This window comes from Pseudomonas sp. LAMO17WK12:I10, from assembly GCF_900215185.1.
Classification (GTDB): Bacteria; Pseudomonadota; Gammaproteobacteria; order Pseudomonadales; family Pseudomonadaceae; genus Aquipseudomonas; species Aquipseudomonas chlororaphis.
Genome location: NZ_OBDX01000016.1, coordinates 1 through 57,671, shown reverse-complemented (window position 1 = coordinate 57,671; position 57,671 = coordinate 1). Strand labels below are relative to the sequence as shown.

At 63.4% G+C, this 57,671-nt stretch carries 47 protein-coding genes, 1 tRNA gene and 2 pseudogenes (1 of these 50 running past the window's edge); 35 read left to right on the top strand and 15 right to left on the bottom strand.

Annotated elements, in window-relative coordinates:
• From CRO75_RS18095 to CRO75_RS18085, 3 genes are all read right to left on the bottom strand, one after another.
• Positions 1-528, bottom strand: the 5' portion of a protein-coding gene (locus CRO75_RS18095) for a 5'/3'-nucleotidase SurE (protein WP_097137242.1). The gene continues 414 nt to the left of window position 1, outside the view; only the first 528 of its 942 coding nucleotides appear in the window; its start codon is at positions 526-528; its stop codon lies off the left edge, out of view.
• A complete protein-coding gene (locus CRO75_RS18090) occupies positions 525-1,868 on the bottom strand; it encodes an LLM class flavin-dependent oxidoreductase (protein ID WP_097137240.1) in 1,344 nt (447 codons plus the stop codon). Before CRO75_RS18090 ends, CRO75_RS18095 begins: the two co-directional genes overlap by 4 nt.
• A gap of 66 nt (positions 1,869-1,934) precedes the next feature.
• On the bottom strand, positions 1,935-4,364 hold the full coding sequence (locus CRO75_RS18085; protein ID WP_097137238.1) for a TonB-dependent receptor: 2,430 nt from the start codon (positions 4,362-4,364) through the stop codon (positions 1,935-1,937).
• 450 nt (positions 4,365-4,814) lie between these two features.
• On the opposite strand from CRO75_RS18085, the gene CRO75_RS18080 reads away from it, so the two are divergent.
• Positions 4,815-5,813 carry a P1 family peptidase gene (locus tag CRO75_RS18080; RefSeq protein ID WP_097137235.1) on the top strand — a complete coding sequence of 333 codons (999 nt, stop codon included), beginning with the start codon at positions 4,815-4,817 and terminating at the stop codon, positions 5,811-5,813.
• A gap of 3 nt (positions 5,814-5,816) precedes the next feature.
• On the opposite strand, the gene CRO75_RS18075 is transcribed toward CRO75_RS18080, so the two are convergent.
• A complete protein-coding gene (locus CRO75_RS18075; RefSeq protein ID WP_097137233.1) occupies positions 5,817-7,187 on the bottom strand; it encodes a tetratricopeptide repeat protein in 1,371 nt (456 codons plus the stop codon).
• Between the two features lie 296 nt (positions 7,188-7,483).
• Between CRO75_RS18075 and CRO75_RS18070 the strand changes: the two genes are divergently transcribed.
• The 9 genes from CRO75_RS18070 to CRO75_RS18035 all read left to right on the top strand — a co-directional run bounded on the left by CRO75_RS18070 (position 7,484) and on the right by CRO75_RS18035 (position 18,883).
• Positions 7,484-9,121 (top strand): ABC transporter substrate-binding protein, encoded by a 1,638-nt coding sequence (locus CRO75_RS18070; protein WP_097137231.1) that lies wholly within the window; start codon positions 7,484-7,486, stop codon positions 9,119-9,121.
• Positions 9,118-10,110, top strand: coding sequence for an ABC transporter permease (locus tag CRO75_RS18065; protein WP_097137229.1), 993 nt, complete (start codon positions 9,118-9,120; stop codon positions 10,108-10,110). Before CRO75_RS18070 ends, CRO75_RS18065 begins: the two co-directional genes overlap by 4 nt.
• Positions 10,107-10,958, top strand: coding sequence for an ABC transporter permease (locus CRO75_RS33130; RefSeq protein WP_204856407.1), 852 nt, complete (start codon positions 10,107-10,109; stop codon positions 10,956-10,958). The genes CRO75_RS18065 and CRO75_RS33130 overlap by 4 nt, the downstream gene beginning before the upstream one ends.
• Positions 10,955-12,598: an ABC transporter ATP-binding protein gene (locus CRO75_RS18060; RefSeq protein ID WP_204856406.1), complete on the top strand. Its 1,644-nt coding sequence runs from the start codon at positions 10,955-10,957 to the stop codon at positions 12,596-12,598. Before CRO75_RS33130 ends, CRO75_RS18060 begins: the two co-directional genes overlap by 4 nt.
• On the top strand, positions 12,595-13,824 hold the full coding sequence (locus tag CRO75_RS18055) for an LLM class flavin-dependent oxidoreductase (protein ID WP_177409762.1): 1,230 nt from the start codon (positions 12,595-12,597) through the stop codon (positions 13,822-13,824). The genes CRO75_RS18060 and CRO75_RS18055 overlap by 4 nt, the downstream gene beginning before the upstream one ends.
• Complete coding sequence (locus tag CRO75_RS18050; protein WP_097137223.1) at positions 13,817-14,695, top strand: alpha/beta hydrolase; 879 nt, start codon at positions 13,817-13,819, stop codon at positions 14,693-14,695. Before CRO75_RS18055 ends, CRO75_RS18050 begins: the two co-directional genes overlap by 8 nt.
• 126 nt (positions 14,696-14,821) lie before the next feature.
• Positions 14,822-15,343 (top strand): sigma-70 family RNA polymerase sigma factor, encoded by a 522-nt coding sequence (locus CRO75_RS18045; RefSeq protein WP_007923435.1) that lies wholly within the window; start codon positions 14,822-14,824, stop codon positions 15,341-15,343.
• Positions 15,340-16,299 (top strand): FecR domain-containing protein, encoded by a 960-nt coding sequence (locus tag CRO75_RS18040; protein ID WP_097137221.1) that lies wholly within the window; start codon positions 15,340-15,342, stop codon positions 16,297-16,299. The genes CRO75_RS18045 and CRO75_RS18040 overlap by 4 nt, the downstream gene beginning before the upstream one ends.
• Before the next feature lie 103 nt (positions 16,300-16,402).
• Entirely contained in the window at positions 16,403-18,883 is a 2,481-nt protein-coding gene (locus CRO75_RS18035) for a TonB-dependent siderophore receptor (protein WP_097137219.1), read from the top strand.
• Positions 18,884-19,055: 172 nt separating this feature from the next.
• Here the strand turns inward: CRO75_RS18035 and CRO75_RS18030 are convergent.
• A pseudogene (locus tag CRO75_RS18030) lies at positions 19,056-19,743 on the bottom strand (transporter); the annotation flags it as partial.
• 287 nt (positions 19,744-20,030) lie between these two features.
• Between CRO75_RS18030 and CRO75_RS18025 the strand changes: the two are divergent.
• From CRO75_RS18025 to CRO75_RS18000, 5 genes are all read left to right on the top strand, one after another.
• A complete protein-coding gene (locus CRO75_RS18025) occupies positions 20,031-21,266 on the top strand; it encodes an OmpP1/FadL family transporter (RefSeq protein WP_239990604.1) in 1,236 nt (411 codons plus the stop codon).
• 46 nt (positions 21,267-21,312) lie between these two features.
• Positions 21,313-21,990, top strand: coding sequence for a DUF3313 domain-containing protein (locus CRO75_RS18020; RefSeq protein ID WP_097137214.1), 678 nt, complete (start codon positions 21,313-21,315; stop codon positions 21,988-21,990).
• A gap of 27 nt (positions 21,991-22,017) precedes the next feature.
• Entirely contained in the window at positions 22,018-22,446 is a 429-nt protein-coding gene (locus tag CRO75_RS18015; RefSeq protein WP_097137212.1) for a hypothetical protein, read from the top strand.
• A gap of 14 nt (positions 22,447-22,460) precedes the next feature.
• Positions 22,461-22,919, top strand: coding sequence for a glycine zipper 2TM domain-containing protein (locus tag CRO75_RS18010; protein WP_097137210.1), 459 nt, complete (start codon positions 22,461-22,463; stop codon positions 22,917-22,919).
• 561 nt (positions 22,920-23,480) lie between these two features.
• Positions 23,481-23,864 (top strand): hypothetical protein, encoded by a 384-nt coding sequence (locus CRO75_RS18000; RefSeq protein ID WP_097137208.1) that lies wholly within the window; start codon positions 23,481-23,483, stop codon positions 23,862-23,864.
• A gap of 78 nt (positions 23,865-23,942) precedes the next feature.
• Here the strand turns inward: CRO75_RS18000 and CRO75_RS17995 are convergent, their stop codons facing one another.
• Entirely contained in the window at positions 23,943-24,497 is a 555-nt protein-coding gene (locus tag CRO75_RS17995) for a UPF0149 family protein (RefSeq protein ID WP_097137206.1), read from the bottom strand.
• A gap of 181 nt (positions 24,498-24,678) precedes the next feature.
• Positions 24,679-25,854, bottom strand: coding sequence for a class C beta-lactamase (gene ampC / locus CRO75_RS17990; protein WP_097137204.1), 1,176 nt, complete (start codon positions 25,852-25,854; stop codon positions 24,679-24,681).
• Between the two features lie 182 nt (positions 25,855-26,036).
• Between ampC and CRO75_RS17985 the strand changes: the two genes are divergently transcribed.
• The 3 genes from CRO75_RS17985 to cls all read left to right on the top strand — a co-directional run bounded on the left by CRO75_RS17985 (position 26,037) and on the right by cls (position 29,527).
• Entirely contained in the window at positions 26,037-26,915 is an 879-nt protein-coding gene (locus CRO75_RS17985) for a LysR family transcriptional regulator (RefSeq protein ID WP_009044778.1), read from the top strand.
• A gap of 441 nt (positions 26,916-27,356) precedes the next feature.
• The gene (locus tag CRO75_RS17980) at positions 27,357-27,917 is read left to right on the top strand and encodes a lipid-binding SYLF domain-containing protein (protein WP_081360325.1); all 561 of its coding nucleotides are present in this window, start codon (positions 27,357-27,359) and stop codon (positions 27,915-27,917) included.
• Positions 27,918-28,120: 203 nt separating this feature from the next.
• Positions 28,121-29,527 (top strand): cardiolipin synthase, encoded by a 1,407-nt coding sequence (gene cls / locus CRO75_RS17975; RefSeq protein ID WP_177409761.1) that lies wholly within the window; start codon positions 28,121-28,123, stop codon positions 29,525-29,527.
• Positions 29,528-29,710: 183 nt separating this feature from the next.
• Here cls and CRO75_RS17970 read toward each other — a convergent pair whose 3' ends face one another.
• Positions 29,711-31,423 (bottom strand): amidase, encoded by a 1,713-nt coding sequence (locus tag CRO75_RS17970; RefSeq protein WP_097137200.1) that lies wholly within the window; start codon positions 31,421-31,423, stop codon positions 29,711-29,713.
• A gap of 427 nt (positions 31,424-31,850) precedes the next feature.
• On the opposite strand from CRO75_RS17970, the gene CRO75_RS17965 reads away from it, so the two are divergent.
• Positions 31,851-31,925: transfer RNA gene (locus CRO75_RS17965), tRNA-Gln, on the top strand.
• Positions 31,926-32,052: 127 nt separating this feature from the next.
• On the opposite strand, the gene CRO75_RS17960 is transcribed toward CRO75_RS17965, so the two are convergent.
• Both CRO75_RS17960 and CRO75_RS17955 read right to left on the bottom strand, forming a co-directional pair.
• Positions 32,053-32,715 carry a glutathione S-transferase family protein gene (locus tag CRO75_RS17960; protein WP_097137198.1) on the bottom strand — a complete coding sequence of 221 codons (663 nt, stop codon included), beginning with the start codon at positions 32,713-32,715 and terminating at the stop codon, positions 32,053-32,055.
• Positions 32,716-32,819: 104 nt separating this feature from the next.
• Positions 32,820-33,425 (bottom strand): response regulator transcription factor, encoded by a 606-nt coding sequence (locus CRO75_RS17955; protein ID WP_097137196.1) that lies wholly within the window; start codon positions 33,423-33,425, stop codon positions 32,820-32,822.
• 113 nt (positions 33,426-33,538) lie between these two features.
• Between CRO75_RS17955 and CRO75_RS17950 the strand changes: the two genes are divergently transcribed.
• Entirely contained in the window at positions 33,539-35,167 is a 1,629-nt protein-coding gene (locus CRO75_RS17950; RefSeq protein WP_097137194.1) for a hybrid sensor histidine kinase/response regulator, read from the top strand.
• 128 nt (positions 35,168-35,295) lie between these two features.
• On the opposite strand, the gene CRO75_RS17945 is transcribed toward CRO75_RS17950, so the two are convergent.
• Both CRO75_RS17945 and CRO75_RS17940 read right to left on the bottom strand, forming a co-directional pair.
• Positions 35,296-35,997 carry a hypothetical protein gene (locus CRO75_RS17945; protein WP_097137192.1) on the bottom strand — a complete coding sequence of 234 codons (702 nt, stop codon included), beginning with the start codon at positions 35,995-35,997 and terminating at the stop codon, positions 35,296-35,298.
• A 120-nt stretch (positions 35,998-36,117) separates the two neighbouring features.
• Positions 36,118-37,008 carry a LysR family transcriptional regulator gene (locus CRO75_RS17940; protein ID WP_097137191.1) on the bottom strand — a complete coding sequence of 297 codons (891 nt, stop codon included), beginning with the start codon at positions 37,006-37,008 and terminating at the stop codon, positions 36,118-36,120.
• 140 nt (positions 37,009-37,148) lie between these two features.
• Between CRO75_RS17940 and CRO75_RS17935 the strand changes: the two genes are divergently transcribed.
• Positions 37,149-38,573, top strand: a complete 1,425-nt coding sequence (locus CRO75_RS17935) for an MFS transporter (RefSeq protein WP_097137189.1) — start codon at positions 37,149-37,151, stop codon at positions 38,571-38,573.
• Between the two features lie 135 nt (positions 38,574-38,708).
• Here the strand turns inward: CRO75_RS17935 and CRO75_RS17930 are convergent, their stop codons facing one another.
• Together CRO75_RS17930 and CRO75_RS17925 are read right to left on the bottom strand one after the other, a co-directional pair.
• Positions 38,709-39,488, bottom strand: coding sequence for a nucleotidyltransferase domain-containing protein (locus CRO75_RS17930; protein ID WP_097137187.1), 780 nt, complete (start codon positions 39,486-39,488; stop codon positions 38,709-38,711).
• A 114-nt stretch (positions 39,489-39,602) separates the two neighbouring features.
• Positions 39,603-40,193 (bottom strand): hypothetical protein, encoded by a 591-nt coding sequence (locus CRO75_RS17925; protein ID WP_062825212.1) that lies wholly within the window; start codon positions 40,191-40,193, stop codon positions 39,603-39,605.
• A 441-nt stretch (positions 40,194-40,634) separates the two neighbouring features.
• Between CRO75_RS17925 and katG the strand changes: the two genes are divergently transcribed.
• The 6 genes from katG (at position 40,635) to CRO75_RS17895 (ending at position 50,503) form a co-directional block, all read left to right on the top strand.
• The gene (katG, locus tag CRO75_RS17920) at positions 40,635-42,899 is read left to right on the top strand and encodes a catalase/peroxidase HPI (RefSeq protein WP_097137185.1); all 2,265 of its coding nucleotides are present in this window, start codon (positions 40,635-40,637) and stop codon (positions 42,897-42,899) included.
• Positions 42,900-43,533: 634 nt separating this feature from the next.
• Positions 43,534-46,065, top strand: a complete 2,532-nt coding sequence (tssI, locus tag CRO75_RS17915; protein WP_097137183.1) for a type VI secretion system tip protein VgrG — start codon at positions 43,534-43,536, stop codon at positions 46,063-46,065.
• Positions 46,062-47,762: a hypothetical protein gene (locus CRO75_RS17910; protein ID WP_097137181.1), complete on the top strand. Its 1,701-nt coding sequence runs from the start codon at positions 46,062-46,064 to the stop codon at positions 47,760-47,762. Before tssI ends, CRO75_RS17910 begins: the two co-directional genes overlap by 4 nt.
• Positions 47,759-48,898: a T6SS immunity protein Tli4 family protein gene (locus CRO75_RS17905; protein WP_177409760.1), complete on the top strand. Its 1,140-nt coding sequence runs from the start codon at positions 47,759-47,761 to the stop codon at positions 48,896-48,898. Before CRO75_RS17910 ends, CRO75_RS17905 begins: the two co-directional genes overlap by 4 nt.
• A 243-nt stretch (positions 48,899-49,141) precedes the next feature.
• The gene (locus tag CRO75_RS32860; protein WP_239990603.1) at positions 49,142-50,170 is read left to right on the top strand and encodes a T6SS immunity protein Tli4 family protein; all 1,029 of its coding nucleotides are present in this window, start codon (positions 49,142-49,144) and stop codon (positions 50,168-50,170) included.
• Between the two features lie 72 nt (positions 50,171-50,242).
• Positions 50,243-50,503: a PAAR domain-containing protein gene (locus tag CRO75_RS17895; protein WP_053261975.1), complete on the top strand. Its 261-nt coding sequence runs from the start codon at positions 50,243-50,245 to the stop codon at positions 50,501-50,503.
• Positions 50,504-50,734: 231 nt separating this feature from the next.
• Here CRO75_RS17895 and CRO75_RS17890 read toward each other — a convergent pair whose 3' ends face one another.
• Entirely contained in the window at positions 50,735-51,322 is a 588-nt protein-coding gene (locus tag CRO75_RS17890) for a TetR family transcriptional regulator (protein ID WP_097137179.1), read from the bottom strand.
• Positions 51,323-51,469: 147 nt separating this feature from the next.
• On the opposite strand from CRO75_RS17890, the gene CRO75_RS17885 reads away from it, so the two are divergent.
• The 8 genes and pseudogenes from CRO75_RS17885 to CRO75_RS17850 all read left to right on the top strand — a co-directional run.
• A complete protein-coding gene (locus CRO75_RS17885; protein ID WP_092421687.1) occupies positions 51,470-52,570 on the top strand; it encodes an alkene reductase in 1,101 nt (366 codons plus the stop codon).
• A gap of 72 nt (positions 52,571-52,642) precedes the next feature.
• Positions 52,643-53,431: an SDR family oxidoreductase gene (locus CRO75_RS17880; RefSeq protein ID WP_097137177.1), complete on the top strand. Its 789-nt coding sequence runs from the start codon at positions 52,643-52,645 to the stop codon at positions 53,429-53,431.
• A gap of 47 nt (positions 53,432-53,478) precedes the next feature.
• Positions 53,479-54,348 (top strand): alpha/beta hydrolase, encoded by an 870-nt coding sequence (locus CRO75_RS17875; RefSeq protein WP_097137175.1) that lies wholly within the window; start codon positions 53,479-53,481, stop codon positions 54,346-54,348.
• Between the two features lie 76 nt (positions 54,349-54,424).
• On the top strand, positions 54,425-55,423 hold the full coding sequence (locus CRO75_RS17870) for an NADP-dependent oxidoreductase (protein WP_097137174.1): 999 nt from the start codon (positions 54,425-54,427) through the stop codon (positions 55,421-55,423).
• A gap of 199 nt (positions 55,424-55,622) precedes the next feature.
• A pseudogene (locus CRO75_RS33220) lies at positions 55,623-55,721 on the top strand (BON domain-containing protein); the annotation flags it as partial.
• Positions 55,722-56,289: 568 nt separating this feature from the next.
• Positions 56,290-56,568: a DUF3077 domain-containing protein gene (locus CRO75_RS17860; protein ID WP_097137172.1), complete on the top strand. Its 279-nt coding sequence runs from the start codon at positions 56,290-56,292 to the stop codon at positions 56,566-56,568.
• A 271-nt stretch (positions 56,569-56,839) separates the two neighbouring features.
• Positions 56,840-57,409 carry a hypothetical protein gene (locus CRO75_RS32855; RefSeq protein WP_146224964.1) on the top strand — a complete coding sequence of 190 codons (570 nt, stop codon included), beginning with the start codon at positions 56,840-56,842 and terminating at the stop codon, positions 57,407-57,409.
• A 40-nt stretch (positions 57,410-57,449) separates the two neighbouring features.
• Positions 57,450-57,671, top strand: a 222-nt coding sequence (locus tag CRO75_RS17850; protein WP_143503945.1) for a transposase, incomplete at its 3' end; no start/stop codon positions are given.

Below are 57,671 nucleotides of genomic sequence, written 5' to 3'. Positions count from 1 at the left end.
GGACTCCTTGAGGTCGGTGCTCACCGCCAGCGCCGGGACCCCGGCGAGCAAGGCCGCGCTGGCGGCGTTGAAGGTTCCGGAAGCGAGGTTGATCGCCCCCAGGTTGTTGCCGGGGTTGGGGCCGACTATCACCAGGTCGGGGTGCGGCATGACTTTCTTCAGGCCCATCAGCAGCGCCATCACCGGGGTGCCGCTGATCTCGATCCGTACCGTCTGGCCGGCGCAGGCGGGGCTGCCGCACAGGCCGCTTTCATGGGTGCTCAGGTAGTAGCTGTCGGGGTAGGCGGGGTCGCTGTCGCGGCCGATGCGGGTCTCGCGGCCGTAGATGAAGGCGCCGCCGCGGGCGCTCTGTTCGCTTTGCGGGGCGGCGATCTTCACCTGGTGCCCGGCCGCCTTGAGGGCGTCGTACAAGGCCCGGATGTTCGGGTGGCGGTAACCGTCGTCGTTGCTCAGCAGGATGTTCAAGGCGAACGCCGGGGCGCTCGCCAGGCCGCAGAACGCCGCCAGCAGGCAGGCCAGGCCTCTCATGAGCGCGGCTCCGGCGGCCGGGTGAAGCGGTTGGCCGGGCGCGGCAGGCCGAGGTTTTCGCGCAGGGTACGGCCCTGGTACTCGTGGCGGAACAGCCCGCGTCGTTGCAGCAGTGGGATCACCTGGTCGACGAAGCTATCGAGCGAACCGGGAAAGTACGGGAAGAACACATTGAAGCCATCGCAGGCGCGGCCCTGGAACCAGGCCTCGAAAGTGTCGGCGATGTCCTCGGCGGTGCCGATGATCGGGTGCCCGCCGGCCAGGCGCAGGTACAGCTGGCGAATGCTCAGGTTCTCCTCTCGGGCCAGGGCCAGGACCTGGTCGCGGCGGCTGCCGCGCTGGCCGACCGGGGTCTGCGGCAGGGGGCCGTCGAGGTCGTGGCCGGACAGGTCGATATCGTCGCCCAGGGTATCGGCCAGCAGGCGCAGGCCCAGCACCGGGTCCACCAGGGCCTGGAATTCGTCGAACAGCGCCTGGGCCTGTTCGCGGGTTGCGCCGATGAAAGGCGTGACCCCGGGCAGGATCTTGATGTGCTCGGGATTGCGGCCCAATGCCTCGGCGCGCTGCTTGATGTCCTGGTAGAAGGCTTGGGCCGCCGACAGGTCGTGATGGCTGGCGAAGATCAGTTCGGCGACCCGCGCCGCAAGGGCCTTGCCGGCCTCCGAGGCACCGGCCTGGACCAGCACCGGGTGGCCCTGGGGCGGTCGCGCGACGTTCAACGGCCCGCGCACGGCGAAATGCGCGCCACGGTGATCGAGGGTATGCAGCTTGTCCGGGTCGAAGTACTGGCCGCTGGCCTTGTCGCGGATAAAGGCGTCGTCGTCCCAGCTGTCCCACAGGCCCTTGACCACGTCGTGGAATTCTTCCGCGCGCTGGTAGCGGTCGGCGTGGTCGATATGGTTTTCGCGGCCGAAGTTCCAGGCTTCGTCGGAGACCACCGAGGTCACTAGGTTCCACGCCGCGCGGCCCCCGGACAGGTGGTCCAGGGACGCGAACTTGCGGGCGATGTGGTACGGCTCGTTGTAGCTGGTGGTGGCGGTGGCGATCAGGCCGATGTTGCGGGTGACCGCGGCCAGGGCGGCCATCAGGGTCAACGGCTCGAAGTGTTCGCCGCGGGCGGTGCGGCTCAGGGCATCGAGGTGGTGACCCCAGAGGGCGACCACGTCGGCGACGAACAGCGCGTCGAACTTGCCGCGTTCGGCGGTCTGGGCGATGGCCTTGAAATGCTCGAAGTCCAGGCTGGCATCGGCCTGGGCCAGGGGATGGCGCCAGGCGGCGACATGATGGCCGCTGTTGGCCAGGAAGGCCCCCAGCTTGAGTTGATCGGTACGGCGGGTCATGGGCAGGCTCCCGGGGGTGATTCGACGAACCTGCCGGCCACCCGGGCCGGCAGGCGCTCAGGTGGCTCAGAAGTTGTACGTCAGGCCGGTGTACCAGTAGCCACCGGTGGTGCCGTAGGGCGAGAAGTTGCCGTAGGGGAAAGCCCCGGAACTGCTGGGCAGGCCGGTGCGCTCCGGGTACTTGTTGAACAGGTTGTTGGCGCCGGCGTTGAGGGTCAGGGCGGCGTTCAGGTGGTAATCGAGGTTGAGGTCGGTGATCCACGCCGGGGAGAAGGTGCGGTCGAAGTTCTCCGTCGTCCCGTACTGGGTGTACTCGCCGTAGCGGGTCAGGTTGAGGCCGATCTCGAATTTGTCGATGGTCCAGGTGGTGCCCAGCAGCAGCTTGGATTCGGGCAGGCCGTGCTTGAGGTTGCCCTGGCGCTGGCGGTCGTAGCCGCCGGTAGGCCCCAGGGCCTGCTGGGCCACCGGCGAGGCGTGGATGTCGTCGATCTGCGTGGTGTTCCAGTTGAAGCCCAGGGTGTAGCGCAGGCCGCCGTAGGCCCCGAGGTTCTGCCGGTAGTCGCCGACCAGGTCGATGCCGCGGGTGGTGGTGTCCAGGGCGTTGGTGAAGTAGGTGACCGACTGGTTGGTGTTGAGCCCGGCCGCGGCGAGGATCGCGGCGATCTGCGGGGTGCCGCCCAGGTAGCCGGTCTGGGCGATGCGGTCGCGGATTTTGATCTGGTAGGCATCCAGGGTCACGCTGCTGGCGTCGGAGGGCTGGAAGGTCAGGCCGACGCTGATGTTGGTCGATTTCTCCGGCTTGAGGGTCGAGGCGCCCAGGGCCTTGGCCACGTCCGAATCCACCGCGACGTTGCGGTAGTCGATCAGGTTGCCGTTGACGTTGCTCTGCGAGGTCGAGCTGTAGATCTGCTGCGCCAGCGACGGCGCGCGAAAGCCGGTGCTGTAGGTGCCGCGCACGGCCAGGGTGGGGGTCAGCTGGTAGCGGGTGGAGAGCTTGCCGTTGGTGGTGGTGCCCGAACCGTCGTTGTAGTGCTCGTAGCGGCCGGCCAGGTCGACGTGCCATTTGTCGGTCAGGTCCTGGCCGATCTCGCCATAACCGGCCAGGCTGGTGCGGCCTCGCTGCGCGGCGTCGGCGGGCGTGGTGCCGGCGCCGGAGATGGTCCCGGGGGCGATCGGGTTGCCGCTGGCGCCGGTGGTGTAGGGGCCGCTGGCGTAGGACGCGTAGTCGCCCTTGCCGATCTTGTAGTTTTCGTAGCGCTGCTCCAGGCCCCAGGAAATCTGCGTCGGTTTGGCCAGGCCGAAGTCGAAGGCGCGGGTCAGGTCGAGGTTGTTGGTCCACTGGCTGAAGGTCTTGACCCCGGTGTCCACCGAGGTCGGCGAGTCCTGGCCGTAGCTGAGGTTGTAGGTGTGGCGCAGGGTGGCCTCGGCATGGTCCTGGCCATAGGTGCTGGACAGGTCGTAGTCCCAGTCGGCGAACTTGCCCTTGCCACCGAAGGCCACCTGGAAGTCGTTCTCGATAAACCGCAGGGTGTCTTCGATGCCTTCGGGGAAGGGCGTGGCGATGCCGTCGAAGCTCGCGGGCTGGTGGAAGGCCAGGGGCTTTTCCGAGTTGCGCCGGGTATAGGTGGAGAACGAATACAGGCTCAAGGCGTCGTTGACCGGCAGCTCGGCGTTGTAGCCCAGGCTGAAGTTGCGCGACTCGGGCAGGCCGGTGCCGTAGTAGGTATGCCGCGAACTGGTGTTGCCGGCGCTGTCGGTGTACGGCGCGTCGTCGGAGCGGTCGGAAACCCGCTGCTTCTTAACGTCCAGCGCCAGGTTGATGAAACCGTCGTTGGGCAGCGCCAGGCCGACGTTGCCGGTCTGCCGGGCGGTCTCGCCGTCGCCGTTCTCGTAGTTCTGGCCGTAGCTGGTGGACAGGCTGCCGCCGTGGTCGGTCTGCTTGAGCACGATGTTGACCACGCCGCCGATGGCGTCCGAGCCGTACTGGGCGGAGGCGCCGTCGCGCAGCACCTCGACATGGTCCACCAGGGCGGTGGGAATCATGTCCAGGTCCACCGGTTGCGAGCCGGAGTTGAGGAAGGTGCCGTTGTTCAGCAGCGCGCTGTTGTGCCGGCGCTTGCCGTTGACCAGCACCAGCACCTGGTCGCCGTTGAGGCCGCGCAGGCTGATGGGGCGCACCACCGAGGTCGAGCCGAAGCCTGACGAGGCCGGTTGGTTGAGCGACGGCAGCACCCGGCTGAGGGCGCGGGTCAGGTCGCCCTGGCCGGTGGCCAACAGTTGCTTGGAAGAAATCACATCCACCGGGGACGGGCTTTCGGCCAGGGTCCGGGCCTGGCCGCGGTTGCCGATCACCACCACGGTGTCCAGCGGGTTGTCGCTGTCGGCGGCCAGTGCCGCGCTGCCGTAGGTCAATGCCTCGCACAGGGCGATGAACAGCAGGCTGTGGGCGAAAGTCCTGTGAGGTTGCCGCACGCCAGTGGCGCTTGATGAAATCATGATTGAAACACTCCAGTGTGGTCCCCGGTTTGCGCCCTGCTGGGTGGCCAACCTTGTCGGGTAAGGCGACGGTTCCGTATGCGGCCATCGCCGGTGTCGTGGTGGCGGCTTGTTGCCGGGCCTGGGTATGGCCTGCGGGCTCAAGCTCTGGTAAGCCGGCAGAGCAAGGCCTGTGCCAGTCGATAAAGTCGTTTTAAAACAAGGTGTTGAGATTTTCGTCGACAGGCGAATGGTGCTTTTCTAACAGTGCCGGCCCAGGCTGTTGGTTTTTCTACAGGGGCGGGTAACCGGGGCGGGCGGCTGGCCCCGGTGCTGTTTTGTCAGCAGTGCCCGGCCCGGCGGCACGGGATGCGGCGGACGCCTGGACAGGGCCGTGGGCAAGGGGGCTGGCACATCACTTGCTGGGTAGCGGGGTCGCCAACGTCATTGGCCTATTCAGGAAGCTTTTCCATGCCGCAGCCGGGTCCTCGCAACTTGCTCACCGACATCCTTGGGATCAGGGTCGGGCACGCCACCGACAGGCGTGTCGACACCGGGGTCACGGTGATCCGCACCGACGGCGCCTGGACCGCCAGCATCGACATTCGCGGCGGCGGGCCGGGCGGGCGCGAATCGGCGGCGCTGGAGCCGCAGAACATGGTCGGCCAGTTGCACGCCCTGGTGTTCGCCGGTGGCTCGGTGTTCGGCCTGGGCGCGGCGGACGCGGTGGCGGCGGCCTTGTCCCAGGACAATGTCGGCCTGCACCTCAAGGCCGGGGCGCCGGCGATTCCCATCGTGCCGGCGGCGGTCCTGCATGACCTGGCCAATGGCGGGGACAAGCAATGGGGCCTGGAACCGCCGTATCGCCGCCTGGGTTTCGAGGCCCTGGCCAACAGTGGCGCGGACTTCGCCCTGGGGGCGGTGGGCGCCGGGCGGGGCGCCATGGCCGGGGTGTTGCCGGGCGGCCTGGGCTCGGCCTCGCTGGACCTCGGGGACGGGCTGGTAGTGGCCGCGCTGGTGGTGGCCAACCCCATAGGCTCGGTGTACATGCCCGACGGCCAGACATTCTGGGCCTGGCCCTGGGAGATCGGCGGTGAGTTCGGCGGCGCCCGGCCCGGGGGCGACCAGGACAACAGCGACCCGATGCCGGAACTGTCGCGCCTGGATTCCATGGGCCGCCTGCAGGCCGGGGCCAACACCACCCTGGTGGTGGTCGCCAGCACCGCGCGGCTGACCACCGCCGAGTGCAAGCGGGTGGCGATCATGGGCCAGGACGGCATCGCCCGGGCGGTGCGTCCGGCGCACCTGCCGTTCGATGGCGACACGGTATTCGCCCTGGCCTCCGGGGCGCTGGAGTTGAGCGCCGGCCCGCGCCGCCAGGTGCAGATCGGCTGCATCGGTTCGGCCGCCGCCGACTGCGTGGCCCGGGCCATCGCCCGGGGGGTATTCGAGGCGCGCCGGGCGCGCTGACCCTTAGGGCGAACGGGCCAGGCTCCGCTTGACCCTGGCCTGGGCCTGGCGGGCCAGGGCGGGCAGTTCCAGGGCGCGATAGACCCGCTCCAGGCTGCGGTTGGTGGGTACGTCGAAGGGGTCGTAGCGGCGGCGCAGTTCCAGGTTCTGCTGGGCGGCCAGCCAGTCGCCGGAGCGCAGGCGGGCGTCGAGTTCGATCTGGGCGAACAGGTCGCGCTGGGCATGGCTGCCGCCGATTTCGTTGAGCCGCGGCAGGGCGCTGGCGAGCAGGGCGGCGGCCTGCGCCGAATCGCCCTGGGCATGGGCCAGCAGCCCCTCGGCCAGGGGCAGGGTGACCTCGGCCCAGACCGCGCGGCTGAAGGCCGGGGCCTGGCGGCTGCGGGCCCGCAGGGCGGCCAGCAGTTGCCCGGCCTCGGGTTTGCCGGCGCGGGCCAGGCCGTACAGGTATTGCAGGCTGAGGAACGGTTGCACGGTGTCGCCCTGGCGCTTTTGCAGGTAGGGCGCCAGGGCCTGCCAGCGCTCGCCGACATCGACCCCGGCCAGTTCCAGGCGCGCCAGCAGGGACACGGCGCCGATCTGGTCCTGGGAGTACTCCGGCAGAATGCCCCACACATGCCGGTCGTAGATCTCCAGCACCCGCTGCTCATCGCCGCGCGCCAGATAGAACAGCGCCAGGTGCCACCAGTTGTGGGTGTAGATGAACGAGTTGAGCCCCTGCCAGTGCGCTTTCACGCTTTCCAGGAAGGCGATGCCTTCCTCGATGCGGCCCTGGGTCAGCATGACGTGGGCCAGGGCGTGCTGGGCCCAGGGTTCGTCCGCTTGCAGGGCCAGGGCCTGGCGGGCACTGGCTTCGGCCTCGTCGAGCAGATGGCATTGCTCGTAGGCGAAGGCCAGCATGCCGTGGCCCTGGGCGACCTCCGCGGTCGCTTCCACGGCCTTGAGGGCGATGCGCAGCAGGGCCGGCCAGTTGCCGCGGTTGAACTCCACGTACTGATTGAGCTTGGCCGCGAACAGGTCGCGGGGGAACCGTTCGAGCAGGGTCTCGCTGAGGCCCAGGACCCGGTCCAGGTCGTCCTCGATCCACGCCTGCAACAGCGCCAGGTACAGCGCCGCGCGAGGGTGCGGCGCGCTGACCTGGGCCGCGCGCTGGCGGTAGTGCTCGGCCAGCCGCGGCCCTTCGGGGGATTCGATGAACATCAAGAGGATGCCGGCGAAGGCATTGCTCAGCGCCGACTCGGGGTGGCGCTCGGCGCTCGCCAGGATGCCTTCGGCGCGGGGGTGGTAGCCGAGGAAGCCGCTGATGAAGTCATCCAGGCCCCGGCGGGCGGCGGGGGCTTCGCTGTCGATGGGGTTGCCCAGGTAGTCCAGTGACATGGCGCTCACATTCCAGGGGAGGGAGGAAGCCGTACAGGGCAAACCCTGTGCCAGCCCGGCCCGGACCCGCGGTACGCGGGCCTTGGCACGAACCGGCGCAAATGCGCTGCTGCTTTTTCCACAGTGCGCTGGCGGGGCTGTGGCTTTTTCATCAGTGCCAGGGCGGGCCCCTGGCGGCCATGCCCGGCCCCTCTCCAGGCAATGCGGGCGCTTCGAGGCAGTGGCACAGGCCTTGCTAAATCCCGGCAAAGGGGCCGCCGCAAGGCGTCCCCCTGAACCATTGCCAAGGAGTCAGCATGCCCAGTCACCCTTATCGACATCCGTCTCGCCTCAGGTCGTTGCGCCTGGCTTTCACGGGGCGGGCTTTCCAGGGCGCGGCCCTGGGCCTGCTGGCCTGCGTGGCGCTGCTCGCCGGCAACGCCCAGGCCGAACCCCGGGACGGTGGCGTGCTCAACCTGATCGCCCAGCCCGAGCCGCCGTCGCTGATGCATGGCGTGGTCACCCATGTGTCGACCCAGTACGTCAGCGGCAAGATCCTCCAGGGCCTGCTGACCTACGACCGCGAACTCAAGCCGCAACCGGTGCTGGCCCGGGCCTGGACAGTGTCCGCCGATGGCCTGACCTACACCTTCGATCTGCAGGAAGGCGTGCGCTGGCACGACGGCCAGCCGTTCAGCGCCGAGGACGTGCTGTTCAGCTTCAAGACCTTTTACCCGGAAGTCGACAAACGCATGGCCAGCATCTTCAGCCAGTACGTGGCGTCGATCGAGACCGGCAACCCGCGGCAGGTGATCTTCCACCTGAACAAACCCTTCGCGCCCTTGCTCTCGCTGCTGGGCAGCGGCCTGCGGCCGATCGTGCCGAAGCACTTGTACGAAGGCAGCGACTTTCGCAACAACCCGTACAACCTCAAGCCGGTGGGGACCGGGCCGTTCGTGTTCCAGGAATGGAAACGCGGCGCCTACATCAAGCTGGCGAAGAACCCGCGATACTGGAAACAGGGCCTGCCGCACCTGGACGGCATCATCTTCCACGTGATCCCCGACGGCTCCTCGCGGGCCGCGGCCTTCGAGCGCGACGACGTGCAGGTGTTGCGCAGCGGCGACGCCGACTACGCCGACCTCAAGCGCCTGAGCGCGCTGCCCGGGGTGCAAGCCTCGGAGCAGGGCTGGGAGCTGTACTCGGGCCTGGCGTTCCTGCAGATCAATACCCGCAAGCCGCCGTTGAACGACCCCAAGGTGCGCCAGGCGATTCTCTATGCGTTGAACCGCCCGTTCATCGTCGACAACATCTTCTTCGGCTCGGGCCGGGTGGCCCAGGGGCCCTTTGTCTCCAGCTCGCCGTACCACGATCCGCAGTTGCCGCAATACGCCTATGACCCGGACAAGGCCAAGGCGCTGATCGCCGAGTCCGGGGTGGACGTCGGCGCGGTGCGCATCCGCCTGCTCAACGGCGAAAAGGGCGGCGCCTGGGAGCGCCTGGCCGAGTACACCAAGCAGGCCCTGCAACTCATGGGGTTCAAGGTCCAGGTAGTCACCTCGGATGCCGCCACCTGGTTCCAGCGGGTCAGTGACTGGGACTTCGACCTGACCTACAACTTCATCTTCCAGATCGGCGACCCGTACCTGACCAACGCCTACCTGTACCGCTCGGACTACATCCTCAAGACCTCGCCCTTCGCCAATGTCAGCGGCTACGTCAACCCGGCGGCGGACAGCCTGTGGAACCGGGTCGCCGACACCGCCGAAGGCCCCCAGCGGCAGAAGCTCTACAGCCAGCTGGAGAACCTGCTGAACAGCGACCTGCCGATCGCGCCGATCTTCGAAATGCGCTACCCGACGCTGTACCACAGCCAGGTCAAGAACCTGCTGCAGACCGCCACCAGCCTCAACGAAGACTATGAAAGCGTCTACCTCGACGCCCCGGCGCCATGAGCGGGCTGCTGTTTTTCGGCTCGCGCCTGGGGCGGGCGCTGCTGATGATCGTCGGGGTGCTGGTGTTGAGCTTCCTGTTGATCCGCCTGGCGCCCGGCGACCCGGCACTGCTGATGGCCGGCGAGGCCGGGGTGGACGATCCGCAGTACATCGCCAGCCTGCGTCACGCCATGGGCCTGGACCAGCCCCTGGCCCGGCAGTTGCTGCTGTACCTGGGCCAGGTGGCGACTCTCGACCTCGGCTACTCCTATCGCAACCAGACCCCGGTGTGGACCCTGCTCGCCGAGCGCCTGCCGGCCACCCTGACCCTGATGGGCTCGGCCTTTGTCCTGTCGTCGCTGCTCGGCGTGACCCTCGGTGTGCTGGCGGCCCGCGCCCGGCAGCGCCGGCACTGGCTGGACGGGGTGATTTCCCACGGTGCCCTGCTGCTGTATGCGATGCCGCCGTTCTGGCTGGCGATGCTGCTGATCCTGCTGTTCTCGGTGAGCCTCGACTGGCTGCCGGCCTTCGGCATGGAGACGGTCGCCCGCGAGCTGCACGGCGCTGCCTGGCTGGCGGACCGGGCACGGCACCTGTTGTTGCCGTGCCTGTCCTTGAGCTTTCTGTTCCTGGCCCTGTACATCCACCTGACCCGCGCCGCGACCCTGGAGGCGATGCACCAGGAATACGTGTATACCGCCCAGGCCAAGGGCCTGCGTCCACGGCGCATTCTGCTGGGCCATGTGCTGCGCAACGCGCTGCTGCCGGTGGTGACTTTCGCCGGCTTGCAGCTGGGCCAACTGGCCAGCGGCGCGCTGCTGGTGGAGGTGGTCTATTCCTGGCCGGGCATCGGCCGGCTGATGTACGACTCCCTGGCCCAGCGCGACTACGGGGTGCTGATGGGCGGCTTTCTGCTGATCTCGGTGCTGGTGGTCGGTTTCAATCTGCTGACCGACCTGGCCTGCCGCCTGCTGGACCCACGGATCGGCGCCGGAGGGCAGGGCGCATGAACCCGTCCACGGCATGGCGGCGTTTTATCGGTCAGCCCTCGGCGCTGCTCGGCGCCCTGTTCCTGCTGCTGTTGAGCCTGCTGGCGGTGGCCGCGCCCTGGCTCGCCCAGGCGGCGCCCTGGGAGATGAGCGCGCGGCCGATGCTCGCGCCGTTCCAGGACCCGGCCCACTGGCTGGGCAGCGACCTGCTGGGCCGCGACCTGGCCAGCGGCCTGTTGCATGGCGCCCGGGTGTCACTGGCGGTGGGGGCCCTGGCCAGCCTGGCAACCCTGGTGGCGGGCTCGCTGGTGGGCGCTGTCGCCGGCTATGTCGGTGGCTGGCTGGACGGCGTGCTGATGCGCATCGCCGAGTTTTTCCAGATCATCCCGCAGCTGGTGCTGGCGGTGATTCTGGTGGCGATCCTCGAACCTTCCCTGGGTTCCATCGTGCTGGCCATCGCCCTGGTGGCCTGGCCGGCGGTGGCGCGCCTGGTGCGCAGCGAATTCCTCAGCCTGCGCCAGCGCGAGTTCGTCCAGGCCGCCCGGGTGCTGGGGCAGTCGCCCTGGGCGATCGTCTTCCAGCAGATCCTGCCCAATGCCCTGGCGCCGCTGCTGGTGACCATGACCTTCGTCATGGCCACGGCCATCCTCACCGAGGCGGCCCTGGCCTTCCTCGGCCTGAGCGACCCCGAAGCCATGAGCTGGGGCTACATGATCAATGCGTCACGAGGGCTGCTGCGCGATGCCTGGTGGATGAGCCTGCTGCCCGGCGGCGCGATCCTGCTTTGCGTGCTGGCGGTCAATCGTGTCGGCGAAGGCCTGCGCGTGGCCTTCGAACCTGCCCGTCGAAATGGAGATTCCCCACCATGAGCCAGAGCACGCAAGCGCTGCTGAATATCCAACACCTGCGCATTGCGCTGCCGGCCGGCGGCGACCGCAGCCATGCGCTGCACGACCTGTCGCTGCAATTACGGCGCGGCCAATGCCTGTGCGTGGTCGGCGAGTCCGGCTCGGGCAAGTCGATGCTGGCCAAGGCCTTGCTGCGCCTGTTACCGCGCCCGCTGCGAGTGGAAAGCGGGCGCCTGGAGTTTCGTGGCCAGGACCTGGCCGGACGCGATGAAGAGGCCATGCGCCAGCTGCGCGGGCGCGACATCAGCATGATCTTCCAGGAGCCCATGAGTGCGCTCAACCCGCTGCTGAGCGTCGGCCGGCAGATCGACGAAACCCTGCAGGCCCATGGGCTCAAGGCCGCCGGCGCGCGGCGCCGACGGGTGATCGAATTGCTGGGTTATGTCGGCTTGCCCGACCCCGCGCGCCTGCGGCATGCCTATCCGTTCGAGCTGTCCGGCGGCCAGCGCCAGCGGGTGGTGATCGCCATGGCCCTGGCGTTCGATCCGGCGCTGTTGATCGCCGACGAGCCGACCTCGGCGCTGGACGTCACCACCCAGGGGCAGATCCTCGACCTGCTGCGGCGGATCCAGCGCGAGAAGGGCATGGCGATGCTGTTCATCACCCATGACTTTGCCGTGGTCGAGGCGGTCGCCGATCGCGTGCTGGTCCTGGAAAAAGGACATATGGTGGAGCAGGGGCCGGTCGCCGAAGTGCTGCGCGCGCCTCGGCAAGACTACACCCGGCGCTTGCTCGAGGCGGTGGCCGCGGTGCCCCTGCAACCCCGGCAGGCACTGGCGGAGGCGGCCGTGGTGCTGAGCGCCCGGCAGCTGGAAAAGAGCTTCAGCCGCCGCGGTGGCGGGTGGCGGCGGCACAGCACCCGGGCCCTGGCCGAGGTCGACCTGGAGCTGCGCGAAGGCCAGACCCTGGGCATCGTCGGCGAGTCGGGTTCCGGCAAGTCGACCCTGGGCCGGTGCCTGGTGCGTTTGCTACAGGCGGATCGCGGCAGTATCCAGTGGCAGGGCAGGGAAGTCGCCGGCCTGTCCCAGGCGCGCCTGCGGCCGCTGCGCGGCGCCGTGCAGATGATCTTCCAGGACCCGTTCGCCTCGCTCAATCCGCGGCAGAACATCGGCACTATCCTGATGACCGGGCCCCTGGCCCAGGGCTGGAGCAAGGCGGACGCACAGCAGCAGGCACGCCGGGTGCTGGAACGGGTGGGCCTGCCGGCGACCGCCCTGGAGCGTTACCCCCATGAGTTTTCCGGTGGCCAGCGCCAACGTATCGGCATCGCCCGGGCCCTGGCGGTGGAACCCAGGGTGCTGATCGCCGACGAGTGCGTCTCGGCCCTCGACGCGCTGATCCAGGTGCAGATTCTCGAACTGCTGGAGGCGCTGCAACGAGAGCTGGGCCTGAGCCTGCTGTTCATCACCCATGACCTGCGCGTGGCCGCCCGGCTCTGTGACCGTATCGCGGTGATGCGCGGCGGTCGGGTGGTGGAGCAGGGCGAGACGGCGACCCTGCTGGCCCGGCCACGGCATGCCTACACCCAGGCCCTGCTGCGGGGCTTTTCCCAGGCCGTGGCGCCGCCGGCCGTGAGCCGGGCGGTCGAGGTCGCGCCATGAGCCAGTCGCGCGGGATGATGAGCCTGAATGCTTTCCTGATGGCCACCGGGCACCATGTCGCCGGCTGGCGCCACCCCGAGGCCCAGGCCGATGGCGGGCTGGATTTCGAGCACTACCGACGGCTGGCGCTGACCGCGGAACGGGGGTGTTTCGACGCGCTGTTTCTCTCCGACACCCTGGCCATGCTGCCGGGCAGCCGCCAGGCGCTGAGCCGGATGTCGCGCACCGAACACTTCGAGCCGCTGACCCTGCTCGGCGCGCTGGCGGCGGTGACCCGGCGCATCGGCCTGGTGGCGACCGTCACCACCTCCTACAACAGCGTCGACACCGTGGCCGCTGGCTTCGCCTCCCTGGAGGCCCTCAGCGGCGCTCGCAGCGGCTGGAACCTGGTGACCTCGAGCAACGCCGAAGAGGCCTTCAACTTCGGCCGCCCGGAACATTTCGAACACGCCCGGCGTTATGGCCTGGCCCGGGAGTTCCTGGCCCAGGTGCGCGAGCGCTGGGCGCAGCGCAGGCTGGCGCCGGTGCAGGTGCTGGCCGGCGCTTCCAGGGCCGGTCGCGAGCTGGCCGCAGCCCATGCCGAGGTGGTGTTCACCGCGCAGCCGGAACTGGCCGGCGCCCAGCAGTTCTATCGCGAACTCAAGGGCCTGTTGCCCCATTACGGGCGTCATGCCGGCCAACTGAAAGTCATGCCCGGGGTGCTGCCGATCGTCGCCGACAGCGCCGCCGAGGCCCAGGCCTTGTATCAGCAGTTGCAGGATCTGGTGCAGCCTGAAGTAGGCTTGTCGTTATTGGCGGATATCGCTGGCGGCGCCGATCTGTCGGCCTGCGACCTGGACGGCCCGTTGCCGGAGCTGCCGGCCACCCATTCCGGGGTCAGCCGGCGCGAGCTGCTGATCGGCGTGGCCCGCCGCGAAGGCCTGAGTATCCGCCAGCTGTACCTGCGCATGGCGGCGGCGCGCGGGCATCTGGTCCTGGTGGGCGAGCCCCGGCAGATCGCCGACCGGCTGGAGCAGTGGTTCGTCGAAGAGGCCGCCGATGGTTTTAATGTGATGCCGCCCTACCTGCCGGGCGGGCTGGAGCGTTTCGTCGACAAGGTGGTGCCGGAACTGCAGCGTCGCGGGCTGTTCCGCCGCGCCTACCAGGGCCGCACCTTGCGCGATCATCTGGGCCTGCCCCGGCCCGACTACCTGGTATCCGAAGAGGTTCGTAGCGCCCATGGCTGATCAGCACAGCTTTACCGAGTTGCCCCTGGTGCGGGGCGAACTCCTGGAAATCCGCCCCGGCCGGCGCCTCAGCGTGGCCCATCGGCCCGGCACCCGGCAGGCCGACACCGTGGTGTTCTTCGGCCATGGCGGCGGCGGGCACAAGGACCAGTGGCGCGAGTTGTGGCGCAGCCTCGGCGAGCAGGGCTACAGCCTGGTGGCCTGGGACCTGCTGGGCCACGGCGACAGCGAAAAACCACGCCAGCCCGCGGCCTACGCCTGGGACGAACTGGTGGCCGACCAGTTGCAGATCATCAAGCGTTACGCCGGCCGGCGGAACCTGCTGGTGGCCCATTCCTTCGGCACCGGGCTGGCCTTGAGCGCCTTGCTGGAACAGCCGCGACGCCTGCCCGAGGTGTCCGTCGCCGGGGCCTTGCTGCTGGGCACCACCTTGCAGCGTCCCCTGAGTCGCGGCGGCCTGATGGCCTTGCCGGCGTGGCTCCTGGAAATTGTCCGGCCGCTGTTGTCCCGGGGCTTTCGCCAGCGTGCCTGGCACTCCGCGGTCGACCCGGCGCTGCTGGCCTACGAGGAGCAACTGACCCGGCGCAATCGGCTGTATGTGTTCAAGGCCTTGCTGCAAAGCGCCCAATGGCCGGACGCCACGGCCCTGGCCGGCCTGGCCCTGCCGACCCGGGTACTGGCCGGCGACAGCGACGGCCTGACCCCGGCCAGCGGCGGCGAAGCCCTGGCCCGGCAATTGCCGAAGGGGAGCTTCCAGTTGCTGGAGCAATGCGGCCATCAATTGATGCTGGAGCGGCCCGCGCAAGTGCTGGCGGCGTTCCAGGCGTTGCTGGAGAGTCTCGAACGGCCTGTGGTTGCAGCCCAGGGTTGAGCAGGGCCCGGGGCCAGCCCGGCTGCCGCCGGCGGGCTGCGGGTTGGCCTTTCAGGTATTTGTTGCAAGCCACGATGACGTACATGACAATGAGAGTCATTATCAGTCGCGAATTATTCCATCGTCATGCCCGCCAACGACTTGTCCTTACGCAGTGCTGTCAACGATCTGTATTGTGACCATCACGGTTGGCTCCAGGGCTGGCTGCGCAAGCGCCTGGGCAACGCCTTCGATGCCGCGGACCTGGCCCAGGACACCTTCGTGCGGGTGATCAAGGCCCGCTCCGCGCTGGACATCCGCGAGCCGCGCTCGTACCTGTCGATGATTGCCAAGGGCCTGCTGATCGACCTGTTTCGCCGGCGTTCGCTGGAGCAGGCCTACCTTGACGTGCTGGCCGCCATGCCCGAGGCCCTGCAGCCATCGCCGGAGGAACAGGCGATCCTGTTCCAGGCGTTGATGGAGATCGACCGCCTGCTGCAAGGGTTGGGGCCGCGGGTCAAGCAGACCTTTATCCTGTCGCAGTTCAGTGGCCTGACCTACCCGCAAATCGCCGAGCAACTGGGCGTCAGCGTGCGCACGGTGAACAACCACATGGCCAAGGCCATGGAGCATTGCTGCCTGATGCAGATCCAGTTGCAACTCCCATGAGCCTGCCCGCCGAAGAAATGAAAGCCATCGGCGTCGCCGCGCGCTGGTATGCCCGCCTGCATTCCGGCACCGCGACCGACACCGACCGGACCGCCTGGGACAGCTGGCTGGCGGCCGATCCACTGAATCGCCAGGCCTGGCAGAGAATGGCCGCCGTGGCCGAGCAGATGGCCAGCGTGCCGGGCGCCCTGGCGGCGCCGACCTTGAGCCAGGCCGGCAAGAGTTCCCGACGCCAAGTGCTGCGCAGCGCCTTGCTGCTGACCAGCGCCGGTTCCCTGGGCTGGCTGGGCTGGCGCAGCCAGGCCGCGCAGAATCTGATGTGCGACTACCGCACCCGGGTGGGCGAGCGCCGCGAATTGCGCCTGGCGGACGGCAGCAGCCTGCTGCTCAACACCGACACCTCAGTCAACCTGCGCTTCGATGGGCGCCAGCGGGTGCTGGAGCTGCTGTGGGGCGAAATCCTGGTGAGCACCGCGCCTGATCCATTGCAGCGGCCCTTCAAGGTGGTCACCCGCCACGCCGAGGTGCTGGCGTTGGGCACGCGTTTTATCGTGCGCAGCCAGCCCGGGGGCGGCGAGGTGGCGGTGTTGGAAAAGGCGGTGGAGGTCAGCGTGCCGGGCGGTGGTTCGGCGATGCGGGTCGAGGCCGGCAAGCGGTTGGCGTTCGACGAGCGGAGCCTGGGCACGCCACAGGGCAACGATGTCTCAGTGGGCGCCTGGCAGCAGGGCAGCATCATCGCCATCGACCGGCCCTTGGCGGCTCTGCTCAACGACCTGTCGCGCTATCGCCCCGGCGTGCTGCGTTGGGACCCGGCCATCGGCGACCTGAAGGTGTCCGGGGTCTTTCCCATCGACGACACCGACCTCGCCCTGGCGGCGCTGGAGAGTGGGTTTGCCTTGCGCGTGACCCGCTACAGCCGTTTCTGGGTCCAGGTCGCCCGGGCCGATTCGCGCTGAACAGGTGCCTTGGATAAAAAATTCTGCGGCGTCTGCACTTTTCGACCGCACCGTTCGGCTCATCCCTCAGTGAGTTGTCATTGACCGTTTTGGGGGAGGGAGCATGTCTCGGGTGAACGCGCCAGGTCGTCTGGCGAACGCAGTGAAAGTCGCTTTGCTGGCAACCACCATGGCCAGCGCCTGTTCGGCGAATGCCGACCCGGCCACAGGGGCCGCGGCGCAGCAGAGCCAGGTCCGCGCCTACGACATCGGCGCCGGCAGCCTGGTGGATGTGCTGACCCGTTTTTCCAGTGCCGCCGGGGCGGCGATTTCCTTTGATGCGCGGCAAACCCAGGGCCGGCAATCGCCCGGGCTCAAGGGCCAGTTCGGGGTCGATGAAGGTTTCGCGCGGATTCTGCGCGGCAGCGGCCTGCGCGCCGAGCCCCAGGCCAACGGCAGCTATGTGCTGCGCGCGGTGCCGGTGCTCGGCTCGGCGCTGGAACTGGGCGCCACCAACATCGACGGCCAGTTGCTGGGGGCGACCACCGAGGGCAGCGGCTCCTACACCACCGGGGCGGTGACCATCGGCAAGGGCCAGCACTCGCTGCGCGAGACCCCGCAATCGGTGACGGTGATGACCCGCAAGATGCTCGACGACCAGAACCTGCACAGCATCGACCAGGTCATGGAAAAGACCCCGGGCATCACCGTCTACGACTCGACCATGGGCGGCAAGTATTTCTACTCCCGCGGCTTTCGCATGTCGGGCCAGTATCAGTACGACGGTGTGCCGCTGGACATGGGCAACCTCTATGTCCAGGCCGACAGCTTCAGCGGCGACATGGCCTATTACGACCGGGTGGAAATCCTCCGTGGCGCCGCCGGGATGATGAAAGGCGCGGGCGGCACCGCCGGCGGGGTGAACTTCGTGCGCAAGCGTGGCCAGAGCACGCCGCAGACCGAAGTCACCTTGTCCGGTGGCAGCTGGGACAACTACCGCGGCCAGGTCGACACCGGCGGCCCGCTCAACGAGTCCGGCACCCTGCGTGGCCGCGCGGTGGTGGCCGAGCAGAGCCGGCGTTACTTCATCGACGACGCCAGTCGCAAGGACCAGGTGTATTACGGTGCGCTCGACTTCGACCTGAGCCCCGACACCACCCTCGGCCTGGGCATCGCCTATGAAGACGTCGACGCCAACCCGTGCTGGGGCGGCCTGCCGCGCTACAAGGACGGCAGCGACCTGAAACTCAGTCGCTCGACCTGCCTCGATCCGTCCTGGAACACCTGGCGCAGCAAGCGCACCACGGTGTTCGGCGACCTCAAGCACCAGCTCAACGACGACTGGGCGCTGAAGGTCGCCGGCGTCTACACCAAGAACACCCAGGACATCAAATACGCCTTCGCCTCCGGCTCGGTGACCCCCGGCGTCGACACCACTGGCATGCTCGGCAGCATGTACGACTACGACCAGGTCGATTACGGCCTCGATGCCTACCTGGATGGCAAATTCACCGCGTTCGGCCTGCAGCATGAGCTGGTGGTGGGGGTCAACGGCAGTCGCGCGGACAAGGACGATTTCTTCTCGGTAGCCTTGCTGCCGCAGCGGCAGAACGTGTTCAACCCGGACCGGCATATCCCGGAACCGGACGACAACTACTTCATCGAGAACTCGACCCGCGGTGGCCCGGTGAAGACCGTCACCGAGCAGCGCGGTCTGTACTCGACCCTGCGGCTCAAGCTGGCGGAACCCCTGACCTTCGTCGTCGGCGGCCGGGTGAGCTGGTACCGCTCGAAAAGCGATTCGGTGTTCCTCAGCTCGGGCACCTCGGAGCACGCCAGAAGCACCGAGACCGGACAGGTCACGCCCTTTGCCGGCCTGTTGCTGGACCTCAACGACAACCTGACCGCCTATGCCAGCTACGCGGAGATCTTTACGCCCCAAGGCAACTACCGCTCGGAAAGCGGCTCGGCGCTCAAGCCGCTGGTGGGGGAAAGTTACGAGCTGGGGATCAAGGGCGAATGGTTCGAAGGGCGCCTGAACAGCGCCTTCAATCTGTTCCAGACCGTGCAGAAGGACCAGGCGCAGACCGACTACAACTCCAGCTGTGCGTCATCGGATGGCTACTGCTACCTGAACTCCGGCAAGGTCCGCGCCCAGGGCTTCGAAGCCGAAATCAGCGGCGAGGTCATCGAGCGCCTGCAACTGCTGGCCGGCTACACCTATACCCAGACCAAGACCCTGGACGACATCGACGGCAGGCTCAATGGCGCCGCATTCAACAGCTATGTGCCGCGCCATATGCTGCGCCTGTGGGGCGACTATGCCCTCGACGGCACGCTCGAGCGCTTCAGCATCGGCGCCGGGGTCAACGCGCAAAGCGACAACTTCCGGGTCTCGCAGGCCACCGGCGAAAAAATCACCCAGGCCGGCTACGCGGTGTGGAACGGCCGCATAGGCTACCGCATCGACGACACCTGGTCGCTGGCGCTCAACGGCAACAACCTGTTCGACAAGCGCTACTACGCCACCATCGGCACCGAGACCTTCGGCAACTACTACGGCGATCCGCGTAACTTCACCATGACCCTCAAGGCGCAGTTCTGAGTCGCTCAGGCAATAAAAAGCGCCACTCCCGGGAGTGGCGTTTTTGTCTGCGGCCGGCTCAGCCGATTTCTACCCATCCCTGGGCATCGCCAGGCTTCACAGAGCATCCAGCAGCACATCGCCGATGGGCGACTTGGGGACTGCACAACTTTCGGAAATTCCCTAAAACACGAAACAACAGCGTAAACGCTACCCGAAATCCCCAGCCCTCAGCGCCATCTTTGGGGTTGTCAACCCAGTAGCGCGGACCTGCTTGCAGGCTCATGGGTTTATGACCCACTTTGAACAGCTGGGTGACGAACAGGTTAATCGGCACTGACCATTCGCGGGTTTGCCAGTCGTAGGTGGATTCGGTGTTGATGCCGTAGGTGGTATAGGTGGTGTAGCTAAAGAAAGGTTTGGTTGATTTTGTCTTTGTCATCGGGCGGGCTATTTTCCAGCGACCAGATGTGGTTGGCCAAAACGCCGCGGGTCCAGCCATTACTTGATTTGAGGGCAACCACAGTAGGACCCGCCCCCCAAATCCAGCCGCTCGCCGTGGGGTGCTTGGGTGAAAAAAAGAAGCTCTGGGTCACATCATTGATACCCGACTTGTCCGCCTGCCCACCAAGTACCAGGCCATGCTGATCTGTAACTGGCAGGATGGTTCGGGAAATAAGATTCCACTCGTCGTTGAAGCTGAATGGCAGCACCGGTTGGATTTTGGTGACGCTTTGGTAGCCTTCGCCACTGGGACCAAGTTTTTGGTTCCAGTTGTATTGAATGGGCACGCTGTAGAGCGCGGTAACCGGGTTCAGTGATTGTTTGGCCAGTTCGGCCTGACTATCGTTACTATCGTTGGAGGACCGATTTCGGGCCAAATGATTGCCAAAACTATAACAGGCGCGGGTGAATGCTTTTTTTCATCAGTAGTTCTTTCTCGATACTGAGAATATGGACTACTACTTATCCTGGACCACAGGCGTGCGAATCGGCCCTGTTCAATTTAGTTCAGCTTTTCTCGATTATTGCTAATTCGACTTGAGAGGGGGCGTGGGGCACCTATTGATGAATCCATGGAAAGGTGGCTGTCAGCTACCCTGATTCGAAAATTGATGTTTGCCGAGGTTACCCTATGCCCCCCAAAATAACTGTCCCACCCACCCTTATGCTCCTTGTGTTGTGCTGTCAGCAAGCGTGGGCTGGCGGCATCATTCTCTACGAAATCGGCACAGATAACGCCGGCCTGGCCAACGCCGGTGCCGCCGCCCGGACCCAAGGTCCTTCGACGATTGCAAGCAACCCCGCCGGTATGAGTTACCTGCCGGGCACGCAGATCACCGGTGGTTTGCAGGTGCTCTACGGCAATCTCAAGTTCAATCGCCACGACGACACCAATGTCACGGGTAGCGGCAGTGGCAATGCTCTCGATCCGATTCCCGGCGGCAGCTTCTTCATCAGCCATGAACTGGATGACCACTGGAGCGTCGGCTTCGGCCAGTACGGCGACTTCGGGCTGGCGGTCAATTACGACAATCAATGGTCCGGTCGCTACTTCGCGCAGAACGCGAGCCTCCTCGGTTTGTCCCTGGTGCCCAGCGTGGCTTACCGCTTCAATGAACAATGGTCGGTGGGCCTTGGCGTGAGAGCCATGTACGGCATGTTGCAAGCGCAGACCGCCATCGACCGTTCGCCTTTCGGTTTCACCGACCGCGCGGACGGCCAGCTCAAATACAAGGACGGCACTTGGGGATATGGGGCCAACGTCGGGGTGATTTACGCCCCACAGCCGGCAACGCGCATTGGCCTGACCTACACCAGTAAAGTTGATCTGGACTTCGAAGACCGGCTGGATGTGAAAGGCGACGGCCGTCTGCTGGAGCGCGTTAACAACACCAATACCAAACTCGACATGACGGTGCCACAAACTGTCACCCTGAGCCTGTTCCAACAACTGGACCGGCAATGGGCGTTGCTCGCCTCGGTCAACTGGCAGGATTGGTCGGAGTTCGGTGATATCGACGTGCAGGTCGATACCACGGCGTTCGAATCGCAATCGAGAACCGTCGACGCCAACTTCAAGGACACCTGGCACCTCTCCCTCGGCGCGCAATACCAGACCACCGAGCAACTGTTGTGGAATGTCGGCGTGGCGTATGACAGCAGCGCCGTCTCGGACAGCAACCGCACCTTCACCGTGCCCATGGGCGAATCCTGGCGCATTGCGACAGGAGCCACCTATGCTCTGAACAAGGACACCGATGTCAACGTCAGCTGGGCCATGGTCTGGCTTGGCGACATGTCGGTGGACCAGACCAAATTCGTGTCTGGCACTCGAACTTCCGGTCAGTTCGACAACGCCTGGATTCAAGTCTTGACCGGAAACATGACCTGGCGATTCTGAAGCGTTGTTACCAAAAAATACGACTTTATCCATGGAGCACACCACTATGAACTTGCCCCGAAACTTGCTCGTCGGCGCCACACTGGCCGGTCTGTTGCTCAGCGGTTGTACCTCGAAAGTCACCGAACGGGACCAACTCTCCGGTTTTCTGCCCAACTATAACAACCTCGAAGAAGTGACGACCACCAGTGGCGAGAAGGCCATGCGCTGGGTGAGTCCCTCCTGGAATTCGAATGCGTACGACACGGTGGTGTTCAACAAGCTGGAACTCTATCCGGTGCCCAAACCCAACGAGCGGGTCAACCAGCAAACGCTGGACGAATTGCAGAACTACATGAGCAGCAAGGCCAAAGGCGTGCTGGGCCAGAAATACCGGGTGGTGTCGAACGAGAGAGCAGTACCGGCCGGGTCAAAACCCCTGATCCTGCGCGCAGCGATCACTGGGGTGAGTGCTTCCAACGAAGGCATGAAGTGGTATGAAGTGGTGCCGATCGCGGCCGTAGTCGGGGCCACACAGGCAGCCATCGGTCACCGGGATCAGGACACTAACCTGTTCATCGAAGCCGAGTTCATCGACGCGAAATCCAATCAGACCGTGGCCAAAGTCGTACGCAAGGTATTTGGCAGCCAGCTTTCGAACGAGAGCGAGAAAATCACCACGAAGGATTTCAAAGCCGCGATCGACAAATTGAATGCTGATCTCTGGGCGTTCATCCGCAGTTGAATAAACCTCAAGCAAAGGGTAGCTGACATGTGGACTCCTTCATCGCTTCGATTCTCAAAATTGCACAGACCGTTACTCATCGCAGCCTTCATCGCCAGTGTGCTTGGGCTGAGCGCTTGCGCATCGGTGGATGCGCAGACGACCGCTTACGTTGGGGTCGAGCATCCAGCGCCGACCCTACCCAGCGAAGTCCAGGTATTACGCGCAGAACCGACGCGCCCCAACGTGCAGCTGGGTGAAATCCTGATCGATGCGACGGTCGCCCCGGCACCGCCCATTACCCAGGTCGAACAAAAACTGCGTGAAGAAGCTGCCAAGCTTGGCGCAGACGCGGTAGTCGTCGTTTACGACCACATTCAGCCCGTCGCCGCCTACGTGACAGGCCCGCTGTGGAGCCGTGACATAGAAACGATCCAGGGACGCAAGCTCAAAGGCATTGCCATCAAATACCAATAATGAGGTGCACTGTAATGAATACTTTCATTTCCTGGCTGACGGTCACGTTGGTGACTGTGCTGATCAGTGCCTGCGCCGCCGTTGGTTCAGCCGGTGGTGGTGCCGGTGAAATCGAGATTCGCTCAGGTAAGATCGAGCAGATATCGCTGACGCAGATGCAGACTAATCACGACAGTGGCGTAGGTGCCGTTCTCGGTGGCCTCGCAGGTGTCGGTCTAGGCAGTCTGATCGGTCGCGGCACCGGGCGCGATGTGGCCATGGTTGCAGGCGCGCTCGCGGGCGCTGTCGGCGGCAATTATGCGGAGAAGAAAAAGTACGACCAACCGATAGAGGCGCAACAGATCATCGTGCGGGTAAGAAGTGGCGTGCTGGTATCGGTTACCCAGCCGATCAATCCATCCCTGGGTAAAGGTATGAATGTTTATATCCAAGGCTCAGGTAATGATGCCCGAGTGGTACCGCAAGGCGGCTGAGGCTGGGGCATGGGTCGGGTTGCGATTGAACACACTCTGTTCGCTATAGCCGAGAAGACCGGCAAGCTGGGATATCGGCAACGCTGTATCGGCATCATGCGGAGGAGCAGACGCTCGACTTGATTGACTACATCCGATGTCGCTTGCAAGTCGAACTGATCGAAATACTGCTCCAGTGCGTGATGCAGGTAGGGGGGCTGCATCGAACGATGCCGCAGTAAGAGGCCGAATATACGTGTTCAGTAGTCCTGCCCTTTTAAGTCGCGAACGGGAGTCGGGCTGCCCGCGATGGCGTCAGTGGCTACGCCCAGATCTTCGAATTTCAGGATCGCCTGATTCAGAAGCTTGATACCCGTCGTTACGTTCGAGGCCCATCCCTCAGCAGGAACGTACCCCCATGACTTTTGTAATCAGGAAAGGCACCCCCCCCACAACGGGCGACAAGGTCATTGCCGGCTCGACAACAAGCTTTGCGGAACGGTGGTAGCCCTATTTCGCCAGTGAAGGTGAAGAACCAGCCGGAGAGTTTCTGGGGAAGCTGATTTATGAAGGAAGGAGCGCATGGTAATCACTATGACACATATCGTACTGGGTGTTTTTGGTGGAATAACTTTTCTCGGCATGTTCACCATGATGGGTGTCTACCTGTATTGGGGATATATCCGGATGGACGAGATGCTCGGGTACGTCAAAAACTGCCAGATGATCACCGGTAACAGGTTCTATCTGTATATGGGGGCCTGGGGTCGGATGATGGTGGGGGGGGTAGCGGGTTATCTGGCATGCCCCGGCTTCTTCATTAGAAGGGGACTGTTGGATGCTGATGAGATAAACAACTTTCCTCAGCCTCTTAAAAGAAAACTGATTATTTCGCATTGGATCATGGGCGGGTTGCTGGCGAGCCTGGGCCTGGAATACATAGCTATGACGATAATAAGAAACTAGTCCGCACTATTTACGATGGAGCCTGGCTCGCTGGCCTGGAACCTGAGGGCAGGCGAGTGACCCGCCCCCAGGCCTCTCTCAGCGTTGCGCCAACCAGTAATCGTGCAGCCCACGGGCTGCCTGTTCGATGCTGGCCACGGTCTGGCGATGCTGAACCAGATCGAGGTCGGCCGGCAGTTCGAAGTTGTCCTGTTCGGCGCAGGTGATGATGGCTTGCAGTTGGGCGGCCTGGGCGGCGGGCAGCTCGGGCCAGTTGCTCACGGCCATGGCGCGGATGTAGCCGAAACACCATTCTTCCGCCAGCGTCAGCGGCTGGTCCTGATGCTCGGTCTGTTCGAAACGCGGCTGAAAGCTCGCCGAGTCGCTCGCCAGCGCCGTGGCGAGGGCGTTCAGATGGCGCACGCTCAGCTCGATGAAGCGCTTGCACTCCTCGGGGTCCTGCCAGTCCGGGTTCTGCCCGCCCCAGATGGCCGGGAACCATTCGGCGATGTCCACCTGGGCCGGGCCGGATACCAGGGCGGTGCAAAAACCGTCCAGCTCGGCCAGGTTGAGCACGGAGTGGTCGTCGCCATACTTGAGCAGGGTGTCTTCGATGAATTCGAACTCGGCGGGGCTGAGCGGCTGGTTGTGCATGGAGGGGGTCCTTGGAAAAACGTGCGCCCCAGGGGCTGCGCGGAAAAAAGACGCGGAGGATGGCGCGTTCCGCGGCTTTTATCCAGCGCCGATCATCGTCACGGAGCGCGTTGTCATAGCTGTGACGCGCTCCTGGTCGTTCCAGCGACCGGTCCGTTAACCGATTCGGTCGCTGTTGTTCTCAGGGTTGCGCGTCATCCAGTGCCTTGAGCAGGGCATGGGCGACCTTCACCCGTTCGGCGTTGGGGTAGTTCTTGTTCGCCAGCAACACCAGGCCGATGTCCTTGCCGGGCACGAACAGCACATAGGCGCCGAAACCGCCGGTGGAACCGGTCTTGTTCAGCAGGGTATCGGCCCGTGGTGCCTGGGGCGGAGTGAGCCAGCGGGTCGGGTGCGGTTCGAAGGCCATCTGCGACGAGTTGCCAGCCAGCAGGGCGTCCAGGCTGAGCGGGTAAGGGTAGAGTTCCCAGCCCAGGCCCTGGGTCATGCCCTCGACCTGGTAATAGCCGGTGTGGGTGAGGGCGATGGCCTGCGGCCAGGGTTGCGGCAGCGACTCGGGCTTGAGGTTGGCCTGGACGAAACGCAGCAGGTCGGCGGCGCTGGTCTTGACCCCGTAGGCCTCGGCATCCAGGGCGCCGGGGCCGACCCGTACCGGCTTGCCGTCCTTGCCGTAGCCCTGGGCGTAATTGTCCATCTGTGACTTCGGTACCTGGACATAGCTGTGCTGCAGGCCCAACTGCGGGAACAGTCGCTGCTCCATCAGTTGCTCGAAGGGCTGCCCCAGGCTTTGCGCGGCCAGGTAGCCGAACAGGCCGATGCTCGGGTTCGAGTACAGGCGCTGGGCGCCGGGGGCAAAGGCCGGTTTCCAGCCCTGGTAGTAGCCGAGCATCTTGTCCTGGCTGTCCCATTGTTCCGGGAACTGCAACGGCAGGCCGCCGGCGCTGTAGGTCCCCAGTTGCAACAGGCTGATGTGCTCGAAAGGGCTGCCTTTCAATGCCGGCAGGTAGCGGCTGGCCGGGTCGTTCAGGGACAGTTTGCCGCTGGCCTGGGCATAGGCCCCCAGGGTCGCGGTGAAGAGCTTGCTCACCGAACCGACCTCGAACAGCGTGTCGGCGTCGACGGCTTTCTGCTCTTCTTTGGAGGCCAAGCCGTAGTTAAAGTAATGGGGCTGGCCCTTGATAGTGATGGCCACCGCCATCCCGGCGATGTCCTGTTGTTGCATCAAAGGGCGGATCGCCGCGTCGACCAGGGGCTTGAGCGCGCTGTCCGGCGGGCTGGCGGCCAGGCAGGCGCTGGCACCGGACAGCAGCAGGGAAAGGGTGAGAAATCCAGATAGGGCTAGGTTTTTGTTGTGCATGATGGGCAGGCATTCCATGATTTTGCAGAGTGATGGCCGCTGCACTCCGAGCGGCTTTTGCCCGCGCCTGCCCTTGTAGTCAGGGAGCAGCGCGCTGCGAGCCGGCTCAATGTAGGCGGCCGACGAAGGATCGGCAAACGACGATATTTCGCAGGAGCCATTAGAAAAACTAGGGAGTGGTCATGATCAGACCCCATCTGCCGCTGAATGCCCTGCGCGCCTTCGAGGCTTCGGCGCGGCATTTGAGTTTTACCCGCGCGGCCATCGAGCTGTGCGTGACCCAGGCGGCGGTCAGCCATCAGGTGAAAAGCCTCGAGGCCCAGCTCAATGTGACCCTGTTCAAACGCCTGCCCCGCGGGCTGATGCTGACCAGCGAGGGCGAAACCCTGCTGCCGGTGCTGTGCGAATGTTTCGACCGCATCGCCGAAACCCTCGGCCGCTTCGAAGGCGGGCACTACCGCGAAATGCTCAGCGTCGGCGCGGTTGGCACCTTTGCCGTCGGCTGGTTGTTGCCGCGCCTGGAGGACTTCCAGGCTCGCCATCCGTTTATCGACCTGCGCCTGTCGACCCACAACAACCGGGTCGACGTCGCCGCCGAAGGCCTGGACTACGCCATCCGTTTCGGCAACGGCGCCTGGCACGGCACCGATGCCGTCCAGCTGCTGGAGGCGCCGCTGTCGGTGCTCTGCGTGCCGGAACTGGCGCGACAGCTGCGCAGCCCCGCCGATCTGCTCGGCCAGACCCTGCTGCGCTCCTACCGCACCGACGAATGGCCGGAATGGTTCAGCGCCGCCGGCCTGCCGGCCAGCACCCTGCCTGCGCGCAGCATCGTCTTCGATTCGTCCCTGGGCATGATGGAAGCCGCGCAGCAGGGCATAGGCGTGGCCCTGGCGCCGCCGCTGATGTTCGCCCGGCAATTGCACGCCGGCAGCATCGTCCAGCCGTTCGCGGTGGGCATCACTACTGGCAGCTATTGGCTGACCCGTTTGCAGTCCCGGGCGCAGAGCCCGGCGATGCTGGCGTTCAAGGAATGGTTGTTGGGGACCGTGCAGGAGGGCTGAAGGCGATCGTTTTTCGACTCAGCCTTGCAGCGCGGTCATCAGCACCTGCACCCGTCGACCCCCTTGTGAGCCTGGATCCTGATCTTCGACCGGCTTGTTTACACCGTGTCTGGTGTGTTGCATCGACCGACTGAATCCACAATCGATTCCGGCCATTCATGCCTGGCCGCAACCCATAAAAAAGCAGCCGCTGGCGGCGAACCCTGCCGAGACGCAATGGTCAACCGATCAAGGGCCTCCAGGCCGCTTCATACCGACTGGCGACCCTTGATAAACGGATTCACTCCCATCCTGCTGGCTTGCAGTGCTGGTGGTGATTCTGCCGGTAGTACATGCAGCACACTTCAGGGGGAGCCGGAGAACTTCAAGCAGGTTCGGGTCCTGCCTGGTGCAGGCGCTGACCGTTGATCACATCCGCTCCTCTCGCGTAGGAGTACGAAAATGACTCAATCAATGCGGTTCTTCCTATCGATCGTCCTGGCGGCGGTGTCACTGACATCAGCGAGCCTGTTGAACACTGCAGGTGCGGCCACCGCCGAGGACTTGAATGCCGATTCCCGGCAAGCCTTGCAAATCCTCTATAAGGCCACTCCGTCTGCCGAAAGCCTTTCGCACAATGCCAAAGCGGTGCTCGTCTTTCCGAAAATCGTCAAGGCAGGCCTGGTGTTTGGTGGCAGCTATGGCGAAGGCGTGCTGATGAAAGGCCAGAAAGTGGAGAATTACTACAACTCCGTCACCGGGTCATGGGGGCTGCAGGCCGGCGCCCAGTCGTACGGTTATGCGGTGTTCCTGATGACCGAAAAAGCGCTGAACTATGTGCGCAAGACCAAGGGCTGGGAGGTCGGCGTGGGGCCAACCGTTGTCGTGGTTGACGAAGGGATAGCGAAGAATCTTTCGACCTCGACGCTGAAGGACGATGCCTACGCGTTCATCTTCGACCAGCAAGGGTTGATGGCCGGGGTCAGCATCGAAGGAACGAAGATTTCCCTGATCAAGCGCTGAAAAAAAACCTGGCAAGGGTTTTGATCTTTTCAAGCGTTTCGCGTCAGGGCGGTCTAACGGGCGGCTCCTTCACCCAGGCGCCTTGCATGGCAAGCAAGGCGCCCGGGTGGAGGAACCTGCGCCAAGCCCTCTTGGGCACAGGATGCACGACGACATCTGCGGATTATTGAGCGCTATCACCGTCCTCGCCAAGAGGGGGTCCAATGAACCTTCCAAACCCATCTAAGGGGGCAAGTAATCTTCTGGCGCTGTGCGTGGTTGTGCTCCTGGCATTTATGATCTCGTGCAGCGCATTGCCCAGGATAGTGCCCGACATGGCTCGCGCACCCTCTACGCCAGTGCAGCTCGACGGGGCCCATGGACCTCTGTCGGCCGAGCGCAGCCAAGCCATTCTCGACCGGCTCAAATCCTCCGGCGCACAGACCGACATCTTCGACGTGCACCTCGCAATCGAAGAGGCCATCGCCGGCAGCCCGCTGACGGAAGGCAACAAGGTCGACTTGCTGCAGGACGGCCCCAGTACCTACCAGTCGATGATCAAGGCCGTGGAGGCTGCACGCGACCACATCAACATGGAGACCTACATCCTTGACGATGACGAAGTCGGCCAGCGCTTCGCCGACGCATTGATCGCCCGGCAGCGGCAAGGCGTACAGGTCAACCTGATCCGTGACAGCGTCGGCACCCTGGGAACATCGGCAGAGTTTTTCGCTCGATTGACCAAAGCGGGCGTCAAGGTGCTGGAGTACAACCCTGTCAATCCGGTGACGGCCAAAGCGGGTTGGGATGTGAACCAGCGTGACCACCGGAAGCTGCTGATAGTGGACGGTCGCATTGCCTTTCTCGGTGGGATCAACATCAGCAGCGTCTATTCAGGGGGCTCGCTCAGCGCTTATTCGAAGACCCGGCCCGATGGCGATTTACCCTGGCGCGACACCGACCTGCGTATCGAGGGGCCCGTGGTTGCCCAGCTGCAGAAACTGTTCATCGCAACCTGGACTGCCCAGAAAGGCGAACCACTCGCGGCCAGGCGGTACTTTCCACCCCCTGAACGCAAGGGCAGCGAGGTGGTGCGCGCCATTGGCAGTTCGCCAGATGAACCGTTCAGCCTGATCTACGCCACGCTGATTTCGGCGCTGCGCAGTGCACAGACCGAGATATGGCTGACCAATGCCTACTTTGTGCCCGACCCGCAGTTGCTAGCGGTCCTCAAGGAAGCGGCAGCACGGGGAGTCGACGTCAAGCTGGTGCTACCCAGCAGTACCGATTCGTGGCTGGTGCTCCATGCCGGACACGCTTATTACAGCGAGCTGCTGAAAGCCAACGTCAAACTTTACGAACGCCGTGACGCGCTACTCCACGTCAAGACTGCGGTAATCGATGGCGTGTGGTCGAGTGTCGGCTCCACCAACCTCGACTGGCGCAGCTTCCTGCATAACGATGAAGTCAACGTCGTGGTGCTGGGCACCGGGTTTGCAAAAAAGATGCAGGCGGCATTCATGGCGGACCTGGCCAAGTCGAACGAAATCAAGCTGGAACAGTGGCAGCACCGTTCGCTGGGTATGAGAGCCAAGGAGCAGATCGCGCGACTTTGGAAATACTGGTTATGAGCCGAGTTGCACGCTGTTCTGCATCTTGGGGGGCGCGCCAGTCCAGGCTCGGGCTCTGGCGAGATCGACCGCGGAGCATTTTTGCGGGCGATGATTTTGAGCAGGCCGGATTGCCCTGGCTCGCCGTTGGCAGGCGGGATTGGCGCTGATGCCCCAATCCCGTCGCTCAGGTTTAACCGCTGCTTATTTACCCGCCAGCAACGCCGGTGTGCGCGGCGGAATCAGGCGTTTGCTGCCGGTGGACTCGTAGGCCGCCGCCAGGCGCAGCAGGTTCGAATCGTCGTAGGCGCGGCCGGCGAAGGTCAGCCCGACAGGCATGCCGATGTCCGGCATGACGCCCATCGGCACGGTGACCGTGGGCACGCCCAGGTGGCGGATGGCGAGGTTGCCGTTGGCCACCCAGACGCCATTGCTCCAGGCGATATCCGCGGACGCCGGGTCGACATCGGCATTGGCCGGGCCGACGTCGGCCACGGTGGGGAAGATCACCGCATCAAGGCCGAGACGATCCATCCAGTCCTCGAGGTCGAGCTTGCGGGTTTGCTCCAGGCCACGCAGGCCGTCGGGCACGGTGGGGATCTGATCCCAGGGAGTGATGCCGCGCTCGGCCATCTTCACGTACTCGTCCATGCCGGCGGCGAGGTCGCCTTCGCGGTTGGGCAGGGTGCCCGGGTCGTGGGGGAATATCAGCGGGCCATCGACATCCACCAGGCGATTGAGCTGCGGGTCGCCGTTGGCCCGCAGGAAGTCATCGAAGGCCCAGGCGGTCAGGTCCCACAACTCATGGTGCAGGAACTCCTTGGACACCAGGCCGCGGTTGAACACCGTCGGCGCGCCGGGGCGATCGCCCTCGCAATTGGACACCAGGGGGAAATCCACTTCGAGCACCTCGGCGCCGGCGGCTTCGAGCGCCTGGCGCGCCTGCTGCCAGAGGCCGATCACCGAAGGGCGGGTGTCGATGCGTTGTCCGGTCGGGCCACCGATTCCCGGTGCCTCGCTGGTGCCCGCCTCAGGGTCGGCGTTGATGTACATGCGCGGCACGCCGAAGCGCTTGCCGGCCAGGGCGCTGCTGCTGGCGGCCAGTTCCTGATAGGAAGCCGGGCGCACCGAGGCCACGCTGGGAATCGGCACCCAGGGTTGCAGGCGCCACAGATCGCCACGGGTGTCCGGGTCCTCGGCGACCACCACGTCGAGCACTTCGAGCAGGTCGGCCATGGTCCGGGCATAGGGCACCACCACGTCCATGGTCGGGGTCAGCGGCCAGTTGCCGCGCACCGAGATCACCCCGCGCGAAGGGGTGTAGGCACACAAGCCGTTGTTCGAGGCAGGTCCCCGGCCGCTGGACCAGGTTTCCTCCGCCAGGCCAAAGGCGGCGAAGCTGGCGGCGGTGGCGGTACCCGCGCCGTTCGACGAGCCGGAGGCGAAGGGGGCGGTGAGGTAGTCGGCGTTGTACGGGCTTTCCGCGCGGCCATAGACCCCGCGCTGCATGCCGCCGTTGGCCATGGGCGGCATATTGGTCTTGCCCAGGCAGATCGCCCCGGCGGCGCGCAGCCGTTCGATGGTGAACGCGTCGCGATAGGCGATCAGCCTGGCGAAGGCGGGGCTGCCGGAAGCCGCGGTGAGGCCCTTGACCAGATAGCTGTCCTTGGCGGTGTAGGGAATGCCATCGAGCGGCCCCAGGGTTTCGCCCCTGGCCCGGCGGGCATCGGCGGCCTGGGCTTCCTTGAGCGCGTCGGGGTTGCGTACCACTACCGCATTGAGGGCGGTAGGCGTGTCGGGGCCGTCGTAGGCATCGATCCTGGCGAGATAGGCCTGGACCAGTTCGACCGCCGTGGTCTGGCCTGATTCGAGCGCGGCGCGCAGTTGGGCAATGGAAACCTCGGTGACTTCGATCATGCTGTTACCGCCGGCTGCTGAGGGGTGATGGAGTGAAAGTTGCCATCACACTGGCACTGGGGGTTGGGCGGCTTGGGCACATCGCTTATCTCACAATGGGTGTTCATATCGGTTCTCGTTGCGCGGCACGACGCGACTGGGGCTGGGCTACAACCTGAGCTGGGTATTTTGCACCAAGTTGCCGGCGGGGAACCGTTAAAGGTTTCGCCGTCCTTGTTGGCGGCTGATCGGCGACTGGCGCCCGCCGTATAGCGGTTGCCGGGCATCGGCGGTTTTTACCTCACTCAGGCCCCAAAAAGTAAGTAGCTGTTTTAAAAACAAATTTATGCATCTTTGACTTCACAGGCGACGAAAAAGTTGATAAATTTCCGCGCGTTCTTGCAGAGGCCCCACGGGGCTTGCAGTGAAAGCAAGCAACAGCAGAGATAGGGGCGTCGCCAAGCGGTAAGGCAGCAGGTTTTGATCCTGCCATGCGTTGGTTCGAATCCAGCCGCCCCTGCCATCTCTTATCCTCCCCTCTATTTATCAAACGCTCCCCCCAAGGCACGGCCTCGGCTCCATCCGGATGCTCAAGCGGCCCGTTTTTGTGTGCCCGGGATATTCCCATCACCTCAGCTCTGGTCCGGCGGCTAGCGAAAGCGCGGCGCGATGGCCTCGGCAAACGGGTAATGGACAAAGTAGGGCCGGGCTTCGTCGATGACCCGCTGGAACGAGGGGCGCTGTATCAGCCGCTCGAAATAGGCGCGCAAATGGCGATGGTCATCGGCAAAGGCCACCAGCGTGCTGGCATAGAACAAGGCCGGGGCGGCGGCGCAATCGGCCAGGCTGAAATCCGGGCTGGCTACCCAGATTCTCGAGGCCAGGCGCTGTTCGAGCATGTTGTATGCGCTCAGCAGGGCTGCGCGCTCCCGGCTCAGGTCGCCGTGGGTGCCATACAGGCGATCGGCGACTATCCGCTGCATCGGCCCCTGGACATGGCAATCGAAAAAACGGTCCCACAGCCGGACTTCCAGCGCGCTGTCCCAATCATCGGGAATCAATGGCTGCTGGCCCCGATAAAACCGGTCCAGGTACTCGATGATCACACTCGATTCCGGCACATCGCGCTGCCGGGCGTGATCGCGGATGACCGGGAACTTGCCCAGCGGCCACAGGCTTTGCAGCTCGGCCCGGTCGGCGTCGTTGGCCAGGTCGATGATGCGTTTTTCAAAGGCGCTGCCGTGTTCGTAGAGGGCGATCAGCACCTTGTGGCAGAACGACGACAGGGGATGGAAATACAGGGTCAGCGGCATGTTCCGGTTCCTCGATGAAGGGTGGGGCGCACGACGTGCCAGCAGGGAAACCCACCTATTATCGGCCGACCCTGGCGGCCACGCGCTGGCAGGCGACGAGCCGGCTACAGCCCCCCTGAATATTTCACCGCCGCCGCGGCCCGCGACGGCACGTTGAGGATGCGCAGCAGCGACGACACATGGATGCGCACGGTGAAGGGCGAGATCTCCAGTTCGCGGGCGATTTCCTTGTTGGTCTTGCCCTGGGCGATCAGGCGCAGCACCTCGAGCTGGCGCGTGGTCAGGGTGGCGCCGGTGCCCAGCGGCAGCAGGCCGGAAGGGGCGAACTTGACCAGCACTTCGCCTTGGCGAATGGCCAGGACCGCCTGGCCGATCTCGTCGGGGGCGATGTTCTTGCCGATAAAACCGTCGACGCCGGCGGCCATGACCTCGCCGATCAGCGCCTGGTCATCGACCATCGACACCACGATCAGGGTGGTGCGCGGCAATTGCTTGCGCAGTTCGGCCAGCTGGCTGACGCAGGTCAGGCCTGGAAAACGCAGGTCGAGGATCAGCGTGTCCGGCTCGTCGCCGGCCCGGGTCAGGGCGAGTACCCTGTCCAGGTCGCCGGCCTGTTCGATCAGCGCATCCGGCAGCAGGCGCTGGACCGTGCGCAACATGCCCTCGCGAAACAGCGGGTGATCGTCGGCTATGATAATCCGGCATGCCATGGGGTGACTCTCCTTGGGTCGAGCTTTCCTTGAGGCAGCTACTTTAGCAGCGGGCCAGGCAACTGCCTGTGGTTCGTGTCGAGTACGACGACTGGCGCACAAGGATGTTCACCATGAAATTCGAGAAAAACACCGAGCTCGACCAGGCCAACCTGCGCATTATTGTCGGTTCCTGCGCCGTGGCCTATATCGGCGTGCTGGGTTTCCTGCCCGGGCAGCGGGTCGATACCTACCTGCCGATCGTGATCTATATCGTCCTGTTCCTGCTGCTGTCGATCGTCCTGCGCCAGGCCATCGTGCACTGGCCCGGGCATTATCCGGCGCGAAGGATCCTGAGCATGGTCCACGATTACACCGGCACCTCGTTCGGCCTGGTGGTCGGCGGGGAGGCGGCGTTGCCGCTGTACGCGGTGATGGTCTGGGTCAACCTGGGCAATGGCATGCGCTATGGCTCGCGCTACCTGGCGATTGCCACGGCCCTGGCGCTAATGGCGCTGTTGGTGGTCTATCGCCTGACGCCGCTGTGGCAGGCGCAACCCTTCATGGTGCTGATGCTGCTGATCACCAGCACGGTGATCCCGGCCTACGCCCATATCTTGCTGGAGCGCACGCGCAAGGCTTCGGAGGAGGCGATTGCCGCCAACCTGGAAAAGTCGCGTTTTCTCGCCCAGGCCAGCCACGACCTGCGCCAGCCGATCCACTCCATCGGCCTGTTCACCGCCTGCCTGCGCGAGGCGCGCCTGGGCGACGAAGAGCGGCGCCTGGTGGACAACATCGACCGCTCGCTGCTCAACGTCTCGCAATTGTTCCGCTCGATTCTCGACCTCTACACCCTCGACAACGGGCGGGTGCAACCCAGTTTCCAGACCCTGCATCTGGGCGAATTCCTCGCCGACCAGCTGCGGCAGAACGCCGAAGCCGCGCGCTGGGCCGGGGTCGAGCTGCGCCTGCGCCCCTGTTCGCACTGGGTCCGGACGGACCCGGCGCTGCTCGCCACCATGGTCCAGAACGTGCTGTCCAACTGCTTCAAGTACGCGGCGCGGCGACCGGTGCTGATTGGCGTGCGCCAGCGCGGCGCGGGGCTGGCCATCGTCATCTATGACCAGGGCCGGGGGATTGCCGAGGAACACCTGCCGAACCTGTTCGAGGAGTTCTATCGGGTGCGCGAGCTACGGGACAAGGACGTCGAAGGCGTGGGCCTGGGCCTGTCCATCGTCAAGCGCCTGGGGCAGTTGATGGGGCTCGAGGTGGCGATCCGTTCGCGGCTGGGCCACGGCACCGCGGTGAGCCTGTACGGGTTGCCCCTGGCGCCACCGCAACTGCAAGCCGCCAACCTCGACGAGGCGCGGCAGGCGGGGCTGCTGACCGGCTTGAAGGTGTGCCTGGTGGAGGATGACCGCAACGTGCTGCTGGCCACCTCGGCCTTGCTCGAGCGCTGGGGCTGCGTGGTCCAGGCCGAGCTTTGCGGCCGGGACCTGGTCAGCGACTGCGACGTCATTGTCGCCGACTATGACCTGGGCAACCACGCCACGGGCATCGAGTGCATCGACAGCCTGCGCCGGCAGCGCGGCTGGGCGGTGCCGGCGCTGATCCTCACCGGGCATGAGGTGGAGAAGATCCAGGCCGCGTTGCACGACCGCAATATCGCCATCCTGTCCAAGCCGGTGCGCCCGGCCGAACTGCGCGGCAGCTTGCGGGCGCTGCGCCAGCATTCTGCGCCGGCGGTCATGCCCGAGATGTGATGACGCGGTTCGGCGAGCCCTGGCCGCTTGCTTCGCGCCGCACAACCGTGGCGCTGGGGGAGGGGGGGGCGATTAGCGCAAATGTGCCAGGGCGGTGATTCGCGAACCACTGTGAAAGGCACCGCGAATCAGGGCTCGGCCCCGTGCCGGGATTTGCGTGTCTCAGGTGCATTGCCGAACATGAAGATTTCTACTCGAGACGGGTCGCTGTACCCGACCTCAAGTGCCACCTGCTCAGTGATGCGCAGGTATTCAAGGTATTGAGAGGGCGTTGGAACGTATCGGTAAGTGGCCATTTTCGCTGTCAGGGACGCATATTCCTGCGGCCTTGTCCGAGTGAGGTACTTATGTATTCTCGAGTCGTATATCTGTGCCCTATGGCCTTCGCTGGTCGTGATACCGCCAAAGTGCAGCAACTTGGTGGTGATGCCGTTCTTGACGTTGGGCAGTGAGTTGACTTGCTCGTATAGCTCGTTGTTCAAGGTGGCGCCTGGGCCAATCCGCTCGAGGATGAACGGGAGAGCGTTCAGTGCGTGTTGCAGCGTTCTGCCGCCCGGCAGCCCGCCACGCGGGAAGCCCCAGGCGATAGCGCTCAGGGCCCCTAGATGGGGATCCTGCTGGAATGCACTGAACACATCCGCTCTGCTCAGGGTGATTGCCTTGGCACCATCGAATACCGGATGGAAGGCCGCGCCATAACGTTGGAAGCTCGACCACTTCATGCCGATGGACTGTCGCAGGGGGTCGATAGTCCGGGTGCCGCGGAGCAAGTCGACCAGGCTGACAGGAGTGGCAGCCGTCGTGGCTATTTTCTTGTTCACAAGAGTCATTCCAGTGGTAGTGAAATCGTTGAAGCGCTTTTTACCGCGATCCTTCCTGCACGCCCATGGTGAGCATGGCGCAAAGCGCCCGATGACGGCCTTGGATCATCCGTCCCCGTGTTTTTTACCTCACTTTTCACACACCTCCCGCACGCAGTCGCGCAACCAGCGATGCGCCGGGTCGTTGTTCATGCGTGGATGCCAGAGCATGGACACGGTGATTTCCGGCGTGGCCAGCGGCAGGGCGAAGCTGTGCAGGTCGCTGCGCAGGTTGTGGGTGTGGCGCTCGGGGACGGCGGCGATCAGGTCCGAAGCGCGGACCAGGGCCAGGGCGGCGGAGAAACCGCCAACGACGGTGGCGATATCGCGCGTCAGGCCCGCCGCCTGCAATGCATCGTCCACCAGCCCGCGATCAAGGCCCTGGCGCGATACCAGCACATGCTCGCCGGCGGCGTAACGGGCGGCGCTGATCGGCCCGTGGCTCAGCGGATGGCCGTTGCGTACCACGCCGATAAAACGATCGCGGAACAGCGCGCGGGTATGGATTTCCGGGCTGGCGTTGGCGTCCACCACGCCGGTGTCGAGGTCGACCGTGCCGTCGCGCAGGGGCGTGCTGTCCTTGCTGGTTTTCTGCATGAAATGCAGGCGCACCCCAGGGGCTTCGGCGCGCAGGCGGGCGACCAGGGCCGGGCCGAAGTTCTCGACGAAACCGTCGCTGCTGCGCAGGGTGAAGGTGCGCACCAGGCGTTGCAGGTCGAGCCGTTCGACGGGGCGCAACATGGCTTCGGCGTCCTGCACCAGGTGGCCGACCCGCTCGCGCAATTCCAGGGCGCGCGGGGTCGGCACCAGGCCGCGGCCGGCGCGCACCAGCAACGGATCGCCAGTGGTTTCGCGCAGGCGCGCCAGGGCCCGGCTCATCGCCGACGGGCTTAGCCGCAGGCGCTGGGCGGCGCGCGCCACACTGCCTTCGCCGAGCAGCACGTCGAGGGTGATCAGCAGATTGAGATCGGGTATGGACATGGCGGCGGTCCCGTCTGGCACAAAAGTGAGATGGCGTAAAACGCACGAATAACCTGCAAAGGCTGCGTCTTCCGCCATGTTAGACCGCGGGCTAGATTGGCGACAGCGCCATTTCGCGCGGGTCAGAGAAGGAGTGCAACGTGAAGCCAGTCAATGCCGGAGCAGAACCGGAAGCGGTATCAGTCGGCTGGGCATTAGCCAGCCTGTCGCTGTCGATGTTGCTGGCATCGCTGGGCACCAGCATCGCCAATGTGGGCTTGCCGACCCTGGTGCAGGCGTTCGGGGCGAGCTTCCAGCAGGTGCAGTGGGTGGTCCTTGCCTACCTGCTGGCGATGACCGCGCTGATCGTCAGTGTCGGCCGGCTCGGCGATTTGCTGGGACGGCGGCGCCTGCTGCTGATCGGGATCCTGCTGTTCACCCTGGCCTCGATGCTCTGCGCCGCTGCCCCGACGCTGGGGATGCTGATCGGCGCCCGGGCACTGCAGGGCGTCGGCGCGGCGATCATGATGGCGCTGACCCTGGCCCTGGTTGGCGAGACGGTCAGCAAGGCCCGCACCGGCAGCACCATGGGCCTGCTGGGCACGATGTCGGCGCTCGGCACCGCCCTCGGCCCGTCCCTGGGCGGGGGATTGATCGCCGGGTTCGGCTGGCAGGCGTTGTTCCTGGCCTGCGTGCCGTTGGGCGGGCTGACCTGGGTGCTGGCTTATCGGTATTTGCCGGCTGCTGGTCAGGTGCGCGCCCTTGAACGAGGCGCGTTCGATCCGCTGGGCACCTTGCTGCTGGCCCTCACGCTGCTGGCCTACGGGCTGGCCATGACCCTGGGCCGCGGCCATTTCGGCCTGCGCAACGCCGGGCTGCTGTTGGCGGCGCTGATGGCGGCCGGCCTGTTTGTCTGGGTGGAGGCGCGGGTGGCCGCGCCGCTGATACGCCTGGCGCTGTTTCGCGATGCGGCCTTGAGCGGCAGCCTGGCCATGAGTGCGCTGGTCTCGACGGTGATGATGGCGACGCTGGTGATCGGGCCTTTCTACCTGGCCCACGGGCTGGGGCTGGAAACCTTTGCGGTGGGCCTGGCGATGTCGCTCGGCCCCTGTGTCACCGCGCTGAGCGGCGTGCCGGCCGGGCGCATCGCCGATCGTTTGGGCGTGCGGCCGATGATCCTCGCCGGCCTCGGCGCCATGGTCCTCGGTTGCCTGATGCTGGCGTTGCTGCCCGCGAGCCTGGGCATTGGCGGCTACCTGGCGCCCATCGTTGTCATCACCCTGGGCTATGCGACGTTTCAGACCGCCAACAACACCGCGGTGATGAGCGAGGTGGCCGCTGCGCAGCGCGGGGTGATCTCCGGCCTGCTCAACCTGTCGCGCAACCTCGGGCTGATCACCGGCGCCTCGCTGATGGGCGCGCTGTTCGCCGCGGTAACTGGCGATCTCACCACGGCAAGCGCCGAGGCCGTCGGTAGCGGCATGGGCTTCACTTTTGCCCTGGCCGCGGGGCTGGTACTCATGGCGATTCTGGTGGCGCTGCTCAGCCAGCAGCGTCGATGGCGGGCGCTGGATTCAGTGGCTTAGTACAAAGCCATTCCAGCTCGCAGCAGCCAAACAGCCTCTGTAGGAGCGAGGCTTGCCCGCAATGACGTAACCCCATTCGACGCAGGAGGTCGGGCCCTGTCGCGAGCCATTGACCGACCGCTACAGATAGGCCGTTCAAGCCTGAGCGCCTTCCCCCACCAGCAACGCGCTGTAAGCCCGCAACCGCTGCACGAACTCATTCACCGAACCCTGGGGCACATAGGCCTGCTTGAGGAAGAACGCGGCGTACTCGGCCATCCCCGGTTCGGCCGCCGACAGCAGCTGCGCATGCTCCTCCAGGGTGGTCGGCCAGCCGCGTTCCTGTTCGCCGCGCAGCAGGTTGGCCGAGCGCAGCGCCTTGCGCGCCGCGGCCCGTTGCAGGCGTTGCTGCTGCAACGGTTCGCGGCTTTGTTCCAGCTGCTGAGCGTAGCCTTCCAGCACCTGGGGGAAGTCGCCATTCAGTGCCAGGGCGATGGTCCGGCTCGGGCGGAAAGGCTCGAAGCGCAGCCCCAGGTCATTGCCCCAGATGCAGCGGCACTGATGCTTGAGCCAGAAACCCCAGCGGTAGCGATTGTCGGGCGCCAGCACCTCGCTGAGCACGCCGATGTCGAAATCGATCTTCGATACCTCCGGGTGCCGCGCCTCCAGCGCCTGCCGAGTCTGCTCCAGCCGCTGGCGCTCCTCGGGGCTCGGTGCCCAGGCCAGGACCAGGGTCACATCCAGGTCGGAGGTGCCCGGCCGCGCGTCGCCACGGGCCACGCTGCCGTACAGGTACAGGCCATCGAGCAGCGCCGGAAAGCGCCGCGAGAGCATCGCGCGCAACTCATCCACCAGAGGGCTGAACGCCGGTTGCAACGGCTGGTCGGGCAGGGACTGGATAAAACCTTCGGCGTCGACGCCTGGGTACTGCGACATGGTGATCTCGATGGGGCAATGGCGATGAAAACCGCCCGGGCCAGGCGGGCGGTTGGCAGACAGTCTGGCTGACTTCACGAATCGCGCAAGCTGGCGCGGTTCAACGCCACGCCGTCACGGGTCGAGGCTTGCCAGATCGTTACCGAGGGGCGTTGGCGACTCGCCGCTGATCGCACACAGCAGCGCCGTGATGGCTTCCCCCTCGACCATGCCGCGCTCTTGCAGCAGGTCCGCCACCGCGCCGACCGCCGGCCAGTAGCGATGCACCAGGCAGCTGGCGCGGGCCATGGCTCGGGATTCGGCGTCGAGCAGCTTGCGCGGCGGCAGCAGGCTGATCAGCTCATGGCCACGGCTCAGGTCGCCGCGGCCGCTGCCTTTTATCAGCCTGTCGGATCGGCCATGGCGATAGATCGCTTCGGCCACCGGGCCGGCAAAGCAATGCAGCAGGTCGCGCTCGATGGACTCGACCATCGACGGCAGGTATTCGGCGATCCCCGGGGCGTCGAAGGCCGGGCGCGGGACCAGGTAATCGGCTTCCACCAACCCCTCTACATAGCGCGGGTTGCCGCGCAGATCGAGCATCGGACCCGCGTCGGCCTCGGCCCTGGTGCGCACGGTAATGCGGGCGATCGGTTGACCGTTCCACCAAAAGGCCAGGGCGTGGCCGGCTTCGTGGATGGCCGTGCAACGCGGACGCTGGTTCATGGTCTTCTCCCGTGCTCTGTACGCGTCGGGCGGACGAAAAAGGCGGGGCATCAGTCGCAAAAGCCGTCAGAGCCCCCGCGGGCGCTGTCCCTATCATTGGCTTCGGCCTTGGGCCCCGGGTAAAAGCTTGTCCCTATCAACAACCAATAGTCCGGCTATTAGCGATCCGCCACAGAGGGGCTAGCCTTAATTCAGCGCTGGCGCGAGCCGGCCGGATGAGACCTGATCGAGAGATAACGAAAAACGAGTCAGAAACGTACCGGGCTTACCGTGGGCCACCGTCCTGGCAACTCGCTTGCCGCTCTGCAGCATGCCCTGTGGCCACACCCATCAGTTGAGCGAACTGTGAGCCCCGCAACCTATGTCATTGCTTTCGCCTGTCGCTATTTCGCGCCCATCCGGGCCGGATAGCTGGATGAATACGACCAAAGGTAGCTCCTCATGGCAAACGAATCGAAATGCCCGTTCAACCATGCCGCCGGCGGTGGCACGACCAACCGCGACTGGTGGCCGAACCAACTGAACCTGAAGATCCTGCACCAGCACTCGTCCCTGTCCGACCCCATGGGCGAGGACTTCAACTATGCCGAAGCCTTCAAAAGCCTGGATTTCCAGGCCCTGAAACAAGACCTGCATGCGCTGATGACCGACTCCCAGGACTGGTGGCCCGCCGACTTCGGCCACTATGGGCCGCTGTTTATCCGCATGGCCTGGCACAGCGCCGGGACCTACCGCGTCGGTGACGGCCGTGGCGGCGCCGGTTCCGGCCAGCAGCGCTTCGCGCCGCTCAACAGCTGGCCGGACAACGTCAGCCTCGACAAGGCGCGCCGGCTGCTGTGGCCGATCAAGCAGAAGTACGGCCGCAACATCTCCTGGGCCGACCTGATCGTGCTCACCGGCAACGTCGCCCTGGAATCCATGGGCTTCAAGACCTTCGGTTTTTCCGGCGGTCGCCCGGATGCCTGGGAGCCGGACGAAGACGTCTACTGGGGCTCGGAAAACAAATGGCTGGGCGGCGACACCCGCTACGGCAAACCGGATAAAGCCGCCATGCAAGAACCCGGCGAGGGCCAGCTGGTGGCCGAGCCTGGCAATGAAGAAAGCCGCACCGACCAGGGACGCAACCTGGAAAACCCCCTGGCCGCGGTGCAGATGGGCCTGATCTATGTGAACCCCGAAGGCCCCGAGGGCAACCCGGACCCGGTGGCCGCCGGGGTGGATATCCGTGAAACCTTCGGCCGCATGGCGATGAACGACGAAGAAACCGTGGCCCTGATCGCCGGCGGCCACGCCTTCGGCAAGACCCACGGCGCCGGCCCCGCCGACAATGTCGGCGCCGAACCCGAAGCCGCCGGCCTGGAACTGCAGGGCCTGGGCTGGAAGAGCACCTTCGGCACCGGCAAGGGCTCCGACACCATCACCAGCGGCCTGGAAGTGACCTGGACCACCACGCCCACCCGCTGGAGCAACAACTACCTGGAAAACCTGTTCGGCTTCGAGTGGGAACTGACCAAGAGCCCGGCGGGCGCGCACCAGTGGACGCCCAAAGGTGGCGCCGGCGCCGGCATCATCCCCGATGCCCACGACCCCTCCAAGCGGCGCAACCCGACCATGCTGACCACCGACCTGGCGCTGCGCTTCGACCCGATCTACGAGCCGATCTCGCGACGCTTCCTGGAGAACCCGGACCAGCTGGCCGACGCCTTCGCCCGCGCCTGGTTCAAGCTGATCCACCGCGACATGGGCCCGCTCTCGCGCTACCTGGGCCCGGAACTGCCCCACGAAGAACTGCTGTGGCAAGACCCGATCCCCGCGGTGGATCATGCCCTGGTCAACGACAGCGATATCGCCGCACTCAAGGCCAGATTGCTGGCCTCGGGCCTGTCGGTGTCGCAACTGGTGTCCACCGCCTGGGCGGCGGCGTTCAGCTTCCGTGGCTCCGACAAACGCGGCGGCGCCAACGGCGGGCGCCTGCGTCTGGCCCCGCAAAAGGACTGGCCAGTCAACCAGCCCGAGCAATTGGCCAAGGTGCTGGCGACCCTCGAAGGGGTCCAGAAGGACTTCAACAGTGCGCAATCCGGTGGCAAGAAAATCTCCCTGGCCGACCTGATCGTGCTCGGCGGCAGCGCCGGCATCGAACAGGCCGCGAAAAACGCCGGCCTCGACATCAGCGTGCCGTTCTCCCCAGGGCGCATGGACGCCAGCCAGGAGCAGACGGACGTCGAGTCGTTCGGCTACCTCGAACCCATCGCCGATGGCTTTCGCAACTACCTCAAGACCCGCTACGCGGTACCGGCCGAAGCGCTGCTGATCGACAAGGCGCAACTGCTGACCCTCACCGCCCCCCAAATGACGGTGCTGATCGGCGGCCTGCGCGTGCTCGACATCAACGTCGGCCACACCCCCCATGGCGTCTTCACCACACGGCCGGGCGCGCTGACCAACGACTTCTTCGTCAACCTGCTGGACATGGGCGTGGAATGGAAACCTGTCTCCGACGCCCAACAAGAGTTCGAAGCCCGCGACCGCAAGACCGGCCAGGTCAAATGGACCGGCACCCGCGTCGACCTGGTCTTCGGCTCCAACGCCCAGTTGCGGGCCCTGGCCGAGTTCTATGCCAGCGCGGATGGGCAGGAGCAGTTCGTGAAGGACTTTGTCGCGGCCTGGGTCAAGGTGATGAATCTGGATCGGTTTGATCTGCGGTGAGGGGGAAGCGCCTTGAGGTCTGGAAACAGGGCTCTCGACCTGATGGTTCAGGTCGGGGGCACCCGGCCGGAGGTAGGCGCGTCATAAACCATTCGGTGTTTTTGAAAGTTGCTGACGCCTCCCAGTGTGGAGGCGTTTTTTTGTCCGAGGGGAAGGTGCAGTGACTGTTCGCGGGGTGGAGATTGCCTGGGCTCATTGGCACAGGACGGGGGATATCCACCTCTTGAAAGGTGTCGATAACCTGTCCTTTCTCTGACTACTCAAGTGCATTTGATCTGATCAGGATCAGGTTTTCCTTACGGCAATTTTGGATAATTCTTACCCCTATACCTTCGTCTCTTTGGGTATGGTGGCAAGCCTGATTTGGACGCCTGATGTGGCGGCCACAGGCCCATCAGATCAGGCATCGAGAACATGCAAGTGGTATGAGTGCGGAGTTGATCCTCGTGCATTTTTACAAATAGGCTGCTGCCCTGATGTGCTGCCTGGGCAGATGAGCAGCGCTGGATTGCTCAGTCATTTCCGGGGCGGACCCAGGTATCAGTTCAGGTAGTGCAAGGTGCGGTTGACGCTTGGTTTTGGACGCCAAGTTCTTACACCGGGCGCCTCAATACGTTGACCAAGGATGAGTCATATGCGTCAAAGGGATTTGAGATTCACCTTCTCCGTGCTGTCCGGCCGGATGGAGTTCGAGGTCGTAGAGTTCACCCTGGAAGAAGCCATTTGCGAGCCTTATCGGCTGACGCTCGAACTGGCCAGCGACAACCCCGCCCTCGATTTTGCCCAGGTCCTCGATCAGCCGGCGTTGCTGACAATCTGGCAAGGCACCACGGCTGTCCGTCATGTGCATGGCATGGTCTCCCGCTTCACCCAGGGCAAAACCGGGTTCCGCCGCACACGTTACCGTGTCGTGGTCGAGCCACAGCTGGCCCGACTGGCCCTGAGTTCCGACTGGCGTATCTTCCAGCAGAAAAACGTGCCCGAAATACTCAAGTCGGTATTGGCCGAGCACGGCATTCTGGATTATCAGCAGAGCACTCATACCGAGCACCTGCCTCGCGAATATTGCGTCCAGGCCGGGGACACCGACCTTTATTGGTTCGACAGGCTTTCCACCGAAGAAGGCCTGTTCTACTACTTCAAATCCGACGCGACCTCCCACACGCTGATCCAGAGCGACAAACTCTATGTTCAGGAACGCATCCAGGGTGATCCGGTGCTGTACAGCGCACAGCCGGCTGCGGATGCCACGCGACCGGTGCTGTATGCGTTCAGCTACACGGAAAACGTCCGCACGGCCGAACAGACCCAGCGTGACTACACCTTCAAGCGTCCGGCTTTCGATCAGCAACAGCGTCTCGTCGGCGAAGAGTTGCAGCACCAGGCCCGGCACTATGAACGCTACGATTACCCCGGGCGCTACAAGGCCAGCGCGGCCGGCAAACCCTTCACTGAAAACCGCTTGCGTGGCCACCGTCGGGACGCCCAGGGCGCCCTGGTCGAAGGTGACGATCCGCGTTTGATCCCGGGTCTTTCCTTCCAGTTGACGGGCCACCCCCGGCAAGACTTCAACCGCTGGTGGCGTTCGGTTCGCATTACCCACCGAGGCGTGCAGCACGCCAGCCAGCAGGAAGAGTCCGCCGACGCCGAAATGGGCGTGAGCTACGACTTCACCGCCGAGATCATTCCCGAAGAAATGGAATGGCGCCCGGCGCCCCTGCCCAAGCCCCGTATCGACGGGCCGCAGATCGCCAGCGTGGTGGGTCCGGAAGGCGAGGAGATCCACACCGACGAGTTTGGCCGGGTCAAGGTCCAGTTCCCATGGGACCGGGAAGGCCGGAGCAACGAATTCAGTTCCTGCTGGGTCCGGGTGTCGCAGAACTGGGCCGGCGCCGACTGGGGCCATATGGCGATCCCGCGTATCGGCCAGGAAGTCATAGTCGATTATCTCGATGGCGACTGCGACCAGCCGATCATCACCGGTCGCACCTACCGTGCGAGCAACATGCCGCCGTACCCACTGCCGAATCACAAGATCCTCAGCACCATCAAGAGCAAGGAATACAAAGGCAGCCGTGCCAACGAACTGCGCATCGATGACACCACCAAGCAAATCAGCGCGGCCCTGATGAGCGATCACGGCAGCACCGCGCTGCACCTGGGGTACCTGACCCACCCGCGCCCAGACGGTGGTGCGCCACGGGGTGAGGGTTTCGAGCTGCGTACCGACGAGCATGGTGCGTTGCGCGCGGCCAAGGGGCTGTTGCTCAGCACCGAAGAACAATTTAATGCCGGCGGTGGCCACCTGGATCGTGGCACCGTCGTTCAAGTGCTGGAGGCTGCGCTGCAACTGGCCAAGGGCCTGGGAGACTACGCCGCCGATCACCAGGGCATCGACCACGACACCGATCCTCAGAAAGCCCTCAGTGAAGCGGTTCGCGATCTGGGGCATGGCGCCAACGATGAGTCGGGCAAAACCAACGGTGGCACACCGGCCATCGCCCTGAGCGGCCAGGCGGGTATCGCTGCCGCCTCTCCCAACAGCGTCACGCTGGCGGCCGGGGAGCATATCGACAGCGTGGCCCAGCAGAACCAGCAACTGACGTCAGGCCAGAAGTTCGTGGTCAACGCCGGCACCGACCTCGGGCTGTTCGCTCAGGGCGGGGAGATGCGTCATATCGCTCACCAGGGGCCAATGTTGCTGCAGGCCCAGAAGAACACCATCCGCCTGGAGGCGGACCAGAGCGTGGAGGTCAGTGCGAGCAATCAGCACGTGCTGATTGCCGCGAAGGAGCACATCACCCTGATGTGTGGTGGTGCCTACCTCACCCTCAAGGGCGGCAACATCGAGCTGGGGATGCCGGGCAACTTCATTGTCAAGGCGGCCAAGCACAGTCACGTCGGACCGGCACACGCCTCGACCACCTTCAACACCTGGGACTCCACGCCATTTGATGACGCTTTTGTCCTGCGTGACGAAAACACCTTGGAGCCCCTGGCCAATACGGCGGTGGAACTGCTGCGTGGCGATGGGGCGCCCCTCAAACTCACCACCGATGCCCAGGGGCGCTTGCCGAGGCAACAGGACCTGGCAATGGATCGGGTTCAAATACGTGTTTTGGCCAAGGGAGCCAGTATCAAGGGTGACAGGGAGTCCACCACATGAGCAGCGAAGCGAATACCCAGGAAGTGATAGTGCCGCGTGCGCGCGACAACCTGGGCCGTCCCGTCTACACCAGTCAGCTCACCCGCACTGAGGATCAGCGCGACAAGGTGTTACTGGTGAAGCAGCAGGTCACCATTCCAGTGATTTTCATTCCCGGCATCATGGGGACCAACCTGCGCAACAAGAAGACCTTGAACAGTGTCTGGAGTCCGCCCAATGCGTCGTTCAGCCTTGGCGATATCGCGGGTGCCCTGGGAGCATTGTTTGTCTGGGGTTTCCGGGGTCCGAAAAGACGACAGGAGTTGCTCAAGGCCGATGATGTCGAGGTCGATGATCGTGGAACGGTCGATCCCGGCGTCTCGGGGCTGAGCGAGGAGGCCGCACGGATGCGCGGCTGGGGCAAGGTCATGCGCACCTCCTATAACCCGATCATGGCGCTGCTGGAAAACCGGCTGGACCATATCGTCAAACAACGCGAGCTTCAGGGATGGTGGAAAGCTGAAAGCCTGCGCTCGCCTGCCGACTATGGCGAAGAGCTGGGCAGTGCCGCTCCCCTTAGCAGCGACGAGCTGAGCGCGGCGGGCAAGTATCAGTTCGATGTCTGGTGCGCAGGCTACAACTGGCTGCAATCCAACCGTCAATCCGGCCAGGACGTGCGCGACTATATCGAGAACACGGTATTGCCTTTCTATCGCGAGAAGGGCGGGGTCGACCCTGAGCAACTGGCGCGGACCAAGGTCATTGTGGTCACTCACTCGATGGGGGGCCTGGTGGCCCGATCGCTGACTCAACTGCATGGCTACAAGCGGGTGCTGGGCGTGGTCCATGGCGTGCTGCCTGCCCTTGGCTCATCGGCCATCTATCACCATGTGCGCTGTGGCTACGAAGGGGTGGCCCAGGTCGTCCTCGGCGCCAACGCCGGCGAAGTCACGGCGGTAGTGGCCAACTCGCCCGGCGCGTTGGAACTGACACCCTCCGCGGAATACCGGGGAGGGCGCCCTTGGCTGTTCCTGTGCGACGCACAGGGGCAGATCCTGAAGGACATTGATGGAACGCCCCGTGCTTATCCTCAGCAGGGCGATCCTTATGAGGAGATCTATAAGAGTTCAGCCTGGTATGGGTTGGTGCCGGAGCAGAATACTAAGTACCTCAATATGTCGGATGGCCTCAGTAATGCTGACGTGATGGGACCACGAGTAGTTTTCAAAAGGCTGATTGACTCTGTAGCCAAATTTCATCGTGAACTTGCGGCGGCTGGGTATTACCCCGAAACCTACGCTCATTATGGCGCCGACGACTCCCCTGACAGGCACAGTTGGCGGGACATGATCTGGCAAGGCGATTCAACTTCCCTGGAGTCATCCGGTTCTACCGTCAAGGATGATGAGAATGGCAGTTACAACGGCTGGTTTCGCCGAGGTCTGCCTTCGGTTGTTGAGGGCCCTTTACGGTCCGCAATGTCCCAGGAGTCATTCGGCAGCGGCGGGGACGGGACCGTTCCGACCGACTCCGGACTGGCCCCCGGCAAAGCCGGCATCAAGGCCAGCTTCCGCCAGGGCGGCAAGGGCGTCGGGCAGTACAACACCGACAAAGGCTACGAACATCAAAAAAGTTACAACGACAAACGTGCCCAATGGGCCACTCTCTATGGCGTTATCAAGATTGCCCAGCATGCTGACTGGGCAGGAGGTTCATGATGCGCCGGCGTCAGTTCTTCGCTGTTCTTGGCATGGTCGCCTTGACCAGTATCACCAGTTGCACATCATTCTCCTCTTCTCGGAACTCTTCCATGGACAAGACCGGATGGATCACCCATTGCTTCGGCAGATTCCTGATTGATTTGCCGCCTCAGGCGGAAATCAGAGCGGGGTATTACTTGCGTGGGCAGGTTATTGAGCCACTAAAGGATGATCTCGCTGCATTCACGTCCAGGATCGATCAGCACGAGCAGGAGCTTAAACGGCAGCAGCATGATACGAAGGGAAGCATGTTTGTGCGCCGGTATGATCTGGGCAAAGGCTCAACCGGGATACTGTCTTGGGCTTCCGATGCCAGCATCGAGTCGTATTACCTGTACGCCTATGCTGTTTCAGAACCTGTGTGGCAGCCTTATTACTGGAGGATTGAGATGGAGCCAGATCGCGAGCCTCGTGGCATTGAGGTCGCGAAGAACCTGATACGCGATCTTCGCTCTCGCGAACCCAGTGAAATTCCCACCGAGCCGGGGTTTTGCATTGATCGTGGCTATATCGCAGGCAATCACTTCCAGAGCGAACGTTTCGATATTGGCGTGACTTTCCCGGATCATCCCGGTGCTCATTTCGAATTCACTTCCAGCACTGGCGCCGAAGAGAATCGCCTGCTGGATCGGGTGGGTGGTTTCCTGGCTGGTGCCGCCAGGGCTGTTACGGGTATCGAGACCCTGCGTAAAAGGGAGCGGGGCGGTCCGGTTCCCGCTGACGAATACCTGTTGGCTGGCACCGACAAGGGGCAGCGCATCTATACGTTCGCCTGGGAAGCTCAAGGCAAAGACGGCTCTATCACCGAGCCAAATATCTCAGCTGCCCTTGGCGTACTCGAGCGTAGCCCTGACAGCAGCGGCAAACTACCTGCGCCCCCATTCAAGTCAGACAAAGAAGCGCTGGAATTGTGGGACACCATCATTGGCTCTATCCGCTTGCGCCCGGTGTCTTCTGCGCCGCGTGGCAGTAACGCAGGCAGCCCCGCTCCAACTGCCCCAACGGGGAATACGAAGGCCGTGGATGACGATTACGCCATCGAGAGATTCCTGGCCGACCTGAAGCCGAACAACAACTGGATGGATGAGTTGTAGGAGCTTTGTCGGCATCAGTACGCGTTGGGGCAGAGGGTACTTCTCTCTCTGGATCATCACTCTTCACAGCCGACACTTTTCCTTCGGCGGGCATAAAGCCTGCCGAGGCAGAAGTGTCGGGTGGTACAGCGGAAAAGGACTAGACGTGAACATCATTCGAGATGATAAGGACCGCAGGGATAACGGCCGGTTTCACCGAGATTTGCCATCGATTGTCGAAGTCCTCCAGCAGTTAGAAGATTCATGATGCGTGCCCATCAGTTCCTCACTGTTCTTGGCATCGTTGCCCTGACCGGGATAACCAGTTGCACATTATTTTCTTCTTCTCGGGACCCAGTCATGGACAAGAGCGGATGGATCACCCATTGCTTTGGCAGATACCTGATCGATTTGCCGCCCCAAGCGGAAGTCAGAGCGGGTTACTACCTGTGGGGTGACAATATTGAGGCTCTCGACGAAACGCCTGCGGCCTTGGCCACCAAAATCAATCAGAGTGAGCAGGAATTAAAAAGCCAACAACATGACTCGAAGGGCAGTATGTTTCTTCGCCGGTTGGATTTTGGTGCAGGTGCATCTGGATTGTTATCTTGGTCTTCGGAAGTCGCTTCTAAGGTATATCTTCTAGATACCTACGTTGTTTCTCACCCAACATGGCGTGCTTATAGATGGAAAGGAAATGTGTCGGCAGATAGAGAGCCTCGCGCCATAGAGCTTTCTACCCTTCTAGCCCGTAGTCTTCGCTCCCGTGAGCCTAATGAAGTTCCTTCCGAGCCCGGATTTTGCATTGATCGTGCCTATATCGCAGGCAACAGTTTCCAGAGCGAACGTTTCGATATCGGCGTGACTTTCCCGGATCATCCCGGCGCCCACTTCGAATTCACCTCCAGCACCGGAGCAGAAGAGAACCGTCTGCTGGATCGGGTGAGTGGTTTCCTCGCAGGTGCCGCCAGGATGGTGCTGGGGATCGAGACCCTGCGCAAAAGGGCGCGTGGTGGACCGGTTCCGGCCGACGAATACCTGTTGGTCAGTACTGACAAGGGGCAGCGCATCTATACCTTCGCCTGGGAAGCCCAGGGCAAGGATGGCTCGATCACCGAACCCAATATCTCCGCCGCGCTCGGCGTGCTTCAACGTAGCCCCGACAGCAACGGCAGGCTGCCAGCGCCGCCATTCAAATCAGACAAAGAAGCGCTGGCGTTCTGGGACACCATCATCAGCTCCGTCCGCCTGCGCCCGGTGTCTTCGCGTGACGGTAATACAGCAGGTTCCTGAATATTTGTCCTTCGGAGGGCGCAAGGCCCAGGAGGGAGGAGTGTTTGTGAGTACAACGGAAAAGGAGCAGACATGGACATCATCCGACTCGGCGATTCCACCAGTCACGGTGGAACCGTGATCGAAGCGTTCAACCAGACCGACCTGAACGGCAAACCCATGGCCGGGGTCGGGCACAAGGTCACCTGCCCTCTATGCAAAGGTGTGTTTCCTATTGCCGAGGGCAGTGCCTTGCTGGATGTCGGCGGTGTTCCCGTGGCGCTCCATGGAATGAAAACCGCCTGTGGCGCCAGCCTGATCGCCAGTGGGCCCAAAGGCGACGCCGGGAGTTAGTCAGGTAGAGGGTGATGTTTGCTTGGGGCTGGAGGGTGAACAGGGCGATGAGTTGGTCTTGATTTGAAACTCTTTGACGTGAACCAAGAAAAACGCCGCTTATCGCAGGTGATGAGTGGCGTTTTATTGGCTGGAAGGATGCTTTCGGCCAGAAGTGGGCATTCGTTCGTGTCGGCCAACGACGAAATGAAAGCGAGTCAGCACGCTTTGTGCGACATCCATCTATCTCCTCTACGACTGAGTCTGCGATTGGCTAGATAATGATTCGGTCATTTGTGCGTGACACACCGCCAGGATTTCATCGGCCAGCGCCGAGTCGTCAGGACAGGCGCGCGACAAGATGATCGCCCCGACCGCGCGCGCCAGCAGGTCGATCATTTTCACCCTCGCTTCACCCGGCGCCGCATCCGGCCCGGTCGGGTATTTTTCGCCGAGCGTTTGCAATATGCGCTCGATGCCTTCGGCGAATGCCGACTTCAAATCGTCCGACTGACGCGCCGCGTCACCGCACAACGCCGCCATGGTGCAACCCGTGGAGCGCCCATCGCGATGATCCCTGGACACATACACATCGATGAAATCCTTCACGCTCAATTCTTCGGCGCTGGCAAGTGACTGCGCAAGGCTGTTAGCCGAGGCTTCGGCCATCAGGTCCGCCTTCGAACCGAAGTGTTTGTAGAAACCGCCATGGGTGAAACCGGCGGCGGCCATCAAGTCGGCCACGCCGACACCGTCAAAACCGCGCTCGCGAAACATGACTGAGGCCGTTTCGACGATGTGCTCCCGGTTTAGCTGGGCCTGAGCCTTGGACACTCGCATGGGAAATACCTCGCTACCGCTGGAAATTCATCGGCTGATGATACATAGATGTTGACCATAATCAAAATCGTTGACAGTTTAGATTTCGATCATCATCCTAATCGCAAGCGACCTGACCATTTCCCAACGGGCACGGAACAAACATCCATGAGCGACCTGAATCTGTTTACCCCTTACACGCTTGGCGCGCTGACGCTGGCGAACCGCGTGGTTCTCGCGCCACTGACGCGCAATCGCGCAGGCAAAGGCTTTGTGCCGAGTGAGTTCGCGGCTGCCTATTACAGCCAGAGGGCCAGCGCGGGCTTGCTGATTTCCGAAGCCTCGCAGATCTCGCAGCAGGGGCAGGGCTATCAGGACACCCCGGGCATTTACACGCAGCCGCAGATAGAGGGATGGCGCAAGGTGACCGATGCCGTGCACGCCAAGGGCGGGAGAATTTTCCTGCAGTTGTGGCATGTGGGCCGCGTATCCCACGTGGATCTGCAACAGCACGGCGCGGCGCCGGTAGCCCCTTCCGCGCTTCGTCCTGCGACCAAGGTGTTCGTCAACAATCGTTTCGAGGACGTTTCCGAGCCACGAGCGCTGGAGACTGACGAACTGCCGGGCATCGTCGACGATTTCCGCCAAGCGGCGGCAAACGCCATTGCGGCAGGCTTCGACGGCGTGGAAATCCATGGTGCAAACGGCTATTTGCTGGACCAGTTCATCAAGGACGGCTCCAACCTGCGTACGGATGCGTACGGCGGCTCGATCGCCAACCGTGCGCGCCTGCTGCTGGAAGTGACGGCCGCCGTGGTCGCCGAAATTGGCGCTGATCGCACGGGCATCCGCCTTTCGCCTGTCTCGCCGGCCAATGGCATATCGAGCAGTGATCCACAGGCTCAGTTCGATTACATCGTCGAGCAACTCAATGCTCTGGACATCGTTTATCTACACGTCGTCGAAGGCGCGACCGGTGGGCCACGCGATGTGGCGCCCTTTGATTTCGATGCCTTGCGCCGGCGCTTCAAGAACACTTACATCGCCAACAACGGCTATGACTTGGACCTGGCCACGGCACGCCTTACACATGACAAGGCTGACCTGATCGCCTTTGGCCGTCCATTTATCGGCAACCCTGATCTGGTGGAGCGGCTCAAGACCGGTGCGCCACTGTCCGCCTTCGACCCCACCACGCTCTACGGTGGCGGTGCGGCGGGATACATCGACTACCCGACGCTTGCCGAATCAAGCGCTGCCGCGAACTAGGCACTGGCCGATCGAGCCTGGTTTTACTCGTGCATCAATCCCAATTTATGTCCCCGAAAAAGAGCTGACATCATGACGACTCGCCCCACCGTTCTCATCACTGGCGCTTCCACCGGCATCGGCGCGGTTTACGCCGAGCGTTTCGCCCAACGCGGGCATGCTCTGGTGTTGGTCGCCCGCGACCACTCGCGCCTGGAGACGCTCGCCGCAACGTTGCGTGGCGAACACAACGTCGCCATTGAAGTGCTTCCGGCCGACCTGACTCAACTCAGCGACCTGCACATCGTCGAAGCACGCCTGCGGGATGACGAGCGCATCGGCATCCTCGTCAACAATGCCGGCGCCGCACAGTCCGGCCACTTCATCGAGCAAAGCACCGACAGCGTTGCACAACTGGTGGCCCTCAACACCACCGCGCTGGTGCGGCTCGCCAGCGCCATCGCGCCACGCCTGGCCAAGGCAGGTGAAGGCGCGATCATCAACATCGGTTCGGTGGTGGGGCTGGCGCCGGAGTTCGGCATGTCGGTCTACGGGGCGACCAAGGCGTTTGTGCTATTCCTTTCCCAAGGCCTGAGCCTGGAGCTGTCGCCGCAGGGTGTTTATGTGCAAGCCGTACTGCCCGCCGCCACCCGCACGGAGATTTGGGGTCGCGCCGGTATCGACATCAACACCTTGAGCGAAATCATGGAAGTGGGTGATCTGGTCGATGCCGCACTGGTTGGTTTCGACCGTCGCGAACCGGTGACCATTCCTCCGTTGCAAGAAGGCGAGCGCTGGGATGCCTTGCAAGCCGCGCGCCAGGGGCTTTTGTCGCAGATCAGGCAATCCGCCGTGGCGCAACGCTATTTGACTCAGGCCTGAACCCTGTCGAGCAGGTCGGCCTCGCCCCGCAATCGGAGGGAATAAACATGACCCCCATGGCTACCCGCAATCACCCGGGTTCGCAGCTGTCATTTATCAATGCGGTGAACCAGTCGGTTCTGATTGGCGGGATACCTTTCGCCTATCGTGACCTGGGACCCAAGACGGAGGTCCCGCTGGTCATGTTTAACCATTGGGGGGCCGTGCTGGATAACTTTGACCCCCGCATCGTCGACGGTCTGGCAAAAAACCGGCGTGTCATCGCGACCGATTACCGCGGTATCGGTGGCTCGGGTGGCTCCGCGCCATTGACCGTCGGTGAAATGGCTGACGATGCAATCGGCCTGATTCGTGCGCTGGGTTTTGACAAGGTTGACGTGCTCGGTTTTTCACTCGGCGGCTTCGTCGCTCAAGACATCGCCCTGAAAGCTCCCGAACGAGTGCGCAGATTGATCCTCACCGGAAGCGGACCGGCCGGTGGCACAGGCATCGACAGCCTCGGTTCGGTGACCTGGCCCTTGATGATCAAAGGTTTGCTGACGCTGCGAGACCCCAAGGTCTATCTGTTCTTTACCACCACGGCCAATGGCCAACGCGCCGCGTCCGAGTATGTGCAACGTTTGAAAGAGCGCCAGGAAGATCGGGACAAAGGCCCGACACCCCGCGCGTTTCTACGGCAGTTCAAAGCCATTACCGCGTGGGGCAGGCAGGCCGCGCAAGATCTCGGTCGCCTGCGGATGCCGACCCTGATCGCCAACGGGGACAACGACATCATGGTGCCCACCGTGAACTCGATCGAGCTGGCGCAGCGAATCCCCAACGCGCAACTGATCATTTATCAGGACGCCGGGCACGGCAGCATTTTCCAGTACCACACCGATTTCGTGGCCAAGGCCGTGGCGTTCCTCGACGCCTGACGGCCTGTGCCTCTAGTCGCATCAAGGTTGCCGTGGCCGCGCCCATTCTCACTTCACCGACAAGAGTATCTGCAACATGAAGGCATTTTTTATCGACCGCTACGGCAAGCAGAACGGAATGCTTGGCGAAGTGCCCGACCCGGCGGTCGGTGTGCATGACGTTCTGATCCAGGTGCATGCAACGAGCGTGAACCCGTTGGACTCAAAGATCAGAACGGGGGAGTTCAAGCTGATCCTGCCCTATACCTTTCCATTGGTGTTGGGCAACGACCTGGCCGGAGTTGTCGTTCGCACGGGGTCGGCGGTGAAACGATTCAAGCCAGGAGACGAAGTCTATGCCCGTCCTCCCGAGGCACGGATCGGCACCTTTGCCGAACTGATCGCCGTGAACGAAAGCGCGCTCGCGCTGAAACCCTCGAATCTCGATATGGCCGAAGCGGCTTCCATCCCCTTGGCCGCCTTGACGGCCTGGCAGGCGCTGGTTGAGATCGCCCAGGTGAAAAAAGGCCAGAAGGTGTTGATTCATGCCGGATCCGGCGGTGTCGGCACGCTTGCCATCCAGCTCGCCAAACACCTCGGCGCCTTCGTTGCGACCACCACCAGCACGGCGAATGTCGAATGGGTGAAAGCACTCGGGGCGGATGTGGTCATCGATTACAAACAGCAGGATTTTGCAAACGAGTTACGTGATTTCGACGTGGTGTTGAACAGCCTCGGCGCCGATGTACTGGAGAACTCACTCAAGGTTCTCAAGGCTGGCGGACAGCTCATTTCCCTTTCGGGGCCGCCGACCGCGCAATTTGCCCAAGAGCAAGGCTTGTCCTGGGTGCTGGGGCAAGTCATGCGCCTGCTGAGCAGCGGTATTCGCAGAAAAGCCCGCAAGCACGGGGTGAACTATACCTTTTTGTTTATGCGCGCCGACGGGATGCAACTGCAGAAAATCACCTCGCTTATCGAGGCTGGCGTCATCAAGCCGGTCATCGATCGTTCCTTCCCTTTTGAATCGATTGCAGAGGCGTTGCGTTACGTCGAGCAGGGCAGGTCAAAAGGCAAAGTCACCGTCACAATCAAATAGCGCACTGCAAAACATGTCGGTAGATAACCTAGATGCCACCCAGTATCAGGCTCCCGTACCTGAACCAGAGCCGCCGCCCAACATGCCCAAGGAGCCGTTGCCACCGAAAGTCGCGCCTGCAGAAAAACCGACGATCATCTGGCGCAGTTTGCTGCTTGAGCAGTAACGAGAAATGCTTCATTGCAATTGAAACAATGCGACCCACATGTTCACGCCGGGACGCCTGCCTGAAGCGCCCAATGCCGAAGAGAGCAGCGAATACCTTTCGCCGTCGTCGAGGAAGACGGACGACCAGTAGCGAGGGAGAGCGGTTGTAAAAATGCCATGCGATGTTTCTGCAAGGCTGAAACGCCTCCTTGTATGGAGGCGTTCTTTTGCTCGCCTGAAAGGCGAGGCGCAATGAGCGTTGGCTGATAGGGTACAGCGGTGTTTGCAGGGGAGTAGTGGGGGGGAGTTGGATGGTTAGGACCTAGACATAAACAGCGACGCTTTAGCGGTTGCCCTGCTCCGGCCACAAACCTAGTCTCTCCCTGTCGCTGCAAAATCAGCGATCGGGCCTGAGAACCCGGTAAGATGCAGGCGCACAAGCGCCCGCCCACGATTGCTGGCGCATTTTTGCGCCCGCCAATTTGTGTTATGGCGGCTGTGCGTGGGAGACCTTCGGGTCTGCCGGGTTCCTGTATCTCCGGTTTCTCAGCCTGCGCACAGCTGCCACCCATTCGCCTGAGAACGAAGGTGGCAGCTCTCATTTCTGATATGGGAGTTTCAACTATGTACGCCCGTAATCTGTCTGTATTTTGCTGCCTTTCGTTTCGCCTTCATCCGCTCAATAACACCCGCTTCCTGGTTGTCGCAGGAGGTGCCCTATGAGCACGCCAACCTCCATCAAAACCCTGGGCTTCGTCACCTTCGGCCAATGCGCTGACCCCGAACAAACCCTGTTCCGCGTCAACGCCGACGTCCCCTTGCAACAAGCCTTGGAGCACGCTTCGACCCTGCTGTACTACGCCAAGAAACTCGCATTGGACGCGGCCATGGAAGAGCAGGGCGAGCGCTACGCCTGGGCTTCGCACTTTTTGGCGGAGATGGGGAAGGCGGTGATTGATGATGTTTGTTTGGGGGTGGAGAGTGGGGAAGGGCGGTGAGTTGGTTTTGATTTGAGGCTCTTTGCGTGAACCAATAAAAACGCCGCTTATCGTGGGTGATGAGTGGCGTTTTATTGTATGGAAGGCTGCTTTCGGCCAAAGGCGGGCGTCAAAGAAAAGTGGTGACTGCATGCGCATAGCAATGGACGAAAAAGTGGCACTCTGCTAGCGTCGGTCCCCCCCCGGCACGGACGTTTTAGAATTCGGGGGAGTGAATACATCGGCACCTCGGCTACTGGGGGCCACTGCTCCAACATGGCAGGCGAGCATTGTGATTCCGGACATCGACCTACAAGAAATTACCCCGAGGGAACGGACGTCTTCCGCATCCGCGACGCATGTAATAAGTGGTATTCCGGTACCTAAACCCCTTCGTGTTCGAAGCTTCAGCCCAGAAGAGTGGGAGGAATTCGTGGAGGAATGGGGGAGTAGCCTGAAGACTGAATACCCAAAAGTCCGACGCTTCGGCGGCTCTGGAGACTTGGGTGTGGACATCGCAGGCTTCTGCTCTCCTGAAGGATTTAAAGGCACTTGGGATAATTATCAGTGCAAGCGATATGGTCACCCGCTCCGACCTAGTGATATCTGGGTCGAGATTGGGAAGATAATTTATTATTCGTTCAAGGGACATTATATCCCTCCACGAAAGCATTATTTTGCCGGTTCTCAAGACATCGGAACCACCTTAGAGCAACTTCTAAATAATCCTGAGGAACTGCAATTTAAGGCGGAGGAGAATTGGGACCAAAATTGTAAGAGTGGGATCACATCGACGATGGAGATTCCGCTATCGGGTGAGCTTCTCGATTATTTTCAGTCTGAATCGCCCCGGGTTTCGTAGACACCTCCATGCCTTAAAATGAGGCCAATCAGGAGGTGCCATGAGCAACCCGCGTTATCCCGAAGAATTCAAAATCCAAGCGGTCAATCAAGTGACCGAAAAGAAGCTTCCCGTCGCTGACGTAGCGGCCCGTCTTGGTGTGTCGACGCATAGCCTCTATGCGTGGATAAAGCGCTACAGCAAACCTCAAGAAGAACGGCAGCAAGACGATGACCAGCACGCTGAACTGCGTCGACTGCGAGCGGAACTCAAGCGGGTCACT

Bases quoted from the DNA above. Each gene is read 5' to 3' on its own strand.
- CRO75_RS18090 (WP_097137240.1), bottom strand. From the start codon at position 1,868: ATGACCCGCCGTACCGATCAACTCAAGCTGGGGGCCTTCCTGGCCAAC.
- CRO75_RS18085 (WP_097137238.1), bottom strand. From the start codon at position 4,364: ATGATTTCATCAAGCGCCACTGGCGTGCGGCAACCTCACAGGACTTTC.
- CRO75_RS18080 (WP_097137235.1), top strand. From the start codon at position 4,815: ATGCCGCAGCCGGGTCCTCGCAACTTGCTCACCGACATCCTTGGGATC.
- CRO75_RS18075 (WP_097137233.1), bottom strand. From the start codon at position 7,187: ATGTCACTGGACTACCTGGGCAACCCCATCGACAGCGAAGCCCCCGCC.
- CRO75_RS18070 (WP_097137231.1), top strand. From the start codon at position 7,484: ATGCCCAGTCACCCTTATCGACATCCGTCTCGCCTCAGGTCGTTGCGC.
- CRO75_RS18065 (WP_097137229.1), top strand. From the start codon at position 9,118: ATGAGCGGGCTGCTGTTTTTCGGCTCGCGCCTGGGGCGGGCGCTGCTG.
- CRO75_RS33130 (WP_204856407.1), top strand. From the start codon at position 10,107: ATGAACCCGTCCACGGCATGGCGGCGTTTTATCGGTCAGCCCTCGGCG.
- CRO75_RS18060 (WP_204856406.1), top strand. From the start codon at position 10,955: ATGAGCCAGAGCACGCAAGCGCTGCTGAATATCCAACACCTGCGCATT.
- CRO75_RS18055 (WP_177409762.1), top strand. From the start codon at position 12,595: ATGAGCCAGTCGCGCGGGATGATGAGCCTGAATGCTTTCCTGATGGCC.
- CRO75_RS18050 (WP_097137223.1), top strand. From the start codon at position 13,817: ATGGCTGATCAGCACAGCTTTACCGAGTTGCCCCTGGTGCGGGGCGAA.
- CRO75_RS18045 (WP_007923435.1), top strand. From the start codon at position 14,822: ATGCCCGCCAACGACTTGTCCTTACGCAGTGCTGTCAACGATCTGTAT.
- CRO75_RS18040 (WP_097137221.1), top strand. From the start codon at position 15,340: ATGAGCCTGCCCGCCGAAGAAATGAAAGCCATCGGCGTCGCCGCGCGC.
- CRO75_RS18035 (WP_097137219.1), top strand. From the start codon at position 16,403: ATGTCTCGGGTGAACGCGCCAGGTCGTCTGGCGAACGCAGTGAAAGTC.
- CRO75_RS18025 (WP_239990604.1), top strand. From the start codon at position 20,031: ATGCTCCTTGTGTTGTGCTGTCAGCAAGCGTGGGCTGGCGGCATCATT.
- CRO75_RS18020 (WP_097137214.1), top strand. From the start codon at position 21,313: ATGAACTTGCCCCGAAACTTGCTCGTCGGCGCCACACTGGCCGGTCTG.
- CRO75_RS18015 (WP_097137212.1), top strand. From the start codon at position 22,018: ATGTGGACTCCTTCATCGCTTCGATTCTCAAAATTGCACAGACCGTTA.
- CRO75_RS18010 (WP_097137210.1), top strand. From the start codon at position 22,461: ATGAATACTTTCATTTCCTGGCTGACGGTCACGTTGGTGACTGTGCTG.
- CRO75_RS18000 (WP_097137208.1), top strand. From the start codon at position 23,481: ATGGTAATCACTATGACACATATCGTACTGGGTGTTTTTGGTGGAATA.
- CRO75_RS17995 (WP_097137206.1), bottom strand. From the start codon at position 24,497: ATGCACAACCAGCCGCTCAGCCCCGCCGAGTTCGAATTCATCGAAGAC.
- ampC (WP_097137204.1), bottom strand. From the start codon at position 25,854: ATGCACAACAAAAACCTAGCCCTATCTGGATTTCTCACCCTTTCCCTG.
- CRO75_RS17985 (WP_009044778.1), top strand. From the start codon at position 26,037: ATGATCAGACCCCATCTGCCGCTGAATGCCCTGCGCGCCTTCGAGGCT.
- CRO75_RS17980 (WP_081360325.1), top strand. From the start codon at position 27,357: ATGACTCAATCAATGCGGTTCTTCCTATCGATCGTCCTGGCGGCGGTG.
- cls (WP_177409761.1), top strand. From the start codon at position 28,121: ATGAACCTTCCAAACCCATCTAAGGGGGCAAGTAATCTTCTGGCGCTG.
- CRO75_RS17970 (WP_097137200.1), bottom strand. From the start codon at position 31,423: ATGATCGAAGTCACCGAGGTTTCCATTGCCCAACTGCGCGCCGCGCTC.
- CRO75_RS17960 (WP_097137198.1), bottom strand. From the start codon at position 32,715: ATGCCGCTGACCCTGTATTTCCATCCCCTGTCGTCGTTCTGCCACAAG.
- CRO75_RS17955 (WP_097137196.1), bottom strand. From the start codon at position 33,425: ATGGCATGCCGGATTATCATAGCCGACGATCACCCGCTGTTTCGCGAG.
- CRO75_RS17950 (WP_097137194.1), top strand. From the start codon at position 33,539: ATGAAATTCGAGAAAAACACCGAGCTCGACCAGGCCAACCTGCGCATT.
- CRO75_RS17945 (WP_097137192.1), bottom strand. From the start codon at position 35,997: ATGACTCTTGTGAACAAGAAAATAGCCACGACGGCTGCCACTCCTGTC.
- CRO75_RS17940 (WP_097137191.1), bottom strand. From the start codon at position 37,008: ATGTCCATACCCGATCTCAATCTGCTGATCACCCTCGACGTGCTGCTC.
- CRO75_RS17930 (WP_097137187.1), bottom strand. From the start codon at position 39,488: ATGTCGCAGTACCCAGGCGTCGACGCCGAAGGTTTTATCCAGTCCCTG.
- CRO75_RS17925 (WP_062825212.1), bottom strand. From the start codon at position 40,193: ATGAACCAGCGTCCGCGTTGCACGGCCATCCACGAAGCCGGCCACGCC.
- katG (WP_097137185.1), top strand. From the start codon at position 40,635: ATGGCAAACGAATCGAAATGCCCGTTCAACCATGCCGCCGGCGGTGGC.
- tssI (WP_097137183.1), top strand. From the start codon at position 43,534: ATGCGTCAAAGGGATTTGAGATTCACCTTCTCCGTGCTGTCCGGCCGG.
- CRO75_RS17910 (WP_097137181.1), top strand. From the start codon at position 46,062: ATGAGCAGCGAAGCGAATACCCAGGAAGTGATAGTGCCGCGTGCGCGC.
- CRO75_RS17905 (WP_177409760.1), top strand. From the start codon at position 47,759: ATGATGCGCCGGCGTCAGTTCTTCGCTGTTCTTGGCATGGTCGCCTTG.
- CRO75_RS32860 (WP_239990603.1), top strand. From the start codon at position 49,142: ATGATGCGTGCCCATCAGTTCCTCACTGTTCTTGGCATCGTTGCCCTG.
- CRO75_RS17895 (WP_053261975.1), top strand. From the start codon at position 50,243: ATGGACATCATCCGACTCGGCGATTCCACCAGTCACGGTGGAACCGTG.
- CRO75_RS17890 (WP_097137179.1), bottom strand. From the start codon at position 51,322: ATGCGAGTGTCCAAGGCTCAGGCCCAGCTAAACCGGGAGCACATCGTC.
- CRO75_RS17885 (WP_092421687.1), top strand. From the start codon at position 51,470: ATGAGCGACCTGAATCTGTTTACCCCTTACACGCTTGGCGCGCTGACG.
- CRO75_RS17880 (WP_097137177.1), top strand. From the start codon at position 52,643: ATGACGACTCGCCCCACCGTTCTCATCACTGGCGCTTCCACCGGCATC.
- CRO75_RS17875 (WP_097137175.1), top strand. From the start codon at position 53,479: ATGACCCCCATGGCTACCCGCAATCACCCGGGTTCGCAGCTGTCATTT.
- CRO75_RS17870 (WP_097137174.1), top strand. From the start codon at position 54,425: ATGAAGGCATTTTTTATCGACCGCTACGGCAAGCAGAACGGAATGCTT.
- CRO75_RS17860 (WP_097137172.1), top strand. From the start codon at position 56,290: ATGAGCACGCCAACCTCCATCAAAACCCTGGGCTTCGTCACCTTCGGC.